Source organism: Staphylococcus sp. HMSC068C09 (assembly GCF_001813735.1).
Classification (GTDB): domain Bacteria; phylum Bacillota; class Bacilli; order Staphylococcales; family Staphylococcaceae; genus Staphylococcus; species Staphylococcus hominis.
Genome location: NZ_KV813756.1, coordinates 104,196 through 152,740 on the forward strand (window position 1 = coordinate 104,196; position 48,545 = coordinate 152,740).

Here is a 48,545-nt window from a genome sequence, read left to right on the forward strand (position 1 = left end):
AAAAAAAAATAGAAATCTTAAAGACTATGAAGCACATGAAAAGAAAAAGATGAGTGGTATTTCTAAAATAATTAGTACACTTATTGTGCTTCTATTACTTGGTGGATTGGTGTTTGCAGTTTTTGCTTTTGTAGATAATTCAAACAGAGTCAATGAACGTTTAAATAATCAGTCAACGGAAGAACATAAAGATAAGAAAGATAAAAATACTAAAAGTGATAAAAAGAATGAAGAAGGTACGCAAGAAAATACAACAAGTGAAAACAATACAAATAATAGTAAAGAAAATAAATTAGATAACGTAAAAAATCCAAATGTCACTGATAACTATTCTAATGAGCAAAATAATTCAATAAAAGTACAACCTACTAATCAAGGTAAAACAGCACAAACGCAGCAATCTTCTAAAGAAACATCTACAAAACAACCTAATACAAATCAAATTCAAAGTACTCAACAAAAAGAAAACGCACCAACTCAAGAAAAAGAAAACGCACCGACTCAAGAAAAAGCAACGCAAGAAGAAACAGATAAATCAACTAAAAATACTCAGTCAAGTCAATCTTCTCGTTCTAATGCTTCAACTGAAACATCACAACATAAGTCAAGTAACAATGACACAACTACTACACAAGAACGAGCTAATACAAATCAATCATCCCAAACACAAAAATCAACGATGCAACCATCTACTGCCGAACCTAAAACACAATCATCTAGTTCAACTACTTCAGAATCAAAAAATAATACCCAACAATCTCAAAGATTTTCAAACGAAGAATAAAAAAAGACCTAGGTATATACACATTTTACCATGTGTGTATCTCTAGGTTTTTTTAAAATATCCAGTTAAGCAAGAATGTTAAGATAATTGAAAGAACAATCGATATAAAAATAGAAGAGAAACAACCAAAAGGACAACCACAACCATAGTGATATCGTATTGTATTGTGATGTTCAGAAATATCTCGATATTCTTGTTCTCTTTTAAAATAGTTATCATCTTTATATCTATTATCAGAAGGATCTAAAACTTCTACATCCTTATTGTCTTTATATTTCAAAGTGCTTCCTCCTATCTAGTTAATGTTTAAATTATAATTCATCATTTTTGAAAAACCTATAAGGTTAACTCTATTGCATTTACTATACCCTATTTTAAATATTTAACAGATTATTTAAAATAATAAAGGTTTTCACTTGCTTTTTTATAACGACAATAGTAGTATTGCAATTGTAAAGAGGTTGAATTTTGTCCCACCTGGGACAAAAAAAGTCAAACCCCCTCTAACTCTCGATTACCTTTTGAGAAAAATAGGAGGAAGGTAGTAGTGAAAGACCTGATTAAACTACAACAAAAGTTGGTTCCTGACTTAGTTGATAAAATGTATCGACGTTTCTCTATCTTAACGACAATTTCAAATAATGAACCTGTTGGGCGTAGAAGTTTAAGCGAACATATGGATATTACAGAAAGAGTCTTAAGAACAGAAACAGATATATTAAAAAAGCAAAATCTTATACAAGTAAAATCAACTGGTATGGAAATCACTGAAGAAGGTACAAAAGTACTTAATCAATTAAGCGATTACTTTAAAGTGTATAAAGATGATAATCATTACGCTAAACATATTAAGTCCAACTTTGGAATTAAAGAAGTATATGTCATACCTGGAAATGCTGACATGCATGAAGAAGTTAAGTCTGAGATGGGTAGACAAGCAGGTCATTTACTAGAAGATATATTGTATGAAGATGCAATTGTGTCAGTGACAGGCGGATCAACAATGGCTAATGTTAGCCGAGCAATGCATTTATTACCATTTAATGTGTTTTTTGTTCCGGCACGTGGTGGTCTTGGTGAAAATATGGTTTATCAAGCAAATACAATTGCAGCAAGTATGGCACAACAAAGTGGTGGGTATTATACTACCCTATATGTACCAGATAATGTAAGCGAATCAACATATAATACATTACTGATGGAACCATCAGTTGTGCACACATTAGAAAAGATTAAACAAGCAAATATAACAATACACGGTATTGGTGATGCGCTGAAGATGGCGCATCGTAGACAATCATCTGATGAGGTGATTGAAAGACTTCAACATCATCAAGCCGTCGGAGAAGCTTTCGGATATTATTTTGACGCTCAAGGTCATGTAGTTCAAAAAGTAAAAACTATTGGATTACAACTTGAAGATTTAGAAAGCAAAGAATTTATATATGCTGTTGCTGGCGGCATGTCTAAGGGAGAAGCTATCAAAGCATATCTCAGTATTGCTCCCAAAAATACAATATTAATTACTGATGAAGCAGCAGCTAAAGTAATACTAAATAAGGAATAAAAAGTTATTTAACTTTTTAAATATCATTTTAAAGGAGGCCATTATAATGGCAGTAAAAGTAGCAATTAATGGTTTTGGTAGAATTGGTCGTTTAGCATTCAGAAGAATTCAAGACGTAGAAGGTATTGAAGTAGTTGCAGTAAACGACTTAACAGACGACGAAATGTTAGCTCATTTATTAAAATATGACACTATGCAAGGTCGCTTTAACGGAGACGTAGAAGTTGTTGAAGGTGGTTTCCGTGTAAATGGTAAAGAAGTTAAATCTTTTGAAGAACCAGATGCAAGTAAATTACCATGGGGCGATTTAGATATCGACGTAGTATTAGAATGTACTGGTTTCTATACAGAAAAAGAAAAAGCTGAAGCACACATTAATGCAGGAGCTAAAAAAGTATTAATTTCTGCTCCAGCTAAAGGTGATGTTAAAACTATCGTATTTAACACAAACCACAAAGATTTAGACGGATCTGAAACAGTAGTATCAGGTGCTTCATGTACTACAAACTCATTAGCACCAGTTGCTAAAGTTTTAAATGACGAATTTGGTATTGTTGAAGGTTTAATGACAACTATTCACGCTTACACTGGCGACCAAATGACTCAAGATGGTCCACACAAAAAAGGTGACAAACGTCGTGCACGTGCAGCAGCACAAAACATCGTACCTAACTCAACAGGTGCAGCTAAAGCTATCGGTAAAGTAATTCCTGAAATCGATGGTAAATTAGATGGTGGAGCACAACGTGTACCAGTAGCTACTGGTTCATTAACTGAAGTAACAGTTGTATTAGAAAAAGAAGTAACAGTTGAAGATGTTAACAAAGCAATGAAAAATGCTGCTGACGAATCATTCGGTTACACTGAAGATGAAATCGTATCATCAGATATTGTTGGTATGAACTTTGGTTCATTATTCGATGCAACTCAAACTCGTGTCATCTCAGTTGGCGACAAACAATTAGTTAAAGTAGCTGCTTGGTATGACAACGAAATGTCTTATACTTCTCAATTAGTACGTACTTTAGAATATTTAGCTGAATTAACTAAATAATTTCGTAGCCTAGTTTAATAAAAACTTGTGCTCAGTACACTTATATAAAATGTTGAATTAAGTTAGCTTATGAGTAAGCGGGGAGCACTAACGCTTCTCCGCTTATTTTTATATTAATAATTCCTATTTAAAGGAGGAAATTATAATGGCAAAAAAAATTGTTTCTGATTTAGACTTAAAAGGGAAAGTTGTACTTGAACGTGCTGATTTTAATGTACCTTTAAAAAACGGTGAAATTACAAATGATAACCGTATTGTTCAAGCTTTACCAACAATTAAATATATTTTAGAACAAGGCGGTAAATTAGTATTGTTCTCTCATTTAGGTAAAGTTAAAGAAGAAAGTGATAAAAAAGAGTTAACTTTAAAACCAGTAGCGGATTCATTAACTGAAAAATTAGGCAAAGAAGTTGTGTTTATTCCAGAAACACGCGGTGAAAAATTAGAATCTGCAATTAAAAATTTAAATGAAGGCGATGTATTATTAGTTGAAAATACTCGTTTTGAAGATTTAGATGGTAAAAAAGAATCTAAAAATGATCCTGAATTAGGTAAGTATTGGGCATCATTAGGTGATGTGTTTGTAAATGATGCATTTGGTACTGCACACCGTGAACATGCTTCAAATGTTGGTATTTCTACTCATCTAGAAACAGCTGCAGGCTACCTAATGGAAAAAGAAATTAAATTTATCGGTGGTGTGGTAAATGATCCACATAAACCAGTTGTGGCTATTTTAGGTGGTGCTAAAGTATCTGACAAAATTGGTGTTATTAAAAATTTAGTGAATATCGCTGATAAAATCATTATTGGTGGCGGTATGGCATATACATTTTTAAAAGCACAAGGTAAAGAAATTGGTCTATCTTTATTAGAAGAAGATAAAATTGACTTTGCTAAAGAACTTTTAGAAAAAAATGGCGATCAAATTGTATTACCTGTTGATTGTAAAGTAGCTAAAGAATTTTCAAATGATGCTAAAATCACTGAAGTGTCTATTGATGAAATTCCAAGTGATCAAGAAGCAATGGATATTGGACCAAAAACAATCGAGTTATTTACTAAAGAATTACAAGGTGCTCACACAGTAGTATGGAACGGACCTATGGGTGTATTTGAATTTAGTAATTTTGCTAAAGGTACAATCGGTGTATGTAAAGCAATTGCTAACTTAGAAGATGCAATCACAATTATCGGCGGCGGTGATTCAGCAGCGGCTGCAATTTCACTAGGATTTGAAGATGATTTCACTCATATTTCAACTGGTGGCGGTGCTTCATTAGAATACCTTGAAGGTAAAGAATTACCTGGTATCAAAGCAATTAACGATAAATAATATTTATTTGAATAATAAAAATGTTTCTTTTATGATTTTCATGGGAAAACAATAAAAGAACGTAAATATTTATAATTAAGTTTAAATTTATTAATAATAGGAGTGTCAATAATGAGAAAACCAATCATAGCTGGTAACTGGAAAATGAATAAAACAGTTCAAGAAGCTAAAGACTTTGTAAACAATTTACCTACATTACCTGATGAAAAGGAAGTTGAATCAGTAATTTGTGCGCCAACAATTCAATTAGATGCATTAATCTCTCTAGTGAATGATGGCAAAGCAAAAGGATTAAAAATTGGTGCTCAAAACACTTATTTTGAAGATAATGGTGCATATACAGGAGAAACTTCTCCAGTAGCATTAGCTGATTTAGGTGTTAAATATGTCGTTATTGGACATTCAGAACGTCGTGAATTATTCCATGAAACAGATGAAGATGTAAATAAAAAAGCACATGCAGTATTTAATCATGGAATGACACCAATTATTTGTGTTGGTGAAACAGATGAAGAAAGAGAAAATGGCAAAGCTAACGAAGTAGTAAGCAACCAAGTAAAAGAAGCAGTAAAAGGCTTGTCAGAAGATCAACTTAAAGAAGTTGTTATTGCTTATGAACCAATTTGGGCAATCGGTACTGGTAAATCAGCTACTTCAGAAGATGCAAATGAAATGTGTGCACAAGTACGTAAAACAGTAGCAGACGTGTCTAGTCAAGATGTAGCTGATGCGACTCGTATTCAATATGGTGGTAGTGTGAAACCAAATAATGTTAAAGAATATATGGCTCAATCAGATATCGATGGTGCATTAGTTGGTGGCGCATCACTTAAAGTAGATGATTTTGTACAATTGTTAGAAGGTGCTAAATAATTATGGCTAAACAACCAACAGCATTAATTATTTTAGACGGTTTTGCTAACCGTGAAAGTGAACATGGTAATGCAGTAAAACAAGCGCATAAACCCAATTTCGATCGTTATTACAACAAATATCCTACGACTCAAATTGAAGCAAGTGGTTTAGATGTTGGCCTTCCCGAAGGTCAAATGGGTAACTCTGAAGTAGGTCATATGAATATAGGTGCAGGTCGTATTGTCTATCAAAGTTTAACTCGTATTAATAAATCCATTGAAGATGGTGATTTCTACGAAAATGAAGTGTTAGGTAAAGCAGCTCAACACGTTAAAGATCACGATTCAGCATTACATGTATTTGGTTTACTTTCAGATGGCGGTGTTCACAGTCATTACAAACATTTATTTGCATTATTAGAACTTGCTAAACAAAAAGGTTTAGATAAAGTGTATGTACATGCATTTTTAGATGGTCGTGATGTAGATCAAAAATCAGCAATTAAATATATTGAAGAAACAGAAGCTAAATTCAAAGAACTTGGTGTAGGTCAATTTGCATCGATTTCAGGTCGTTATTACGCTATGGACCGTGATAAACGTTGGGATCGTGAAGAAAAAGCTTATAATGCTATTCGCAATTTCGAAGGACCTTCTTATGCGAGCGCTAAAGAAGGTGTAGAAGCGAATTATGAAAATGACGTTACAGATGAATTTGTTGAACCTTTCATAGTTGAAGGACAAAATGAAGGTGTTCAAGATGGTGATGCTGTTATCTTCTTCAATTTCCGTCCTGATAGAGCAGCACAATTATCTGAAATATTTACAAATAAAGCATTTGACGGCTTTAAAGTTGAGCGTGTAAATGATTTATTCTATGCAACATTTACTAAATATAATGATAATGTTGATGCAGAAGTCGTATTTGAAAAAGTTGATTTAACGAATACAATTGGTGAAGTTGCTCAAAATAATAATTTAAAACAATTACGTATTGCAGAAACTGAAAAATACCCACATGTTACTTATTTCATGAGTGGTGGACGTAATGAAGAATTTGAAGGTGAACGTCGTTGCTTAATCGATTCACCTAAAGTTGCTACGTATGATTTAAAACCTGAAATGAGTGCATACGAAGTTAAAGATACATTGTTAGAAGAGTTAGACAAAGGTGATTTAGATTTAATTATTTTAAACTTTGCTAACCCTGACATGGTAGGTCATAGTGGTATGCTTGAACCAACAATCAAAGCAATTGAAGCAGTAGATGAATGTTTAGGTGAAGTGGTTGATAAAATTTTAGATATGAATGGCTATGCAATAATTACAGCTGACCATGGTAACTCAGATCAAGTTTTAACTGATGATGATCAACCTATGACTACTCATACTACAAACCCAGTTCCAGTAATTGTTACTAAAGAAGATGTAACATTACGTGAAACTGGTCGTTTAGGTGACTTAGCACCTACATTACTAGACTTATTAAATGTTGAACAACCGTCAGACATGACAGGTGAATCTTTAATTAAGCATTAGTAAAGTTGTAAATACTAAGATGATTTAATATTATTCTTTAATATTAAGTCATCTTAGTATAAATATTTTATTAAATAACAAAAAATAGTTATAATAATTAAGGAATCTAAATTTAAAGGAGATTATTTATTATGCCAATTATTACAGATGTTTATGCTCGCGAAGTATTAGACTCACGTGGTAACCCAACAGTTGAAGTTGAAGTATTAACTGAAAGTGGTGCTTTTGGTCGTGCTTTAGTACCTTCAGGTGCTTCTACTGGTGAACACGAAGCAGTTGAATTACGTGATGGAGATAAATCACGTTATAGCGGTAAAGGCGTTACAAAAGCTGTTGAAAATGTAAACGAAATTATCGCTCCAGAAATCGTTGAAGGTGAATTTTCAGTTTTAGATCAAGTATCAATTGATAAAATGATGATTCAATTAGACGGAACACCTAACAAAGGTAAATTAGGTGCAAACGCTATTTTAGGTGTATCTATTGCCGTTGCACGCGCAGCAGCTGACTTATTAGGTCAACCATTATACAAATATTTCGGTGGATTTAACGGTAAACAATTACCAGTCCCAATGATGAATATTGTTAACGGTGGTTCTCACTCAGATGCACCAATTGCATTCCAAGAATTCATGATTTTACCAACTGGTGCTGAATCATTTAAAGAAGCATTACGTTGGGGTGCTGAAATTTTCCATAACTTAAAATCAATTTTAAGTGAACGTGGATTAGAAACTGCTGTAGGTGACGAAGGTGGTTTCGCTCCAAGATTTGACGGTACTGAAGATGCAGTTGAAACAATCATTAAAGCGATTGAAAAAGCTGGTTACAAACCAGGTGAAGATGTATTCTTAGGATTTGACTGTGCTTCATCTGAATTCTATGAAAATGATGTATATGACTACACTAAATTCGAAGGTGAACATGGTGCGAAACGTAGCGCAGCTGAACAAGTTGACTACTTAGAAGAATTAATTAGTAAATATCCAATCATTACAATTGAAGATGGTATGGATGAAAATGACTGGGACGGTTGGAAACAATTAACTGATCGTATCGGGGATAAAGTTCAATTAGTAGGTGACGATTTATTCGTAACTAATACTGAAATTCTTTCTAGAGGTATTGAACAAGGTATTGGTAACTCAATCTTAATCAAAGTAAACCAAATTGGTACATTAACTGAAACATTTGATGCTATTGAAATGGCTCAAAAAGCTGGTTACACTGCAGTAGTATCTCACCGTTCTGGTGAAACTGAAGATACAACAATTGCTGATATCGCAGTAGCAACAAATGCTGGTCAAATTAAAACTGGTTCATTATCAAGAACAGATCGTATTGCGAAATATAATCAATTACTACGTATTGAAGATGAATTATTTGAAACAGCAAAATTTGACGGAATTAAATCTTTCTACAATTTAGATAAATAATTTTAGCACTATACTAAAATCAATAGAGTTCACGCGTTTGCCTGTCATAGAGTTGAGACTATGACAGGCTTTTTTTAATATAAAACTTTAAATAATAGTATAGAAGTGTAAGATTTAACTTCATTGATGAAACTGATATAATAATCTTGTAATTGAAAGAAGGAGAATTGAAGATGGATCAACAACTTAATCAGTCAAATAAAAGAGAACGTATTACTGGTCAATTGATTGGATATAGTTCGCTTGTATTTTGTATATTATTAATTATCCATAATTTTATTGCTTTAGATGCTCGCACTGCTAAAACACTGTTAACACTAGCACATCAAAAAGCGTCAAGCAGTGCAGTAGATAATATTTTAAATAGTTTTAGATATACAGGTATTATGTATATTCTTGCATATTTAGCTGGAGTGATTGCTTTATGGAATCGACATAAATATCTTTGGTGGTTTATGTTTGCCGTATATGTATCAAATGTATTATTTACACTTGTCAACTTAACAATGGTGTTAAATGCTATTATTGAAACAAAATCGGTTTTATTTATTTTACCTATTTTAATCGTCGTGATTGGTTCAGCAATATTAGCCATATATATGTTAATTATTTCAATTGTACGTAAAAGTACATTTAATCGATAGTATTTGATAACTATATTAAGAATATGTTATAATTCGGAACGTATATAATGAACGGAGGACAATTTTCATGCATACATTATTTATGGTCTTATTAATTATTGATTGTATTGCATTAATTACTGTTGTATTACTCCAAGAAAGTAAAAGTAATGGACTTTCGGGTGCGATTAGCGGGGGCGCTGAACAGTTATTTGGTAAGCAAAAACAACGTGGCGTCGATTTATTCTTGCATAGATTAACAATTGTGTTAGCCATCATTTTCTTTTTAATAATGATTGGAATAAGTTATTTTGGTTTATAAGGTCCGACGATATCAATGTCGGGCTTTTTTATTTATAATAGAGTTAACACATTTTATAAAGAAATCATTATTTTAATATAATCATCAATGCATATTTTTAAGCTATTCAGGGAATAAAATAGATTGATTATATAATGAATGCAGTCTATTAGTACAAAATAAAAAAAGTAATCATATTATAATTTTTGTTAGAGAGGGATAAAAAATGCAAATTAAGTTACCTCAACCTTTCTTTTTCCAAGAAGGTAAAAGAGCAGTCTTACTCCTACATGGATTCACAGGTAATTCCTCAGATGTAAGACAACTTGGTAGATTTTTACAAAAAAAAGGTTATACTTCTTATGCGCCACAGTATGAAGGTCATGCTGCACCGCCAGAAGAAATATTAAAGTCTAGTCCATATGTATGGTTTAAAGATGTACTTGATGGCTATGATTATCTTGTAGAACAAGGTTATGAAGACATAGCGGTAGCTGGATTGTCATTAGGCGGCGTATTTGCATTGAAGTTAAGTTTAAACCGTCCTGTAAAAGGTATCATAACAATGTGTGCACCTGCCGAAGTAAAAACAGAAGGTACAATCTATGAAGGTTTTTTAGAATATGCACGTAATTTTAAAAAATACGAAGGTAAAGATCAAGCAACGATTGATAAAGAAATGGAAGATTTTCATCCTACTGAAACACTCAAAGAACTTAGTGATACGTTAAGTCGTGTGCGTAATGATGTAGATGAAGTCTTAGATCCCATTTTAGTAGTTCAAGCTGAAAAAGATGAAATGATTGATCCTCAGTCAGCAAATTATATATACGAAAATGTAGATTCAGATGAAAAACAAATTAAATGGTATGCAAATTCAGGACATGTCATTACAATTGATAAAGAAAAAGAGCAAGTGTTTGAAGATGTATATGCGTTTTTAGAAGGATTAGACTGGTCTGAATAAATCATAAAAATAATTGATTAAAGAAAGGAGGGGCATGATGAATTTAAAGCAATCCATTGAAGATATTGTAAAACAACCTGATTATGAACCGATGTCTGTATCAGACTTTCAAGATGCTTTAGGTCTTAGTAGTGCCGACTCATTTAGAGAATTAATAAAGGTGCTCGTTGAACTTGAACAAGCAGGATTGGTAGAGCGAACAAAGACAGATCGCTATCAACGTAAAGTATCAAATAAGAATTTAAGTTCAAAATTAATAAGAGGTACTTTAAGTCAAAATAAAAAAGGCTTTGCTTTTTTACGCCCAGAAAACGAAGAACTTGAAGATATTTTTATTCCACCAACAAAGATTAATCGTGCTTTAGATGGAGATACAGTAATAGTTGAATTACAAAAATCCAGAGGAGAGCATCGTGGAAAAGTTGAAGGTGAAGTAAAATCTATAGAAAAACACTCTGTCACACAAGTGGTAGGTACGTATAGTGAAGCAAAACATTTTGGTTTTGTCATTCCTGACGATAAACGTATTATGCAAGATATATTTATACCTAAAGGACAGAGTCTTGGAGCCGTAGATGGTCATAAAGTACTTGTCCAAATCACAAAATATGCTGATGGCACAGATAATCCAGAAGGACATGTGTCTGCTATTCTAGGTCATAAAAATGACCCAGGAGTAGATATTCTTTCAATTATTTATCAGCATGGAATTGAGATTGAATTTCCTGATGAGGTATTAAAAGAAGCGGAATCAGTCCCTGAAGAAATAAAACCTGAAGAAATTAAGGGACGAAGAGATTTAAGAAACGATCTTACAATTACAATAGATGGTGCAGATGCTAAAGATTTAGACGATGCAATTAGCGTTAAACGTCTAGATAATGGCCATACGGAATTGACAGTAAGTATTGCAGACGTAAGTTATTACGTAAAAGAAGGCTCTGCGCTAGATAAAGAAGCTTATGATAGAGCAACGAGTGTATATTTAGTAGACCGTGTTATTCCAATGATTCCACACCGTTTAAGTAATGGTATCTGTTCATTAAATCCTGAAGTAGATCGTTTAACGTTAAGTTGTCGTATGGAAATAAATGAGCGTGGCGAAGTGGTGAATCATGACATATTTGATAGTGTTATTCATTCAAACTATCGTATGACATATGATGCAGTGAATCAAATTATTACCGAAAAAAATACAGAAGTGCGTCAACAATACAGTGAAATTGTCCCAATGTTAGATTTAGCACAAGATTTATCTAATCGACTTATCCGTATGCGTAAACGTCGTGGTGAAATTGATTTTGATATTAATGAAGCAAAAGTGTTGGTCAATCAAGAAGGACTACCTACAGATGTAATAATGCGAGAACGTGGTGAAGGAGAGCGTTTAATTGAATCATTTATGTTAGCAGCCAATGAAACAGTTGCTGAACATTTTAACAAATTAGAAGTGCCATTTATTTATCGTGTTCATGAACAACCAAAATCAGATCGATTACGCCAGTTCTTCGACTTTATTACTAATTTTGGTATTATGGTTAAAGGCACAGGTGAAGATATTCATCCTTCAACATTACAATCTATCCAAGAAGAAGTTGAAGGTCGTTCTGAGCAAATGGTTATTTCAACAATGATGTTACGTTCGATGCAACAAGCACATTATGATGATACAAATTTAGGTCATTTCGGCTTGTCAGCAGAATATTATACACATTTTACTTCCCCGATTCGTCGTTATCCAGATTTAACTGTTCATCGCTTAATTCGTAAGTATCTTGTCGATCACTCTATGAATCATAAAGAGATGCATAAATGGGAAGAAACATTACCAGAATTAGCAGAACATACATCCCAACGTGAACGTCGCGCAATTGAAGCAGAGAGAGATACAGATGAGTTGAAGAAAGCAGAGTATATGATTCAACATATTGGTGATGAATTTGAAGGTATTGTAAGCTCTGTTGCCAATTTTGGTATGTTCGTTGAATTACCAAATACAATAGAAGGTATGGTTCATATTTCTAATATGACAGATGATTATTATCAATTTGATGAACGACAAATGGCGTTGATAGGTGAACGACATGCTAAAGTGTTTAGAATTGGTGATGAGGTAAAAGTTAAAGTTACTCATGTAGACGTAGATGAACGCATGATAGATTTCCAAATTGTTGGCATGCCATTACCTAAAAATGATAAATCACAGCGTCCTGCTCGTGGAAAAACGATTCAAGCTAAAACGCGTGGTAAATCTTTAGATAAATCCAAAGATAATCATCATAAAAACAAAAAGAAAAAACGTAAACAACGTAAGGGTAAAAATCAACGTCAACGTGATAAACAAAGCGCAACTAAGCATAAACCTTTTTATAAAGATAAAAATATTAAGAAAAAAGCGTGTCGTAAGAAAAAATAATCAGCAAAGAGGTGACATACATTAATGGCCAAGAAAAAAACAAAATCACCAGGTACGTTGGCTGAAAACCGTAAAGCAAGACATGATTATAATATTGAAGATACCATTGAAGCAGGTATTGCGCTTCAAGGTACAGAAATTAAATCGATTCGACGAGGTAGTGCGAACTTAAAAGATAGTTATGCACAAGTGAAGCGTGGAGAAATGTATATTAATAATATGCATATTGCTCCATACGAAGAAGGAAATCGTTTTAATCATGATCCATTACGATCAAGAAAGCTGTTATTGCATAAAAAAGAGATTATCAAACTCGGCGAACGTACAAGAGAAATTGGATATTCGATTATTCCTTTAAAATTGTATTTAAAACATGGACAATGTAAAGTTTTATTAGGCATAGCTCGTGGTAAAAAACTGCATGATAAACGTCAAGCATTGAAAGATAAAGCAATGAAACGAGATGTTGATCGTGCAATGAAAGCCCGTTATTAAGCATAATTGTTGCTTAATCGGGCTCTATTTGTTATGATAAGTAAAGTTGTTTAAATTAAACTGTATCTTATATTTTATTATATTGCGGGGGCGTTTTTGGATTCGACAGGGGTCCCCCGAGCTTATTAAGCGTGTCGGAGGGTTGTCTCCGTCATCAACACATTCGGTTAAATATAACTGACAAATCAAACAATAATTTAGCAGTAGCTGCGTAATAGCGCTCTGCATCGCCTAACAGCATTTCCTATGTGCTGTTAACGCGATTCAACCCTAATAGGATATGCTAAACACTGCCGTTTGAAGTCTGTTTAGATGAAATTTAATCAAACTAGCATATTGTTGGTTGTCTATTGCTTACCAATATGCGAAATGAATCAATAGACTACACACGTAGAAAGATTTGTATCAGGACCTCTGGACGCGGGTTCGAATCCCGCCGCCTCCATCTCATAGCTTGTAACCCTATTGGTTGCAAGCTTTTTATTTTTATTGCCCCAGTATAGCCCCAAATATGCCCAATAAAAATGCACCCTATAATTAAGATGCAATATTTTTGTATAAAACTATTTCATTTTTATCATTGTGAATTTCAAGGATAATATCATGAATTTTATCATCTTCACTATAAGTATCTTTCATTTCATTATATTTAAAATATTCTAACTGTCTATTTGTTGAGTGATCAATAATTATTATATCTTTTCTTAAATAGTCACATTTTATTTCATAATCTGTTTCATTTATAATATTCCAGTTAAAAATTTTCATTTCATCACCTCATAAATATTTTACAATTTCTTTTTGTGTACTAGGATATAAATGTCCGTAACGTGTACTTATTTCTTCAATAGATAATGTCCTAATCTTTGTGCAATAACCATTAAACTAGTACCGTGATTAATCAAAAGTGACCCATGACTATGACGGATTTCATGAATTACAATTCTAGGAAAATAATTAGTTTAGACGATGTGTTTATGTCGAAAAAGATTATTGTGCGTTGAGAAGAATTTTTAAAAAGGGGCTTTAAATATTTTGGAGTTTTTGTACGTTTGTAAAAAAATCATAGATATTCTAGTTGCTTTAGCAACAGTTTTTGAAGAAAAAACAGCTAAATTATTAGTTAAAATCACAAAGAAAGAGAAAAAATAGAATACGGCATTTATATCTAGAAATTTATTGTACATTGAGAAATATACTTAACTAAATTTGTAAATTAATGTCTACATAGCGTGAGCTATTAAGTAGACCATTTGATAATAATTGGGTTTGTTAAGAATTCTGAGATTCAATGTCAGTAAAGTAATTAGGAGGTTTGATTTATAAATGTATCGCTATGATATTACACATATTATTGCTCTGATTTTGAATATATTTTTTATAATATTTATGCCATTAACTTTTAAATATGGGAATGTATATATAACGATTATCTGGATAATACTTGGAGCGATAAATGCAATTTATATTTATCGTAAGAATACAAAAATGAAAAAAGATCAAAGCAACAAAAAATAGTTGAGATAAAGCAAATAATAGGTTTTGGTTAATCTAATTTTTTATTAGTTTTGGGAATTACATATAAAAGTAAGATACAAAGAATTATGCTTTGTATTATGATAGACCATAGTAATATATTTTCTCTCTTGATTATCAGAAAAAATATATCTAAAGCTATAGGGATTATAGAGAAGTAAAGACTATAACTGAAAAAATGTTTTATATACTTTCCACAAATGATTTGTCCTTTGTCCCAGTTATGTTGAGTTTTTATTGATTTTTTTGTTCTAAATCCGTAGAAGCGGTTTATCTTTTTAGGTGGGTTTTTAATAATTAAATTTCCTAGTAAAATCATAAAAATACTTGAAGGAAATAAAAGCATTTGATAACTTCCTTTTTCATGTTTTTGAAGAGCTTCTTTCTTAATATTATATAGAAATAATGCAAAGAAAAAAATAATGTAAGTATGATGTTAATAAATTAAAGAATGATGAATACTTTTGACTAACACCAGATATAAGTCAGTTAGTCTAGGACAAAATAGAAATAACGAACTTTTATGGTTGGTAAATCAACTGTGGTGATTAAATGTAATGAAATTTTATATTTACATTTATGTGATAAATCATTTCATCTCAAATATACAATGTTTTTAAATTTCTAAATTTCAATTGTTTATTGTAATAACATTAAAACGTTGATATATTAATGTTTGTAACGTTTTTTTTAATATATATTAGGGTAGTTTTAAAGAAAATAATTTATAATTTAATTGTTTGGAGAGAAGTAATGAACAATCAATCAAAATATTTTCATCATGTAGAACATAGGAAATTTCAAAGTAGTTCAAAAGCAACGCTTTGGTCTTCTTTGATTATTACGCTGATTTTTACAATTGTAGAGTTTGTAGGTGGATTATATGCTAATTCACTTGCTTTATTATCAGATTCATTTCATATGTTAAGTGATGTTTTGGCACTAGGGTTGTCTATGCTTGCTATTTATTTTGCAAGTAAGCCTCCAACGAAACATTATACGTATGGATTTTTAAGATTAGAAATTATTGTAGCTTTCTTAAATGGTTTAGCATTAATTGTTATTTCGTTAGGTATTATGTACGAAGGCATTTTGAGAATCATACATCCTGAACCGGTAGCAAGTGGTATCATGATATTTGTAGCTGTATTAGGTCTTATTATAAATATCATTTTAACACTTATTTTATTTAGATCTTTAAGAAAAGAAGATAATGTCAATATTCAAAGTGCATTATGGCATTTTTTCGGAGATTTATTAAATTCAATTGGCGTTATCGTAGCAGTAGTACTTATTCATTTTACTGGATGGGCAATTATTGACCCAATCATTAGTATCATCATTTCTCTTATCATTTTAAATGGTGGTTATAAAATAATTAAAAATGCTTGGAAAGTATTAATGGAGCGTATTCCAGGTGGATATGATTCAGATGAAATTATTAATGCAATGAAAAGCGTTGAAGGCGTTATAGATGTGCATGAGTTTCATTTATGGAGCATCACTACAAACCATAGTTCATTGAGTGCTCATGTTGTTTTAAGTGATGAATATACTAAATGGCCGTATTCAACGGTTAATAAAGTTTCTGAATTGTTGAAAAAAAAATATAATTTAGAACATGTTACACTACAAATTGAAAATATTCATCTTAACCATTTAGACGAAGATTACTTTAAACAATACGAAGAATGATAATTAAATAGGAGTAGAAGCGACGGATAGTAAGAGCGCTTCTACTCCTTATTTTTAGTTTTTATTTATTTTTTTACTATCTACGCGTTCAGAATTGCCTTTAGATTTGTGTGCTTTTGGATTATTCTTTTTATGTGCACTTTCATTTACATCTTTGACTGTATCATTACTATGACTACATGCACCTAATATTAGAAAGCTTGAAAGCGTTAGTAAGGCTAATTTTTTCATTGTCTCATCCCTTTGTTTTAAGTCGTATCATATTTTAGTATGGCATATTAAATGTAATATTCAATAAATATTTATAAGTTTTAAAAAGAAGTCGAAAATAAAAGGTAGAGCCTCAAAACTCTACCTTTTTTATTATTAATTGTTTATTTGGTTTATATTATTATTCGTATTACCGCTTTGTGTATTTTGAGTTGTATTTGATGTGCTATTTTGATTTACATTATTAGTGTTGTTTTTTGTTGTATTAGATTCATTTGTATGATTATATTGAGTACTATTTTGACTATTCTGGGTTTGAGTAGAATTTGTTTGTTTTAAATCATTATTTGCTGAATTCGTCTGATATTGAGATGTGTCTTGTTGGTGTGTTGAAGGTTCTTGGTGTCGTTGTGTAGAATTTTGGTTATTTGTAGTCGCATTATTTTGTTCAGTAGTTGGGTTTTCTTGTTGTGTAGTTGGTGATTCTGATGACTGAATTGAATGTTCTTCTGTGGCGGGTGTGTTTTCTTGAGTGGCAGGAGTGTCCTGAATAGACTCATTTGATGTATCCTTATGATCTTTCTTAGAATTATTATCTTTTTTATTATTATTTTCTTTATTTGTTTTATTATCTTTAGGCTTTTCTTTTTTTACAGGAGTGATGTCACTTTTAGAGGGATTATTACTCTCAATGACTTTATGAATACCCAGTGCAAGCATACTTAATAAGATAATAATAATAGCCATAGCAAGCATTTTTAAGTAATTTTTATTCTTAAAAATAGCAATAATACCAAAAATAATGACTATACATGCGATTAAAAATAAAGTAATGCCTAGATAGAATATAATGTTATCCATAACTGACCTCCATAATTACAACATATCAATCAAATATTACTATAATTATTACATAATAAATATTAATATTTATTTAACATTTTATTATTTTTTTAAAACAATTTAGTTAATAAAATTATTAATATAATAGTGTTATTCATTCGATTTATTGTAAATGTTAATTTCTTCATTTTTAAAATTGATTGAAACATATAACTGGTCATCATATGTATTAATAGGAAGACAGGGTGTATTCAGTTTAAACTCTGATAGAATTTTAAATGAACCATTATTTAAAGGTTCAACTATAGATACATCATTTTCGTTTTGTTGTATAAGTAGATTTCTATTCGTCATATTATTAATTTTCCAATGATTCATGTAAACTCACCTCTATTAAAAATAAAAAGCCTGAAACATACTCAATACATATGTGCAGGCTTTAAAAGTTATATTCATAGTTAAATAAATATATTTATTTAAGACTTTTAAGCAAAGATCCTTGAATAGGAATAACTTGAAAAAATTGGATATTTTTAATTAAAGCTTTGTTCAATTTCAGTAAAAGCTTTATTTGTAACTTTAATATTATCAATTCTATCAGACATAATATTACCATCTAGATAGCCATGATCAATAAGAACTTTACAATTTTCTAAGAAATCGCTATATTTTCTATCGCAAAAATAATCATCTTGAGCTGTAATACTATCTTTAAAATTATTTGCTTCTTCCTCTGTTTGACCACTATTTGAACGTTCCATATATAGCTTATAAAATTTTGCTACTGTATATTTTTGTTCGTTAGTTAATTCGTCCATAGAAACGCCTCCTAAACTCATTACTTATATATACCCAATTTAATTTAATTAAAAAACTAAAAAAACGATATTACATTTATTGAGCTTTTTTAATACCTTGATCTACTGCTTCGGCAAATCTATAAAATGTTCTCGTATAATTTTTGGGGGATCGTCTATTATTTTTATCCAAGTTGTTATGTTTAAAAAACAAAGCTCGTTGGCGAGTCGTCAATTCTAGTTGCACTCCTGTATCTTTTTTATCTCTATTAATAATATTATTATTGGAAAGGGCCTCAATTCCTTTAGGCGTTTTTTGTACTGTAAATCCATGATCAGTTAATGAATGACGTAATGTTTGAACCAATTTTTTATCTTGACCACCTACGTAAACAATGGGTTCATCGCCTGCATATCCGTGAATAGATACTGTTTTTGACGAATGGTTGAGCATATCTAATAATTGAGGTTCATCAAAAACAGTAGAAGTAATATGTAGTTGAGCATTATTATCTGAACGTAGACCTTCAAATGAATAAAAATTATATTGACCAATATTTGAAATACGACGAGCGAGTTCAGTGGTTCCAGGTTCAATACTTCCACCATGAATCGCTGTAATTAAGGTATCGCTGTGCTTACGGTGTTTTGTGATTATTTTCCAATCTTTATTTTTTGTTGTATGTTGTTTTAAATCATTAAAGTTAGCATAGTAATCTAAAGATTGATTTTGTTTTAAATCAAAATGTTTATAAAAGTAAAGAAAGAAAAGAATAAATAATATAATAATAAGAGTTAAAAACATATAATAAAAAAATCGATAATGTAATTTTTTGTTTTTCATAAAAATAAGTTGTTCCTTTAAATATCATTTCTTAGTATAGAAAAGTATAGCGTAACGCCATAGTCTTTAACTATTAGTATTTTTTTACGAGCTTAAGGCGATAGTCATTATTAAAATTATCAACTAAAGCATATGGAGAGATAATCAGTAAACCATGATCATTTATCGTATCTTTACTTACACCGTATTTATATGCTTGATAAATAATTTTAGTACAATATGTAAAACGTTCACTTTTTAAATTAAGTGTAACTAAATAAGTTTTATCACTATTTTTATAATGAGCTTTTGCCCAATCAGCTGCTTTTTGACCTGCATTAGGATATTCACAACGATATACTTTAATCCAATCATTTTTTTTAACGCCAAATCGCTGTTTAAATGATTCGAAAGATTCAGTAATAGGCTTATCGCCGGGTCCTTCAATTTGTAAAACAGTATCATGATCTAAAGCAATACTTGAATGTCCAAAGAAACCAAATAATACCGGACCTTTTGTAAGAATAATGTCACCAGGTTGTAATTTGAAATCATTTCCTTTTCCTGAAGATGAAGAAGTGGAACTTATAGATGCATAAGTATGAGAAGGGAACGCGAAAAATAGTAATGAAATGAAAATAACAAATATAATACGCTTCAATTGAATAGTCTTCAATTTATATCTCCTTAATTGTTTTATAGAGAAATATATAAAAAAGAACAAAATAAGATTGTATTTTGTTCTTTTAAACTCTATTTATAAAATACCAAATATTAGTACATATATCAGTAAAGCAAAACCAAAAATATAAAAGATGACTGTAAAGCCTAAATATGATTCTTTACGTTCTTCTTTTTTAGATTTTAGCAATAACCCTAATATAATTGAAGCAGCAACAACAAATATAATACCCAGCCAAAGTAAAATTGTTAAATGTGTACTCATTTGTAAACCTCCCACATTTTAATTAAAAAAAGTTATATATCAGTGGATATATATAATATAAAAAAATGATTAGATTAGTTAAAAAAATTATTTCGCTTATAAGGTTTTTATCCAAAATAGCGGCAATTAAACTGAATGAAATAGTAAGGCCACATATGATTAAACCAGGTATGAGCCAAAAATAATCATCTAACTTAGGAAAATAGGTGACAGTAATATTAAAACCTAGAAATAAAAGGGTAATCATAATATTAATCCAAAATAATTTATTAATATTCATAGGTAGTGTCACCTCTATAACAATGATGTCTTTTTTATCATCATATCACTTCTTTAAAAGAAAGGTAAAACTTTAATTCTTATTAAAAGAATTACTTCGTAAATTCACAGAAAAAAGCTGGCGATTAAACTAAAATATACTCATCGGCAGTCATAAATATGTATGATTACACTAATAAACATATCAATTAAAAGGGGAAATCAGAAAAGTAAATAGAAGAGTATAAAAGTTCAAAAAATCGTCACATTTACAGAAAGTTAATATCCGCATAGAATGTTTTTAGTGAATAATTAAAAATAAAGTGTTTTAATTATTTTAATAAAATCAATTAAAACATTACAACTTTTATAAAAATCTAACTTACTGATTTGCTTATATAAATAAACATCACTCATTTAGAAATAATAAGATGATAGGAGATACTGAAATGTTGTAATGTGAGGAGGAAAAAATGACATTTTATGATTTTGTTATTGGATTTATTAATGATGATACACCACTAGGAAGTTTAGCAAACTACATTGTAAATGATCATAAATTTCCCAAAAACGAACGCAATAATAAAGAAATTAGAGCATATGTTATGTCAAATTACGTTGATCACCAACTTATCGAAAGCGCTAATCGAGCAATTAGCCTCTATAAATTAATTTGAATTAGGATAGTACCAATTTTGTTGCTTTAGCGCATTCCATATATCTTTAGTTTTAAAGTTTAATTCATTATCTCTAATTGAAAAAGGTTCTATAATTTCTCTATCTAACCACGAATGAATAAGTTCACTAGGAACTCCATCAAGTAACATTTCTGATTTACTTATTACAAAACATTCCCAATCTAATGAGAGGTTATTAGGATTGACATAATTGTATTGATTATGATCATTCATAATGAACGCTCCTTTATTTATAAAACTTATAATTCATTATACCCCTTATAATGAGAATCAAACGAGTAGTAATTAATTTTTTACCTTTAGTTATTTTTAAGTATAAAAAAATTAAGGTATACTATGTATGGATTATAAAGTGGTGTAAAAGAAAGTTGCCTATATTATTTAAAAAATATATTGAGGTGAATGTAATGAGTAAAATACTCTATTTAATGAGACATGGACAAACTATGTTTAATTTAAGAGGGAAAGTACAAGGTGCAAGTGATTCTCCACTTACTAAATTAGGAATATCTCAAGCGAAGCAAGCAGGTCATTACTTTAAACATAATCATATTACTTTTGACGAAGCATATTCATCTAGTTCGGAACGAGCATGTGATACGTTAGAAAATGTTTTACCTGATCAAGCATATCAACGTAATAAAGGATTAAAAGAATGGAGTTTTGGGCTATTTGAAGGAGATAGTGTTCAATTATTGGATGCAGTTTGGGATAAACACGATATTTTTGGAACTAGACTACGCCCTTTCGGAGGAGAAACGAAAAATGAAGTTGAACATCGTATCGTTACGACATTAAGTAATTTATTAGAGTCCTCTAATGGAAAAACATTCTTAGCGGTAAGCCATGGTACAGCCATTCAGGTTTTTTTAAGAAAATGGATAGGTGATGATATGGCAAATCAATATGTCATTGGAAATTGTTGTATTTTAAAATTTATTTATACACATGGAAAGTTTGAATTTCTCGATATGGTTGATCCTACAATCGATGATGCCAATAAATAAATCATTATCCTGGCTATTTAATATCATAGAGTAGCCAATGAACATCAAAATAAGTATCATCTACTTTAAATGAGTTTTTTTCAATCCCTAAAGTTTCAAAACCAAGTGCAGTGAAAAAAATCTTTGCACCAATATGATTTGATGTAATACAAGTCATTAGTTTTTCAATATGACGAGACTTTGCATAATTAATCACTTCACAGATTAAATTTTGCAAAGTAATCTCGTCTTTTTTGTCTTTTAAAAAGAGATTTTCTAACATTGCTTTATGTTGTGTGCCCACTTGTTTGAGTTGTCGCAATGTAACACCAGCCACAAGTTTTTCATTTTTAAAATTGCCAAAAATATTACAATACTCTTCTTCTTTAGATAGAATGTGTTTTAAGTAATTTGGAGACACATGTTGAAAATAAAGTTTATCCCATGAATAAGTATGTGAATCATTTGATATTAAAGTAATATATTGATTTAAATCGTTGTTAGTAAGAATTCTAACTTCTGACATTATACTCACCTCAAATTATTATTAGCATTTAAAAATCTATTTATACAAATTAATTGAATTATAAAAATTTTATAAAGTTTAATTAATAACTATATCCATAGAATAGCCTATTTTTAAAAATTATACAAAAAGTGTGAGAATACATAGTCGTTAGAATATTATCTATCATACATCGATATCTTTAAACTTAATTGTTAGATAGGAAATGAAATGGAGTAGGACAGAATTCAATTTGAATTTGTCGTTCAATTCTAGCAATACATCCCCAAGGACGTAAATGTTCTTATTGAAAGTCATTATGTTAACTTTCATACTACTATTGAAATAACTTGATATCAGCTCTTTTTAATTCAGTCTTTATCTATCAACACATAAAAAAATCCTGAGACATAATGAGGTGTCTCAGGGTTTTTTAAAATTATAAAATTTTGATTTTAAAGAGTAATGCTAATTAGTCAACAACTTGAACATTTAAATCTACATCGATGTTGCCACGAGTTGCTTTTGAATATGGACAGAATTCGTGAGCATCTTGTAGATATTTTTCAGCGTCTTCTTGAGATAATACATTTTTAACTTTTGCATCAATAGATACGCTTAATTTTGGACTTTCAGCATTTGGATCATCTTCTAAGCGTACAGTTAAAGTTACCTCAGGTTCTGCTCCGCGAACTTTGTTTTGTTTTAAAATAAGGTCATATGCACCATTGAAGCATGAAGCATAGCCAGCTGCGAATAATTGTTCAGGGTTAGTTGCGTTTCCATCTGCTTGTTGTGGTGGTAATACATCTACATTTATTGCATTATCGTCTGTGTGTACGTGTCCTTTACGTCCACCAACGTTTGTTGCTTTAGTTTCATATTGAACTGCCATTATTATTACCTCCTAAATTCGAATACAATTATTATATACCCAACTAAAAAGTTTTAAATCATGATTTGTAAAAATTAAAAAGAATTTTAAACATTGGCGAGTGTGACATAAATAGTTTAAAATAATATAAAATTGTAAATGGCAAGAAAAGAAGGGATTATATGGCAGAAGTAAAGGTAGCTGCAACCATAGCACCTCAAGATATAATAGATAATGAAACGTTAAATAGTATCAATGATAATCATGCATATATAGATATCATTGAGTTGCGTATAGATCAGTGGGAGAGTCATCATCACGAACTTTTAATGAAAAACCTTTCACTTCTAAATGAAATAAAGGATCATTTTAAAATATTGGTGACGTATCGCACAATTTCTCAAGGTGGAAAAGGTCAGTTAACTAATAAAGAATATTTACAGTTAATTGAAACAATTTCCTCAATAGATGAATGTCAAATGATAGATATAGAATGGGAGTCAAATATTGAGGTTGAGACGCATAAGCGTATTATAGAAAATGCACATCGTCATCAGAAACAAATAATTGTGTCCTATCATAATTTTTTAGAAACGCCACCGTTAGAAGAATTAAAATTCACATATTATAAAATGCAAAAATTAAATCCTGAGTATGTAAAAATTGCAGTAATGCCTAAGGAAAAACAGGACGTAGCAATGCTATTAGAAGCAGTAGCTTATACATCTGAAGCGATTTCTCAACAAGTTATTGGAATATCTATGTCTCATTTAGGATTAGTGAGCCGAACTGCTCAAGGTGTTTTTGGGGGTACAGTGTCATATGGTTGCTTAGGTGAACCTCAAGCGCCAGGGCAGATTCATGTTAAAGAACTAAAAAAACAATTATTATTTTACGAAAGCATGTAGTATACATTGAAATGTCATCGATATCCGCGTATAATTGATAATAGTTATCAATATAGAGGAGCGATAATTGTGGAATTACAAGAAGTAATTTCTTTAAGAAGAAGTATAAAGAAATTTAAACATGATATGGTGATTAATGATGAAGATGTATTTAAAGCCATAGAACAAGCTACTGACGCTCCTAATCATGGTATGAGAGAACCGTGGAGAGTTATTCATGTTTCTAAAGATAGATTAGGAGATATGAGTAGAGATATTACACGTTTTGCCTTTCCAAATAGTCCAGAAAAACAAGAAGATCATTATAACGCGGTGACAAATTTAGGAGGTATGTTAGTTTTAGTACTTAAAACTGACCCACGACAACGACAAAATCGCGAAAACTTTTTTGCGATGGGTGCATACACTCAGAATCTAATGTTATTACTTTATGAAAAAGGTATTGGTACATGTTGGAAAACGCCATTGTACATCTTTGAACCAAAAGTAAGAAAAGCGTTTGGTATTGCTAAAGATGAAGCTATTGCAGGTTTATTGTATCTTACTGATTTAGAAGAGGTACCACCTAAAGCAAAACGTAAAAATAAACATTTAATCTCAGAATACTAAAGAAACCACACTCAAAATAACGAGTGTGGTTCTTTAATTATTTATTAAATGTTTCTTTTAAGAATGATTCAACTTGTTCAGGTGATTTTGCATTAGCAGAATGCAAATGAGCTTGTTTTTGACCATTTTCAAATATAAGTAAACTTGGGATACCCATGACTTCATTGTCTGATGCTACATCTTCTAATTCATCACGATTTACAGAATACCATTTATAGTCGTTATACTTGTCAACGATTGGATCAATCCACATATCCATTGCTTTACAATCAGGACACCAACCAGCTTCAAATTTTACAATTACAGGTTGTTCACTTTGAATAACTGAATTAAATTCTTCAGTAGTAGTAATATTTTTCATACTTTACACTCCTTTTAGCTTGTTTTATATATTATAACTAATTACTAATATTTAGAAAAAAATAAAGCTTAAAAAGTAGAGCGTTTATTTAAATAATTTGATATATTTATAATAAGTTTAAATAGGAGGATAATACTGAATGATTAAATTTTATCAATATCCAAAATGCACAACTTGTAAAAAAGCTGCTCGATTTTTAGATGAGCATGGAGTGAGTTATGAGTCTATAGATATTGTGCAACACACACCTACAAAACAAGAATTCAAAGAGTTAGTAGTTAAATCAGAAGTGGAAATAAATAAATTCTTTAATACACATGGTGTGAAATATAGAGAACTTGGTTTGAAAGATAAATTAAAAAAATTATCTAATGATGAAAAATTAGAACTCTTATCCTCAGATGGAATGTTGGTAAAACGTCCGCTAGCGGTTTCAGGTGAAAAAGTTACATTAGGTTTTAATGAGGAACAATATAAAGATGTATGGTTATAGAAAGTATAATCACAACTTTTAATATTAATAGTTGAATGAAAACTTACGGTATGGCATCATTAAATTGTAATTATTTTTAGGAGGGGATTTTCGTGGCAGTACCGAGCGAATTCAAATATTCTAAGGAACATGAATGGGTTAAAGTTGAAGGAAATACGGCAACAATTGGTATTACTGAATACGCGCAAGGTGAATTAGGAGACATCGTATTTGTCGAATTACCAGATGTCGATGATGAAATTAATGAAGGGGATACATTTGGTAGTGTTGAATCAGTAAAGACAGTATCTGAATTGTATGCACCTGTCTCTGGTAAAATTGTTGAAACAAATGACGAATTAGAAGATAGTCCAGAATTTGTTAATGAATCACCTTATGAAAAAGCATGGATGGTAAAAGTTGAATTAAGTGACGAAAGTCAATTAGATGAATTACTATCAGCTGAACAATACTCTGAAATGATTGGCGAATAATTTTTTAAAACTCCTTGATATTAAATCTAGGAGTTTTTTATATAATTATATTAATTATCTGTAAATTGTGTTTATATTCATCAATAACGTGAAAAAGTAAATGATTGTTTAATATCGACTTAGAAGGTGGATGAACATGGCAATTTTAAATAAAGTTATCATTGTTGAAGGTAAATCTGATAAGAAGAAAGTGCAACAAGTCATTGCTGAACCTGTAAATATTATTTGTACACATGGTACAATGAGTATCGACAAACTAGACGATATGATAGAAACGTTATATGGAAAACAGGTCTATATTCTTGCCGATTCAGATGATGAGGGCGAAAAAATTAGAAAGTGGTTTAAACGTTATTTAAGTGAAAGTGAACATATCTATGTAGATAAAACATATTGTGAAGTCGCACGTTGTCCCAAAAATTATCTTGCTCATGTATTGAGTAAATACGGATTTAACGTAAAAAAAGAGAAAAAACTTATACCTAATTTAAGTTCTGAAAGGTTAGTACTTGTGAATGAATAATTCTATTAAAATCGAAGACATCAAAGAACACTTTGATAAAGATAAACATTTAATATTTGGATATACTCCTATGTGTGGAACATGTAAGATTTCAGAGCGCATGCTAGATATTGCAAATGATATCGAACAATTACCACTTAAAAAAATTGATTTAAATTTCCATAAGTATTTTAGTGAAGAATATAAAATTATGTCTGTACCTGTACTGTTAATTATGGATAAGGATAAAGAGGTAGATAGAATCTATGCATTTCAATCCGTGCCATATTTGTTAGAAAAGTTAAAAAAATGATTGACGAATTATTAGTACAGTGATAGGATATAAATTAATTAAATAGTGCGAAAACTCTTATCGAGAGAGGTGGAGGGATGTGCCCTACGAAGCCCGGCAACCGTCTATAATGGAAATGGTGCCAATTCACATAAAGTTTAAGACTTTAGAAGATGAGAGAAAGATAATTTTAAATGCTTTCTCATCTCTCTAGATGGGAAAGCATTTTTTAATTACATAAGGAATTTAAGGGAGGCATTTAACGTGATTGAGTTAAATCAAGTTGTTAAACGCTATCACACAAAGAACAAAGATGTACTAGCAGTAGATCACGTTGACTTGAATATAGAATCAGGCTCAATTTTTGGAGTGATTGGGTTTTCTGGTGCTGGTAAAAGTACGTTAATTCGAATGTTTAATAATCTAGAAGAACCGACTTCAGGGGATATCATTATAGATGGAGACAATATTAACAAACTTTCTAAGTCAGATTTGAGAAAAAAACGACAAAAAGTAAGTATGATTTTCCAACATTTTAATTTGTTATGGTCACGTACTGTCATTAGTAATATTATGTTCCCACTAGAAATAGCTGGAGTATCTCGTGCAGAAGCAAAACAAAGAGCTTTAGAACTTGTAGAGTTGGTCGGTTTAAAAGGTCGTGAAAAAGCTTATCCTTCAGAATTATCAGGTGGTCAAAAACAAAGAGTTGGGATTGCTCGTGCATTAGCGAATGATCCGAATGTCTTATTATGTGACGAGGCTACAAGTGCGCTAGATCCACAAACAACGGATGAAATTTTAGATTTACTATTAAAAATAAAAGAAGAAAGAAATCTAACGATTGTGATTATTACACATGAAATGCAAGTGATTAGACGCATATGTGATGAAGTTGCAGTGATGGAAAATGGGCGTGTTATTGAGCAAGGTAATGTTGATGAAGTATTTGAAAATCCTCAACATGAGGTGACAAAACGATTCGTGAAAGACGATTTAGACGACGATTTTGAAGATTCAATTAAACATCTAGAACCATTGAACAAAGACGCTTATATTGTAAGATTGAATTTCAACGGTAATAATACCACACAACCTGTTGTATCTGATATTACGCGAATGCAGAATATTGAATTAAATATTTTGGAAGCAAATATTAAAAATACACGTACAGGTTCAATTGGATTTTTAATTGTACATATTCCACATATTAGTGAAGATGGATTTAATACATTTGTAACTGAGTTACATAAACAACACGTAAATGTGGAGGTGATTAAACATGGATAAATCATATGGTGATATCTTCCATGAAATGATTACTATGCCTAACGTGCAATGGCCTGAAGTTTGGCAAGCAATATATGAAACACTTTATATGACTGTAGTGTCAACCATTTTTGCTTTTATCTTTGGCTTAATCTTAGGTGTGCTGCTTTTCTTATCAGCTAAAAGTGATGCACCTGGAGCTAAAATTTTCTATACGGTAGTTTCATTTATAGTTAACTTGTTCCGTGCGATTCCATTTATTATTTTAATTTTGTTATTAATTCCGTTCACAAGTGTATTATTAGGTACAATTAGTGGACCGACGGGAGCACTTCCAGCATTAATCATTGGCGCTGCACCGTTCTACGCAAGATTAGTTGAAATCGCATTTAAAGAAATCGATAAAGGCGTTATTGAAGCAGCATGGTCTATGGGTGCGAATACTTGGACAGTCGTTCGAAAAGTATTGCTTCCAGAAGCAATGCCAGCACTTGTTTCAGGTATTACAGTAACTGCTATCGCTTTAGTTGGTTCAACTGCTATTGCAGGCGTTATTGGTGCAGGTGGTTTAGGTAACTTAGCTTACTTAACTGGTTTTACACGTAACCAAAACGACGTCATTCTAGTGTCAACCGTATTTATTTTAATTATTGTATTTATAATCCAATTCATCGGGGATTGGCTTACAAATAAAATTGATAAACGATAATAGAAAAGAGGACAGATTAAATGAAAAAACTTTTAAGTTTAGTATTAGTACTTACACTGACAGTTGTATTAGCTGCTTGTGGTAAAGGCGGAGACGAAAAAGATAAAAAAATCGTTGTAGGTGCCTCACCAGCACCACATGCTGAAATCTTAGAAAAAGCAAAACCACTTCTTGAGAAAAAAGGTTATAATTTAGAAATTAAAACAATCAATGATTACACTACACCTAATAAGTTGTTAGATAAAGGTGAGCTTGATGCTAACTACTTCCAACACGTTCCTTATTTAAAAACTGAAAGTAAAGAAAAAGGATACAAAATTGAAGATGCAGGTAAAGTTCATTTAGAACCAATGGCTGTTTATTCTAAAAAATACAAAAGTTTAAAAGACCTTCCTAAAGGTGCGACAGTTTATGTTTCAAATAACCCAGCTGAACAAGGTCGTTTCTTAAAATTCTTCGTTGATGAAGGCTTAATTAAAATTAAAAAAGGCGTAAAAATTGAAGACGCTAAATTTGAAGATATTACTGAAAACAAAAAGATATTAAATTCAATAACAAACAATCAGCTGAATATCTTCCAAAAATCTATCAAAATCAAGATGTAGATGCAGCTATTATTAATTCAAACTATGCTATTGATCAAGGCTTAAGTCCACAAAAAGATTCAATTGTAGTTGAAAAACCTAATAATAACCCTTATGCAAACCTAATTGCAGTTCGTAAAGATCATAAAGATGATGAAAAAATTAAAGCTTTAGTTGAAGTATTACAATCTAAAGACATTCGTGATTTCATCAATGAAAAATACAAAGGTGCAGTTGTACCTGCAAAATAATGAATAATAATGCAGTAAAAAACGGTTCACAAACAAATATGTGAACCGTTTTTTTATTTTATATCAATACATTTATTGCAGTCATTTATATTATAAACTTGAATCGTCTTGATATAGTATTCCAACGCCGATACCACCTTGACCCATCGCATATTCAAATTTAACAATTTCTATATATGGATGTTCTTCTAAGAATGCATTGACTTTTTTATTTAAACCTTTTTCTGTCATAGCAGTAAAATTAACAAATGTCATAGTTATCATCTCCAATTGGATAAGTAAATTGAACAATGTTATTATAACAATTATTTTAATTAGACAGAAAATATAAAAAAATAACAGAATTTATGTTTATACATGATATGTATTGGGTATGTTAATATTACAAAAATCATTTAAGAATGAAATGTTTAACAAGGAGGAATTTAAAATGGCAGAAGATAAATTTGAACAAGCTAAAGGTAATATTAAGGAAACAGTTGGTAATGCAACTGATAATAAAGATTTAGAAAAAGAAGGTCAAGGCGACAAAGCTTCAGGTAAAGCTAAAGAAGTGGTTGATAACGTTAAAGATAAAGCAAATGATGTTATTGATAAATTAAAAGGCGATAAATAAGTCGTTTTAACTAGAAGAGAACGCATGTGTTAAACACATGCGTTTTTTGTTTATTTTAGAATATTATGTCTGAGTATCATTGTTAGACGTAATCAGTCCTAATGAATAACTTACTATATATCCTATTACTAAAGAAATAATCGAAACAATCCATTCTACTGGTGATTTAGGAATTCCTGGGAATACAGCATAAATTGAACCAATAACAAAACCAGTAATTAAGGCAAATGTTCCAATAAAGTGGTGGGTTAAAAAGTATTTTATAATACGGCTTGAAAATAGAAATCCACATAAAATACCTAAACCAACTACTATTAATATAGGCAGACCGGTAAAGTTAAATTTAGCTAAATTAGCAATAGCTAACATTATTGTTCCATATGCACCGAATACAAGTAGCATAAATGAGCCAGAGATACCTGGAAGTAGCATTGCACTAGAAGCACAAACACCTGCTATAAAATATTTAATAATAAGACTAAAAGATAATTGAAGTGTTAAACTTGATTGCTGTGTGCTAGGATTTAATAACGTTAATGCCACTATAACTATGATTCCTAAAATTAATAATCCATAGTGTTTAGTTGTAAATGTTTTTTTAAAATCTGAAGTTTTTAATAAGTAAGGGACAATGCCTATAATTAAACCAGTAAAAAAGAACATCGTTATTACATGATGATGATCGAGTAGGTAATGAATTAAATTACTAAGTACACCAATCGCTAAAATCATTCCTATTAATATAGGAAGTAAAAATTTTAGACTTGGCCAAAATCGTTTAGAAAACAATCCACTAATGGATGAAATAAAACCATCATATATTCCTAAAAGTAAAGCAATGGTACCTCCACTAATTCCTGGAACTAAATCTGAAGTTCCCATCGCAAATCCTTTTAAAATATTTTTCCATTTGAATGTCATAAAGGTCTCCTTTCTTTATTGAGTTAATACGAATACTACCAAATTTTTAACTTACATTGAAATATTAAGTAGTCAATCATCGTTAATATATAGATGCCTATTGAGAACAGATGCCTTTTGATTATCAGTCGCACTTGAAAATTGAAGTCATTTCGAAACAATTTTGACGAAAATATAATCTTTTTTGTCATTTTAATAAGTTTATATTGGGGACTATTTACGTTATAATTAAGTGTATTAAAGTGTTAGAAGTCTTTTTGACTATAAATTAAAATTACTATAAACTAGTTAAGAAAACTTTATATTTTATGGAGGGAATATAAATGTCATCAACATTGGAAATTAAAGACTTACATGTGTCTATTGAAGATAAAGAAATTTTAAAAGGTGTTAATTTAACAATTAATACTGGTGAAGTTCACGCAATCATGGGACCTAATGGTACAGGTAAATCAACATTATCTTCTGCAATTATGGGTCACCCAAGTTATGAAGTTACTCAAGGTGAAGTATTACTTGATGGCGTAAATATTTTAGAATTAGAGGTTGACGAAAGAGCAAAAGCAGGTCTTTTCTTAGCAATGCAATATCCATCAGAAATTACTGGTGTAACAAATGCAGACTTTATGCGTTCAGCGATTAATGCAAAACGTGAAGAAGGTCAAGAAATTAACTTAATGCAATTTATTAAAAAATTAGATAAACAAATGGATTTCTTAGATATTGATAAAGATATGGCGCAACGTTATTTAAATGAAGGTTTCTCAGGTGGGGAGAAAAAACGTAATGAAATCTTACAATTAATGATGTTAGAACCCAAATTTGCGATTTTAGATGAAATTGACTCAGGTTTAGATATTGATGCATTAAAAGTCGTTTCTAAAGGAATCAATGAAATGCGTGGTGAAGATTTCGGTGCATTAATGATTACACACTATCAACGTTTATTAAACTATATTACTCCTGATAAAGTACATGTTATGTATGGCGGTAAAGTTGTAAAATCAGGCGGTCCAGAATTAGCTAAACGTCTTGAAGAAGAAGGTTATGAATGGGTTAAAGAAGAATTTGGTGCAACTGAATAGGTCATTAAATAATATAAAAACTATTCATAAAAAGAACTGATTGATTTTAAAATGTGGAAATAAACAGTTTATATATCAATTCAGTTACTAAAATTTTTCATCAAGTAGGAGGAAAAAGCATTATGACAACAGAAACTTTAAATATTTCTGAAGCACAACTTGTTGATTATTCTAAAGCACAAAATGAACCTTCTTGGATGACTGAACTACGTCAAAAAGCTTTGAAATTAACAGAAACTTTAGAAATGCCTAAACCAGATAAAACAAAACTAAAAAAATGGGATTTCGATGCATTTAAACAACATCATGTAGAAAGTAAATCATATAATGATGTATCAGAACTTCCTGAATCAGTTAAAAATATTATTGATATAGAAAATTCTAAAAATTTAATTATTCAACATAATAATGATTTAGCTTTCACACAAGTATCAGAACAAGCAAATCATAATAATGTTATTATTGAAGGTTTATCAAAAGCGCTACAAGATCATAGTGAATTAGTAGAAAAATATTTAATGAAAGATGCAGTTACAGTAGATGAACATCGATTAACTGCTTTGCATACAGCATTATTGAATGGTGGCGTATTTGTATATGTCCCTAAAAATGTAGTAGTTGAAGACCCTATTCAATATGTAGTATTACATGACAATGAGAATGCAAGTTTATTTAATCATGCCATTATTGTAACGGAAGAAAGTGCTGAAGTAACATATGTTGAGAATTACCTTTCAACTGCAAGTGGTGAAGGTAATCAAGTCAATATTATTTCTGAAGTGATTGCAGGAGCAAATTCAAACATTACTTATGGTTCAGTTGACTATCTAGATAAAGGATTTACAGGTCACATTATCCGTCGTGGTGTGACGGCAGCAGATGCATCAATTAATTGGGCTTTAGGTTTAATGAATGAGGGAAGCCAAATTATTGATAATACTACTAACTTAATTGGTGATCGTTCAACAAGTGAACTAAAATCAGTCATTGTTGGTACTGGTGATCAAAAAATTAACTTAACATCTAAAATCGTTCAATATGGTAAGGAAACAAATGGTTATATCTTAAAACATGGTGTAATGCGTGAAAATGCTTCATCTGTATTTAATGGTATTGGATATATTAAGCATGGCGGTACAAAATCTATCGCAAATCAAGAATCTCGTGTGTTAATGCTTTCAGAGCATGCTCGCGGAGATGCGAACCCTATTCTACTTATCGATGAAGATGATGTTGAAGCAGGTCATGCAGCTTCGGTTGGTCGTGTTGACCCAGAACAACTTTACTACTTAATGAGCCGTGGTATTTCTCAAAAAGAAGCAGAACGTCTTGTTATTCATGGTTTCTTAGATCCAGTTGTCCGTGAATTACCAATTGAAGATGTGAAACGTCAATTACGAGAAGTCATCGAACTTAAAGTAAATAAATAGATCATTGAGATTTTCAATAAAAGAAAGGTCGTGAAGGTAGTGGCCGAAACTTCATTAAACATACAAGAAATTATTGAAGACTTTCCTATACTAAATCAAAAAATTAATGGAAAACGATTAGCTTATCTTGATTCAACAGCAACAAGTCAAACACCAGTGCAAGTATTAAATGTATTAGATGATTATTATAAACGTTACAATTCTAATGTGCATCGTGGTGTGCATACTCTAGGTTCTTTAGCAACAGATGGATATGAAAGTGCTCGTGAGACAGTACGACGTTTCATTAATGCTAAATATTTTGAAGAAATTATTTTTACTAGAGGTACGACTGCTTCAATTAATATTGTTGCACATAGTTATGGAGACGCTAATATTAACGAAGGCGACGAAATCGTTGTGACAGAGATGGAACATCATGCTAATATTGTGCCTTGGCAACAGCTAGCTAAACGAAAAAAAGCTACTTTAAAATTTATTCCTATGACTGATGATGGTGAACTAAGAATTGAAGATGTCAAATCGACAATTAATGACAATACTAAGATTGTAGCTATTACTCATGTGTCTAATGTCTTAGGTACCATTAATGATATAAAAGCAATTGCTAAGATTGCGCATGAACACGGTGCTATTATTAGTGTTGATGGAGCACAATCTGCACCTCATATGGATATCGATGTTCAAGATTTAGATGTTGATTTCTTTAGCTTTAGCGGCCACAAAATGTTAGGACCGACTGGTATTGGTGTATTATATGGAAAACGTGAACTACTTCAAAACATGGAACCTGTTGAGTATGGTGGGGACATGATTGATTTTGTAAGTAAGTACGATGCAACATGGGCTGACTTACCTACTAAATTTGAAGCTGGTACACCGATTATTGCTCAAGCTATTGGATTGGCTGAAGCTATTCGTTATATCGAAAATATAGGCTTTGATGCCATTCATCAGCATGAAAAAGAATTAACAGAATATGCATATGAGCAATTATCTTCAATTGAAGGATTAGAAATATATGGTCCCCCTAAAGAAAGACGTGCAGGTGTGATCACTTTTAATTTAGCTGATATTCATCCACATGATGTTGCTACAGCAGTAGATACTGAAGGTGTCGCTGTTAGAGCTGGACATCACTGTGCGCAACCATTAATGAAATGGTTAAATGTATCATCTACTGCAAGAGCAAGTTTTTATATTTATAATACTAAAGAAGATGTTGACCAATTAGTAGAAGCATTGAAACAAACGAAGGAGTTTTTCTCATATGAGTTTTAATAATTTAGATCAACTTTATAGATCTGTAATTATGGATCATTATAAGAATCCTCGTAATAAAGGCGTTTTAGATAATGGATCAATGACAGTAGATATGAATAATCCTACTTGTGGTGATCGCATTAGACTAACATTTGATATCGAAGATGGTATCATTCAAGAGGCGAAATTCGAAGGTGAAGGTTGCTCAATTTCAATGTCAAGTGCATCGATGATGACTGAAGCAGTTAAAGGTCATTCATTAGGTGAAGCAATGCAAATGAGTCAAGAATTTACTAAAATGATGTTAGGTGAAGATTATAACATCACTGAAGATATGGGAGATGTAGAAGCATTACAAGGGGTTTCTCAATTCCCAGCGCGTATTAAATGTGCAACGTTAGCGTGGAAAGCTTTAGAAAAAGGTACAGTGCAAAAAGAAGGTAAAGCAGAAGGTACAACTGAAGAATAAAATACGAATAGGTAATAAATGTTATTCTAAGCACTATGGTGCTGTGACATTTTACACATATTTCTTTTTATATAGTTTTCATGTTGTTACAATGACTATAGATAGTAGTGAAAGATAAATGATGCGTATATCGTTTTAAATATATTTAAGGAGTGATTGAAATGGCTAAAAAAGCACCTGATGTTGGAGATTATAAATATGGTTTCCATGATGAGGATGTTTCCATTTTCAGATCAGAACGTGGTCTAACAGAAAATATTGTTAGAGAAATTTCTAAGATGAAAGAAGAACCAGAATGGATGCTTAATTTCCGATTAAAAGCTTTAAAACTATTCTATAAAATCCCAATGCCTCAATGGGGTGGCGATTTATCAGAATTGAATTTTGATGACATTACTTATTATGTTAAGCCTTCAGAGCATACTGAACGTTCTTGGGATGAAGTACCTGAAGAAATTAAACGTACATTTGATAAATTAGGTATACCAGAAGCAGAACAAAAATATTTAGCTGGTGTTTCTGCACAATATGAATCAGAAGTTGTATATCATAATATGGAAAAAGAATTAGAAGAAAAAGGGATAATCTTTAAAGATACAGACAGTGCTTTACGTGAAAATGAAGACTTATTTAAAGAATACTTTGCTTCTGTTGTTCCAGCAGCTGATAATAAATTCGCAGCATTAAATTCAGCAGTATGGTCAGGTGGTTCATTCATCTATGTACCTAAAAACGTTAAATTAGATACACCATTACAAGCGTACTTCCGAATTAACTCAGAAAATATGGGTCAATTCGAACGTACATTAATTATTGCTGATGAAGGGGCTTCAGTAAACTATGTTGAGGGTTGTACTGCACCAGTATATACTACAAGTTCATTACACTCAGCAGTAGTTGAAATTATTGTTCATAAAGATGCACATGTTCGTTATACTACTATCCAAAACTGGGCTAACAATGTGTATAACTTAGTTACTAAACGTACGTTTGTTCATGAAAATGGTAATATGGAATGGGTTGACGGTAACTTAGGTTCTAAGTTAACAATGAAATACCCTAACTGTGTATTATTAGGTGAAGGTGCGAAAGGTAGTACATTATCCATCGCATTTGCGGGTAAAGGTCAAGTTCAAGATGCAGGTGCTAAAATGATTCATAAAGCCCCAAATACATCTTCAACTATCGTATCTAAATCAATTTCTAAAAACGGTGGTAAAGTAATCTATCGCGGTATCGTTCACTTTGGACGCAAAGCTAAAGGTGCGCGTTCAAATATCGAATGCGATACATTAATTCTAGATAACGAATCAACTTCAGACACAATTCCATATAATGAAGTATTTAATGATAATATTTCATTAGAACATGAAGCGAAAGTTTCTAAAGTATCTGAAGAACAATTATTCTATCTAATGAGTAGAGGGATTTCTGAAGAAGAAGCAACAGAGATGATTGTTATGGGATTCATCGAACCATTTACTAAAGAATTACCAATGGAGTATGCTGTAGAAATGAACCGTCTTATTAAATTTGAAATGGAAGGTTCAATCGGATAATTTAAGATATAGCTTAAGCTAATAGTTAAAAGAACTAGAATGTTTAACATTCTAGTTCTTTTGTTTTTAAAGCTATGATTAATTATGATGGCGATATTCTACCTTATCTAGTTTAAAACCAGTTAACACAATATATTAGAAGACAAGTAGTTACAAATTAGCTACTAATCAAAAGTGAACGATTTAATAGATTAATTATTTTTACAAATGAATCAGTTATTAACGCAAACTTAGGGTGTTATAGTAGCGATTTTAAAATAATAAGAAAATGTAAAGTTAGTATACAACAAGTGATATATTAATTTTGAATGTGGTATCATATATCTGGTGATAAAAATGATTAATATCGGTTTAACTGGATGGGGAGATCATTATTCTTTATATGAAGATCTTGAAAGACAAACAGATAAATTACGTACGTATGCGAGTCATTTTCCTGTTGTTGAACTTGATGCCTCATATTATGCTATCCAACCTGAACGTAATATATTGAAATGGATCAATGAAACACCAGATAAGTTTCAGTTTATCGTTAAGATTCATCAAGCATTGACGCTTCACTCAGATTATAAAACTTATGCTGATTCACGATCTGAACTATTTAAACAATTTAGACACATGCTTGAACCACTGATTGCACATCATAAATTAGCAATGGTACTTGTGCAATTTCCACCTTGGTTTGATTGTACAGCTCAAAATATAAATTATATTTTGTATGTTCGACAACAGCTAGAAGATATCCCCATGTGTGTAGAATTTAGACATCAATCTTGGTTTAATTCCCAATTTAAAGAACAAACTTTAATGTTTTTAACCGAACATCAAATTATTCATGCGGTCGTAGATGAACCACAAATTAAAGATGGGTCTATACCTTTAGTCAATCGTATAACTTCTAGTACCGCTTTTGTGCGTTATCATGGTAGAAATCAGTATGGTTGGACTAAAAAAGATATGACTGATCAAGAGTGGCGAGATGTTAGATATTTATATAATTATAATGAAAATGAATTAAAAGATTTAGCAAATAAAGTTCAAATATTAGAACAAAAAGCTGAAAAGGTCTATGTTGTTTTTAATAATAATTCTGGTGGTCATGCAGCTCAAAATGCTAAAACCTATCAAAATATTTTAGATATAGAGTATACAGGCTTAGCACCTCAGCAATTAAAATTTTTCTAAGAGGCGAATTATAATGTTTTTAACAATGATTTTATTAGTTTTAATTGGATTATTATCTGCAGTATTAGGTTCTTTAGTAGGTATTGGTGGTGGTATAATTATCGTACCTACTTTAGTGTATTTAGGAGTGAACCATCATCTATTACACGGCATCACTACTCAGATTGCAATTGGTACGTCATCGGTTATTCTTATTGTAACTGGACTTTCTTCATCTATTGGTTATTTGAAAACAAAGCAAGTAGATATTAAAAATGGATCCATATTTTTATTTGGATTATTACCTGGTTCACTTATTGGTTCATTTTTAAGTAGATATTTAACATTAAATTCGTTTAATTTATACTTTGGTATTTTTATGATCTGTGTATCTATTTTATTGATGATTAGATATAAAATTAAACCATTTAAAATATTCGATAAGGAAAAGTATCGTAAAACATACATCGATGCTAAAGGGATGACTTATCATTATAGCGTTCCACCTATGTTTGCCTTCTTTGCTACATTATTTATAGGTGTACTTACAGGTTTATTTGGAATTGGTGGTGGAGCGTTGATGACTCCTTTAATGCTTATAGTATTTAGATTTCCACCTCATGTAGCAGTAGGGACAAGTATGATGATGATTTTCTTTTCAAGTGTTATGAGTTCAATTGGTCATATTATTCAAGGTCATGTTGCTTGGTCATATTCAATTATTCTAATCATTTCTAGTTATATTGGCGCTCAAATTGGAGTAAAAATAAATCACTCGATTAAATCAGAAACAGTAGTATTATTATTACGCACAGTAATGTTAATTATGGGTGTATATCTAATTATTAAATCGTTTCTATAATAAAACAGGAGGAATTTAAGTGAAGCTTACAATTTTTCATACAAATGACATTCATAGTCACCTTAATGAATATGCACGTATTATGACGTACATGGCTGAACACCGACCTGAACTTCAACACCCTTCACTTTATTTAGATATTGGTGATCATGTTGATTTATCTACACCAGTAACAGAAGCAACTATGGGCAAAAAAAATGTTGAACTTTTAAATGAGGCTCATTGTGATATTGCTACAATTGGGAATAATGAAGGAATGACTATTTCTCATGAAGCATTAAATAATCTTTACAATGATGCACAATTTAAAGTCATATGTGCTAATGTTTTAGACGAAGATGGCCACTTACCTCGTCATATTGCCACATCTTATATAAAAGAAATAGAAGATGTACGCTTTTTATTTGTAGCAGCGACGGCACCTTTCACGCCATTCTATCGAGCACTTGATTGGATTGTGACAGACCCATTAGAAGCCATCAAAGACGAAATTGAACAACGCAAAGGACAATACGATGTATTAATAGTTATGAGTCATGTAGGTGTCTTTTTTGATGAAAAATTATGTCAAGAAATCCCAGAGATAGATGTGATACTAGGAAGCCACACACATCATCATTTTAATCATGGTGAAGTCAATAATGGTGTACTTATGGCAGCAGCAGGGAAATATGGACATTATCTTGGAGAAGTGAATTTAACGATTGAAAATAAAAAAGTAGTTACTAAAGAGGCTACATTACATCCAGTAGACACATTACCAGTGGTTAAAACACATTTTGATGAAGAAGGAAAAGATTTGATGAATAAGGCGATTATTAATAAGCCAGTTTCTTTATCTAGTAAAACAAATGTGATTACAAAAACGACTTATTTACTTGCAGAAAGTGTGTATGAATTTACAAATGCAGATTGTACAATTATTAATGCTGGATTAATTGTTAATAATGTTGAGAGCGATCAACTTACTGAATACGATATCCATACTATGTTACCTCATCCAATCAACTTAGTTCGTGTACGTTTGAAAGGTTCTGAATTGAAAAAGATAATCTTAAAAAGTCAAAAGCAAGAATATATGTATGAACATGTCCAAGGATTAGGATTTAGAGGTGATATTTTTGGTGGTTATATATTATATAAATGTGGATTTATTCAATCAGAACATCGCTTCTTTGTAGATGGACAAGAAATAGAAGATAACCGTACCTATATATTAGGAACTGTAGATATGTATACATTTGGAAGATATTTCCCATTATTAAAAGGAACATCGATTGATTATTTAATGCCTGAATTTTTAAGAGATATCTTTAAAGAAAAATTAATTCATATGCATCATTCTTCTTAGTACACAAATGTTCATAGTTATGTCTTAATTTTATAAGTTATTACATTTTAATTTAATGTAAATTTCGTTATAATAGTTGAAGATAGATTAAACAGGAGGGTATGTGTTGTTATGGCTACTAAAAATGAAGAGATTTTACGTAAACCAGATTGGTTGAAAATAAAGCTAAACACTAATGAAAACTACATCGGCCTCAAGAAAATGATGCGTGAGAAAAATTTACATACAGTTTGTGAAGAAGCAAAATGTCCAAATATACATGAATGTTGGGGAGCTAGACGTACGGCTACATTTATGATTTTAGGTGCGGTATGTACAAGAGCTTGTCGTTTCTGTGCAGTAAAAACTGGCTTACCTAATGAACTAGATTTAAATGAACCAGAACGTGTTGCAGAGTCTGTAGAACTAATGAATCTTAAACATGTTGTTATCACAGCTGTTGCACGTGATGATTTAAGAGATGCAGGATCTAATGTATATGCAGAAACGGTTCGTAAAGTACGTGAACGTAATCCATATACGACAATTGAAATTTTACCGTCAGATATGGGTGGGGATTATGAAGCACTTGAAACACTAATGGCTTCAAGACCTGATATTTTAAACCATAACATTGAAACAGTACGTCGTTTAACTCCAAGAGTTCGTGCGCGTGCGACTTACGACAGAACATTAGAATTCTTACGTCGTTCTAAAGAGTTACAACCTGATATTCCAACTAAATCAAGTTTAATGGTAGGTTTAGGTGAAACATTGGAAGAAATTTATGAAACAATGGATGACTTACGTGCAAATGATGTTGATATTTTAACAATTGGTCAATATTTACAACCATCACGTAAACACTTAAAAGTTGAAAAGTATTATACTCCATTAGAATTTGGTAAATTAAGAAAAATTGCAATGGAAAAAGGATTTAAACATTGTGAAGCTGGTCCAATGGTACGAAGTTCTTATCATGCTGATGAACAAGTAAATGAAGCGGCAAAAGAAAAACACCGTCTTGGAGAAGAACAGTTACAACAAAAATAATATTAACCCAAAAATTTATAATAAACTTTCTGTTAAGTGATATTGCATAATGAAGTCATATTATCTTGTGAAACAATAATATGAGTACATAAAGTCAATTAACAATGTTTATTAATAGATGGATGCTAAAACTTAGATTGCTCTTTTTCTTTAAAATAGGCAATCTAAGTTTTTATTATAATTACAATTAAAGGTGACTTATTATGATTAAAGTTAATCAACAGTATTTTGAATTAATTGAAGATTATAGAGAATGCTTTGACGAAGAATTATTTGCTTCAAGATATTCAGATATACTTGATAAATATGATTTTGTAGTTGGGGATTTTGGTTATGATCAATTACGTTTAAAAGGATTTTATAAAGATTCAAATAAAAAAGCTGAAATTTCAAAACGTTTTTCAACCATTCAAGATTATATTTTGGAATATTGTAATTTTGGTTGTCCATATTTCATAGTGAGACATATTAATGATAATGAACGATTAGAACTAGATAGTGTAGATGAAGTAGAGGATAAATTACATGATGTTAAAATAAAACCAACAATACAAGCTACGCAATCTACTGAAAAAAAGAATAATAAATAATGAAAGGTCAAAACAATGTATATTTTGTAAATATCATTGTTTTGACCTTTCATTTATTGAATAACTTGATTTAGATATTCAATGATTTCTTCGCTTTCTTCTTGAGACACACCTAATATATGAGCAATATATCCTTCTTCTTCAATATCATCTGTGCCTATGATGCCAAATTTATTAGTTTGAAGATTTAATACCAGTGTTTTACCGTAATGACGATCGGTCTGAATAAGCATTAAATCATAGCGACTATGTTCACCTACAAATCCTACAAATTGTGCTTGCGATTGTTCCTCATCATCGTACAGAAACATATCTATCATATCAGTCATGCTCCTTTATTTTTAATATGTGAAATTAGTATAACGACAAATGATGCATGATGCAAAACTATGATATGATAATAATAATAAGAGGTGACCGATATGTATTTTGTAGATAAAGATAAATTAGCACTTAAAATAAAATATTTAAATCAGCTTATTAAGGATTATGAAACAAATAAATCAAATCATTATGCATTTGAACGTATTGCGCAAATGTTAATTGAATCATCAGTAGATATTGGAAATATGATTATTGACGCTTTTATTTTGAGAGATCCTGGTAACTATAAAGATGTTATTGATATTTTAGAACTTGAAGGGGTGATTTCCAAAGATACACAAAACCATATTAATGATACAGTTAAAATCAGAAAACAGTTTGCACATCATTATACAGAATTAGAAGTTGAAACACTTGTACCATTATTTGACACCTCAATACCGTATTATCGACAATTTGTGAAAGAAGTTACTCAATTTCTAAAAAAAGAAAATGTGCCAATTACCGCTTTTGGAAAAGGAGATTATTCATAATGAAAAATTATAAAGGTTATTTAATCGATTTAGATGGAACAATGTATATGGGTACAGCAGAAATTGATGGTGCTGCTCAATTTATCGATTATTTGAACAAAAACGATATTCCTCATTTATATGTTACTAATAACTCTACTAAGACGCCTGAAGAAGTAACAGAAAAGTTAAAAGAAATGAAGATTGACGCTAAACCAGACGAAGTAGTTACTTCTGCTCTAGCTACGGCAAATTACATTGCAGAAGAAAATAGTCAAGCTAGTGTGTATATGCTAGGAGGTAATGGTTTAAGAACAGCATTAACCGATGCAGGTTTAACCGTAAAAGAAGATGAGAATGTAGATTACGTAGTTATCGGTTTAGATGAAGCAGTCACATATGAAAAACTTGCAATAGCTACTTTAGCAGTACGTAAAGGCGCAAAATTTATCTCTACGAATCCAGATGTCTCAATTCCTAAAGAAAGAGGCTTCTTACCTGGAAATGGAGCTATTACAAGTGTGGTTAGTGTATCTACTGGACAACAGCCACAATTTATTGGTAAACCAGAAACCATCATCATGCAAATTGCTTTAGATATTTTGAAACTCGATAAGTCTGAAGTGGCTATGGTGGGAGATTTGTATGATACAGATATAATGTCTGGTATTAATGTGGGGATGGATACGGTACATGTACAAACAGGTGTAACATCTTATGAAGAAATTCAAACTAAACAACCAAAGCCAACCTATTCATTTAAAGATTTGAATGTGGCTATAGCTGAATTAGAAAGTAATACTAATTAATAAAAATAATTTCTATGATAACTTCTTATTACTTAAATTGATGATATGAGTAATAAGAAGTTTTTATATCTAACAGTTTTGTTATGCTCTGTGTAATTGTGATATGTAATCATTAGTACTAATATATAGAATATCAAAGATAAGAATAAGGACATATCGGATAAGATAGATACATATTTAACACTCACTAATTATTATATAAAATAAATTTGATATATAATTAATATTTTTATATAATAAAGTGTAAAAATAAAAGTGCGATATAATATTTCTTGATAGTAAGATAACTTTACTAAATATAAAATAAGTAGAATTGTTCTTCAAAATAAATAGCAATGTTTGTGAGGTGTAATATTCAATTGAGAGAAACTAAAAAAATAAGTGTTTTTTATGAAAAAGCAAAACCATATCTACTGACTATTCTATACTTAGCAATTTTTATAGCTTTGTATCTTATATATGGTTCAGGCGATACACATAATAACTTTATATATAACGAATTCTAGTAAGGAGTCAAAGGATGACAGATATTATAAATTTAATTAATGATATTGGACAAAAAAATCCAGATCGAGTAGCTATTAGACATAAATCAGATGAGTTAACGTATCGTCAACTTATAGAAGAATCTAGTAAGCTAGCACATTATTTGCAAGATACAAATAAGCCATTAATCATCTATGGTCATATGTCACCATATATGGTAGTTGGAATGATAGGAGCAATCAAAGCAGGATGTGGCTATGTCCCAATTGATACGTCAGTTCCAATAGAACGTGTAGAAATGATTATGAATAAAGTAGATCCAACATTTATTTTAAATACAACTGATTCAAGTGTGAATCAACCAAGGAAAGAACTTACAATCGAAGATATTAAACATTCTGATTATCCTATTGTTTTTGATAGTCAAATGGATAAAACAGATGTTGTTTATACTATATTCACTTCTGGTTCTACAGGTGAGCCTAAAGGTGTGCAAATTGAGTATGCGAGTTTAATAGAATTTGCAGAATGGATGGTCTCATTAAATGAAACAGATAATCATCAGGAGTGGCTGAACCAAGCACCATTTTCATTTGATTTATCTGTAATGGCAATTTATCCATGTTTAACATCTGGTGGCACACTTAACTTAGTAGATAAAGATATGATAAAAAAACCGAAGTTATTAAATGAAATGCTTGTTCAAACGCCAATTAATGCTTGGGTATCAACACCATCATTTATAGAAATGTGTTTATTACTTCCTAACCTTAATGAAAAAGATTATCCAAGTTTAAATCATTTCTTCTTTTGTGGAGAAATTTTACCGCATAGAACAGCTAAAGCACTTGTTGATAGATATCCAAATGCAATTGTTTATAACACATATGGACCAACGGAAGCGACAGTTGCAGTTACTGGTGTAAAAATCACACCCGAGATTTTAGAACGTTATAACCCACTTCCAGTAGGTGTAGCAAGACCGAATACTACACTATCAACAACTGATGAAGGTGAACTTGTTATTAAAGGAACAAGTGTGAGTTTAGGATATCTAAAAAACAAAGAAAAAACTGAAGCAGTATTTAAGTTTGATAATGGCGTTCGCATTTATCACACGGGTGATAAAGCTATTGAAAAAGATGGTTATTGGTTTATCCAAGGACGTATCGATTTTCAAATAAAGTTAAACGGTTATCGCATGGAACTAGAAGAAATTGAAACACAACTAAGACACTCAAAATACGTTAGAGAAACTGTTGTTGTGCCAATTTATAAAAATGGAAAAGTTGTTTATCTTGTAGGTGCTATTGTACCTACTAAAAAAGTTGATAATGACTTAGAGATGACCAGAAACATTAAAAATGAATTGAAATCTCGCTTACCTGAATATATGATTCCGAGAAAATTCGTTTGGATGGAACAACTTCCATTAACATCAAATGGAAAACTTGATCGTAAACAAGTTGCAGAGGATATCGACGCATGATTCCTTATGGTACGTTTACCTTCTTCTTAGTCGCATTTATCGTTCTTTTACCAGTCATCATACTCGGATTTTTAGGTAAGCGAAGCTATGTATACAATGGGATAAGTACAGTGATTATGATTGTGATTATTTTCTCTTCAGATACATACAATTTATTTGGACAGAAATATTTAAGTGTTCAATTAATCAGTTTTGTAATTTATTTAATATGGCAAGTGCTATTAATCATGTGGTATTACAAATCACGACAAAAAAATAATACTTTTATTAAATTTTTAATTATTATGATTTTATCTATTTTACCTTTAGCACTTGTTAAAATATTACAAAGTTCATGGTTAGGTGGACATCAAATACATTTCCATGAACATAAGTTAATTGAATTTGTCGGATTCTTAGGAATCTCATATGTTACTTTTAAAAGTGTACAACTTATAATGGAAATTAGAGATGGTTCTATTAAAGAAATTAAAGTGGGGAAATTGATTCAATTTATTTCATTCTTTCCAACAGTATCTTCAGGACCCATCGACCGTTATAAACGTTTTGTCAAAGACGATAAAAAAATACCAACTGGTGAGCAATACAGAGGTATGGTAGTTAAAGCGATTCATATGATTATGATGGGCTTCTTATATAAATATATTATTGCTCATTTAATTAATGTATATGCAATTATGCCATTATTAATGCATTTACATGGTTTTACTCATAAATGGTTATATATGTATGCCTATAGCTTTTACTTATTTTTTGACTTTGCAGGTTATAGTTTATTTGCAATAGCAGTGAGTTATCTATATGGCATTAATACACCACCAAACTTTAAACAGCCGTTTAAAGCACGTAACATTAAAGATTTCTGGAATAGATGGCATATGTCATTATCATTCTGGTTTAGAGACTGTGTTTATATGAGAACATTGTTCTATATGTCTCGTAAAAAAATAATGAAGAATCAATTTGCAATGTCAAATTTTGCCTTCTTCTTAAATTTCTTTATTATGGGTGTATGGCACGGATTAGAAGTATTTTATATTGTATATGGTATTTATCACGGTTTAATGTTTATCGGATATGGATATTATGAACGCTGGAGAAAGAAACATCCACCTCGCTTTCAAAATGGTTTTGCTACAGCATTAAGTGTTATTATCACATTCCATTTTGTAGCATTTGGCTTCTTAATATTCTCAGGAAAATTAATTTAAAGGGAGAAATAAATGATGGAATTTAGAGAACAAGTTTTAGAAGTATTAGCTGATGTAGCAGAAAATGACGTAGTTAAAGAAAACCCAGATGTTGAGATTTTTGAAGAAGGAATTATTGATTCATTTCAAACAGTTGGATTATTATTAGAAATTCAAAATAGATTAGGAATTGAAGTATCAATTATGGATTTTGATCGCGATGAATGGGCAACTCCTAATAAAATTGTTGAAGCTTTAGAAGAATTACGATGAAATTCAAACCATTTTTACCAATTCTTATTAGTGGAATCATATTTTTAGCTTTTGTATTAATGCCTGCGAGTTGGTTTACTGGTCTCGTTAACAATAAGACACTTGCTGATAATAGAACGTCACTAACTGATCAAGTACTTAAAGGTACGCTCATTCAAAATCAATTATTTAGTAATGATAAATATTATCCACTTTATGGTTCAAGTGAGTTAAATAAACGTGATCCGTTTAATCCTGCGATAGCAATGCATCATCGAAAAAATACAAAGCCTGTATTCTTAGTTGGTACGGGCGGTAATACAGATTTAATTAATGCTATTGAATTAGCGGGTCAATATGATCAACTTAAAGGTAAAAAGATGACATTTATCATTTCACCACAATGGTTTAGTACACATGGCGTTAATGATATGGATATGGCTGCGCGTACGACACCAAATCAAATCAATCAGATATTTCAACAAAAGGATATGCCTTCAGAGTTAAAACAACGCTATGCTAAACGATTATTAAAATTTAGAAGTGTTCCTAATAAGGAATATTTAAAAGAATTAGTAAAAGATCCAAGCAACCCAAAAGGTCGTTATATTTCTAAGTTTAAAGAAAGTCAACTTCTTAAAATTGAGGCAATAAAAACATACTTTTCATTAGATAAATCACCATTAACTCATGTACACTCACTTACATCACCCAATGATTCTTGGAAAAACATGAGTAATAAAGCAGTGCAACTTGGTGAAAAACGTTCTACTTCTAATAGTTATGGTATCCGTAACGAATATTGGAAACAACTAATGCATAAAAAGCCAATGAATCGTCGCCAATATGAATTTAAAATGAATTCACCAGAGTTTAAGGATTTATCTTTACTAGTAGATACAATGCATCAAGCAGGTGCTGATGTACAATATGTTATTCTTCCAGTAAATGGTAAATGGTACGATCATTTAGGTATTCACCGTTCAACACGTGAACCTGTCTATAAAAAAATACATAAAACTGTTGTCGCACATGGGGGGAAAGTGTATGATATGTCAAATAAAGACTATGAAAAATATGTATTAAGTGATGTGGTACATGTAGGTTGGAAAGGTTGGGTATACATGGATCGTCAAATTGAAAAACA

Annotated in this window: 59 protein-coding genes, 1 other RNA gene, 2 pseudogenes and 1 riboswitch; of the genes and pseudogenes, 43 read left to right on the forward strand and 19 right to left on the reverse strand. The window is 30.9% G+C overall.

Annotated elements, in window-relative coordinates; genetic code table 11:
- A partial coding sequence (locus tag HMPREF2930_RS05235; RefSeq protein WP_083313650.1) for a hypothetical protein occupies window positions 1-784 on the forward strand: 784 nt, incomplete at its 5' end.
- A 52-nt stretch (window positions 785-836) separates the two neighbouring features.
- On the opposite strand, the gene HMPREF2930_RS05240 is transcribed toward HMPREF2930_RS05235, so the two are convergent.
- Window positions 837-1,064, reverse strand: coding sequence for a hypothetical protein (locus HMPREF2930_RS05240; protein WP_017175908.1), 228 nt, complete (start codon window positions 1,062-1,064; stop codon window positions 837-839).
- Between the two features lie 267 nt (window positions 1,065-1,331).
- Here HMPREF2930_RS05240 and HMPREF2930_RS05245 point away from each other — a divergent pair, with 267 nt between their 5' ends.
- The 12 genes from HMPREF2930_RS05245 to ssrA all read left to right on the forward strand — a co-directional run bounded on the left by HMPREF2930_RS05245 (window position 1,332) and on the right by ssrA (window position 13,820).
- Window positions 1,332-2,351, forward strand: a complete 1,020-nt coding sequence (locus tag HMPREF2930_RS05245) for a sugar-binding transcriptional regulator (RefSeq protein ID WP_017175907.1) — start codon at window positions 1,332-1,334, stop codon at window positions 2,349-2,351.
- 46 nt (window positions 2,352-2,397) lie between these two features.
- Window positions 2,398-3,405, forward strand: a complete 1,008-nt coding sequence (gap, locus tag HMPREF2930_RS05250; RefSeq protein ID WP_017175906.1) for a type I glyceraldehyde-3-phosphate dehydrogenase — start codon at window positions 2,398-2,400, stop codon at window positions 3,403-3,405.
- 145 nt (window positions 3,406-3,550) lie between these two features.
- Window positions 3,551-4,741, forward strand: coding sequence for a phosphoglycerate kinase (gene pgk, locus HMPREF2930_RS05255; protein ID WP_017175905.1), 1,191 nt, complete (start codon window positions 3,551-3,553; stop codon window positions 4,739-4,741).
- 111 nt (window positions 4,742-4,852) lie between these two features.
- On the forward strand, window positions 4,853-5,614 hold the full coding sequence (tpiA, locus tag HMPREF2930_RS05260) for a triose-phosphate isomerase (protein WP_017175904.1): 762 nt from the start codon (window positions 4,853-4,855) through the stop codon (window positions 5,612-5,614).
- Between the two features lie 2 nt (window positions 5,615-5,616).
- Complete coding sequence (gene gpmI, locus HMPREF2930_RS05265) at window positions 5,617-7,134, forward strand: 2,3-bisphosphoglycerate-independent phosphoglycerate mutase (protein ID WP_017175903.1); 1,518 nt, start codon at window positions 5,617-5,619, stop codon at window positions 7,132-7,134.
- Between the two features lie 131 nt (window positions 7,135-7,265).
- Window positions 7,266-8,570, forward strand: coding sequence for a surface-displayed alpha-enolase (eno, locus tag HMPREF2930_RS05270; protein WP_017175902.1), 1,305 nt, complete (start codon window positions 7,266-7,268; stop codon window positions 8,568-8,570).
- Between the two features lie 173 nt (window positions 8,571-8,743).
- Complete coding sequence (locus tag HMPREF2930_RS05275) at window positions 8,744-9,214, forward strand: hypothetical protein (protein ID WP_017175901.1); 471 nt, start codon at window positions 8,744-8,746, stop codon at window positions 9,212-9,214.
- A 67-nt stretch (window positions 9,215-9,281) separates the two neighbouring features.
- Window positions 9,282-9,515: a preprotein translocase subunit SecG gene (secG, locus tag HMPREF2930_RS05280; RefSeq protein WP_002448159.1), complete on the forward strand. Its 234-nt coding sequence runs from the start codon at window positions 9,282-9,284 to the stop codon at window positions 9,513-9,515.
- 205 nt (window positions 9,516-9,720) lie between these two features.
- Window positions 9,721-10,461 carry an alpha/beta hydrolase gene (locus HMPREF2930_RS05285; protein ID WP_017175900.1) on the forward strand — a complete coding sequence of 247 codons (741 nt, stop codon included), beginning with the start codon at window positions 9,721-9,723 and terminating at the stop codon, window positions 10,459-10,461.
- 37 nt (window positions 10,462-10,498) lie between these two features.
- Window positions 10,499-12,877: a ribonuclease R gene (gene rnr, locus HMPREF2930_RS05290; RefSeq protein WP_017175899.1), complete on the forward strand. Its 2,379-nt coding sequence runs from the start codon at window positions 10,499-10,501 to the stop codon at window positions 12,875-12,877.
- Window positions 12,878-12,901: 24 nt separating this feature from the next.
- Window positions 12,902-13,372 carry an SsrA-binding protein SmpB gene (gene smpB / locus HMPREF2930_RS05295; protein ID WP_017175898.1) on the forward strand — a complete coding sequence of 157 codons (471 nt, stop codon included), beginning with the start codon at window positions 12,902-12,904 and terminating at the stop codon, window positions 13,370-13,372.
- A gap of 86 nt (window positions 13,373-13,458) precedes the next feature.
- Window positions 13,459-13,820, forward strand: a transfer-messenger RNA (tmRNA) gene (gene ssrA / locus HMPREF2930_RS05300).
- An 89-nt stretch (window positions 13,821-13,909) separates the two neighbouring features.
- Here ssrA and HMPREF2930_RS05305 read toward each other — a convergent pair.
- The 3 genes and pseudogenes from HMPREF2930_RS05305 to HMPREF2930_RS05315 all read right to left on the reverse strand — a co-directional run bounded on the left by HMPREF2930_RS05305 (window position 13,910) and on the right by HMPREF2930_RS05315 (window position 15,254).
- A complete protein-coding gene (locus HMPREF2930_RS05305) occupies window positions 13,910-14,140 on the reverse strand; it encodes a hypothetical protein (RefSeq protein WP_017175897.1) in 231 nt (76 codons plus the stop codon).
- 9 nt (window positions 14,141-14,149) lie between these two features.
- Window positions 14,150-14,325 (reverse strand): annotated as a pseudogene (locus HMPREF2930_RS11410) (tyrosine-type recombinase/integrase); the annotation flags it as partial.
- Window positions 14,326-14,918: 593 nt separating this feature from the next.
- Window positions 14,919-15,254: an SdpI family protein gene (locus HMPREF2930_RS05315; protein WP_017175894.1), complete on the reverse strand. Its 336-nt coding sequence runs from the start codon at window positions 15,252-15,254 to the stop codon at window positions 14,919-14,921.
- A gap of 407 nt (window positions 15,255-15,661) precedes the next feature.
- Between HMPREF2930_RS05315 and HMPREF2930_RS05320 the strand changes: the two genes are divergently transcribed.
- Window positions 15,662-16,603, forward strand: a complete 942-nt coding sequence (locus HMPREF2930_RS05320; protein WP_037541571.1) for a cation diffusion facilitator family transporter — start codon at window positions 15,662-15,664, stop codon at window positions 16,601-16,603.
- A gap of 54 nt (window positions 16,604-16,657) precedes the next feature.
- Here the strand turns inward: HMPREF2930_RS05320 and HMPREF2930_RS11540 are convergent, their stop codons facing one another.
- From HMPREF2930_RS11540 to tsaA, 8 genes are all read right to left on the reverse strand, one after another.
- Window positions 16,658-16,834 (reverse strand): hypothetical protein, encoded by a 177-nt coding sequence (locus tag HMPREF2930_RS11540; protein WP_002448052.1) that lies wholly within the window; start codon window positions 16,832-16,834, stop codon window positions 16,658-16,660.
- 135 nt (window positions 16,835-16,969) lie between these two features.
- Window positions 16,970-17,674 carry a hypothetical protein gene (locus HMPREF2930_RS05325; RefSeq protein ID WP_017175892.1) on the reverse strand — a complete coding sequence of 235 codons (705 nt, stop codon included), beginning with the start codon at window positions 17,672-17,674 and terminating at the stop codon, window positions 16,970-16,972.
- Between the two features lie 132 nt (window positions 17,675-17,806).
- Window positions 17,807-18,034 (reverse strand): hypothetical protein, encoded by a 228-nt coding sequence (locus HMPREF2930_RS05330; RefSeq protein WP_017175891.1) that lies wholly within the window; start codon window positions 18,032-18,034, stop codon window positions 17,807-17,809.
- A 155-nt stretch (window positions 18,035-18,189) separates the two neighbouring features.
- Window positions 18,190-18,474: a hypothetical protein gene (locus HMPREF2930_RS05335; RefSeq protein ID WP_017175890.1), complete on the reverse strand. Its 285-nt coding sequence runs from the start codon at window positions 18,472-18,474 to the stop codon at window positions 18,190-18,192.
- Between the two features lie 76 nt (window positions 18,475-18,550).
- Window positions 18,551-19,297: a poly-gamma-glutamate hydrolase family protein gene (locus HMPREF2930_RS05340; RefSeq protein WP_017175889.1), complete on the reverse strand. Its 747-nt coding sequence runs from the start codon at window positions 19,295-19,297 to the stop codon at window positions 18,551-18,553.
- A 73-nt stretch (window positions 19,298-19,370) separates the two neighbouring features.
- Window positions 19,371-19,937, reverse strand: a complete 567-nt coding sequence (lnsA, locus tag HMPREF2930_RS05345) for a lipoprotein N-acylation protein LnsA (RefSeq protein ID WP_029376807.1) — start codon at window positions 19,935-19,937, stop codon at window positions 19,371-19,373.
- A 96-nt stretch (window positions 19,938-20,033) separates the two neighbouring features.
- Window positions 20,034-20,222 (reverse strand): type II toxin-antitoxin system toxin TsaT, encoded by a 189-nt coding sequence (gene tsaT / locus HMPREF2930_RS05350; RefSeq protein ID WP_017175887.1) that lies wholly within the window; start codon window positions 20,220-20,222, stop codon window positions 20,034-20,036.
- A gap of 22 nt (window positions 20,223-20,244) precedes the next feature.
- A complete protein-coding gene (tsaA, locus tag HMPREF2930_RS11755; protein WP_017175886.1) occupies window positions 20,245-20,502 on the reverse strand; it encodes a type II toxin-antitoxin system antitoxin TsaA in 258 nt (85 codons plus the stop codon).
- Window positions 20,503-20,953: 451 nt separating this feature from the next.
- On the opposite strand from tsaA, the gene HMPREF2930_RS05360 reads away from it, so the two are divergent.
- The gene (locus HMPREF2930_RS05360; RefSeq protein ID WP_017175885.1) at window positions 20,954-21,157 is read left to right on the forward strand and encodes a sterile alpha motif-like domain-containing protein; all 204 of its coding nucleotides are present in this window, start codon (window positions 20,954-20,956) and stop codon (window positions 21,155-21,157) included.
- On the opposite strand, the gene HMPREF2930_RS05365 is transcribed toward HMPREF2930_RS05360, so the two are convergent.
- Window positions 21,149-21,391, reverse strand: a complete 243-nt coding sequence (locus HMPREF2930_RS05365) for a hypothetical protein (RefSeq protein ID WP_017175884.1) — start codon at window positions 21,389-21,391, stop codon at window positions 21,149-21,151. The genes HMPREF2930_RS05360 and HMPREF2930_RS05365 overlap by 9 nt on opposite strands.
- 194 nt (window positions 21,392-21,585) lie before the next feature.
- Here HMPREF2930_RS05365 and HMPREF2930_RS05370 point away from each other — a divergent pair, with 194 nt between their 5' ends.
- Window positions 21,586-22,185: a histidine phosphatase family protein gene (locus HMPREF2930_RS05370; RefSeq protein WP_070597255.1), complete on the forward strand. Its 600-nt coding sequence runs from the start codon at window positions 21,586-21,588 to the stop codon at window positions 22,183-22,185.
- A 13-nt stretch (window positions 22,186-22,198) separates the two neighbouring features.
- Here HMPREF2930_RS05370 and HMPREF2930_RS05375 read toward each other — a convergent pair whose 3' ends face one another.
- Window positions 22,199-22,690 (reverse strand): GNAT family N-acetyltransferase, encoded by a 492-nt coding sequence (locus tag HMPREF2930_RS05375; RefSeq protein ID WP_002448223.1) that lies wholly within the window; start codon window positions 22,688-22,690, stop codon window positions 22,199-22,201.
- Between the two features lie 451 nt (window positions 22,691-23,141).
- Window positions 23,142-23,564 carry an organic hydroperoxide resistance protein gene (locus HMPREF2930_RS05380; protein WP_002448074.1) on the reverse strand — a complete coding sequence of 141 codons (423 nt, stop codon included), beginning with the start codon at window positions 23,562-23,564 and terminating at the stop codon, window positions 23,142-23,144.
- 161 nt (window positions 23,565-23,725) lie between these two features.
- On the opposite strand from HMPREF2930_RS05380, the gene aroD reads away from it, so the two are divergent.
- Both aroD and HMPREF2930_RS05390 read left to right on the forward strand, forming a co-directional pair.
- Entirely contained in the window at window positions 23,726-24,451 is a 726-nt protein-coding gene (gene aroD, locus HMPREF2930_RS05385; RefSeq protein ID WP_002455566.1) for a type I 3-dehydroquinate dehydratase, read from the forward strand.
- Between the two features lie 69 nt (window positions 24,452-24,520).
- Window positions 24,521-25,060, forward strand: coding sequence for a nitroreductase family protein (locus HMPREF2930_RS05390; RefSeq protein WP_002448165.1), 540 nt, complete (start codon window positions 24,521-24,523; stop codon window positions 25,058-25,060).
- Between the two features lie 37 nt (window positions 25,061-25,097).
- On the opposite strand, the gene HMPREF2930_RS05395 is transcribed toward HMPREF2930_RS05390, so the two are convergent.
- Window positions 25,098-25,421 (reverse strand): thioredoxin family protein, encoded by a 324-nt coding sequence (locus HMPREF2930_RS05395; protein ID WP_002448188.1) that lies wholly within the window; start codon window positions 25,419-25,421, stop codon window positions 25,098-25,100.
- Between the two features lie 139 nt (window positions 25,422-25,560).
- Here HMPREF2930_RS05395 and HMPREF2930_RS05400 point away from each other — a divergent pair, with 139 nt between their 5' ends.
- From HMPREF2930_RS05400 to HMPREF2930_RS05430, 7 genes and pseudogenes are all read left to right on the forward strand, one after another.
- Window positions 25,561-25,914, forward strand: coding sequence for an arsenate reductase family protein (locus tag HMPREF2930_RS05400; RefSeq protein WP_017175880.1), 354 nt, complete (start codon window positions 25,561-25,563; stop codon window positions 25,912-25,914).
- A 92-nt stretch (window positions 25,915-26,006) separates the two neighbouring features.
- Window positions 26,007-26,387 carry a glycine cleavage system protein GcvH gene (gene gcvH, locus HMPREF2930_RS05405; protein ID WP_017175879.1) on the forward strand — a complete coding sequence of 127 codons (381 nt, stop codon included), beginning with the start codon at window positions 26,007-26,009 and terminating at the stop codon, window positions 26,385-26,387.
- 136 nt (window positions 26,388-26,523) lie between these two features.
- A complete protein-coding gene (locus HMPREF2930_RS05410; protein ID WP_002448075.1) occupies window positions 26,524-26,910 on the forward strand; it encodes a toprim domain-containing protein in 387 nt (128 codons plus the stop codon).
- Window positions 26,903-27,202 (forward strand): thioredoxin family protein, encoded by a 300-nt coding sequence (locus tag HMPREF2930_RS05415; protein WP_002448091.1) that lies wholly within the window; start codon window positions 26,903-26,905, stop codon window positions 27,200-27,202. Before HMPREF2930_RS05410 ends, HMPREF2930_RS05415 begins: the two co-directional genes overlap by 8 nt.
- Before the next feature lie 54 nt (window positions 27,203-27,256).
- Window positions 27,257-27,361: riboswitch (SAM riboswitch) on the forward strand.
- An 84-nt stretch (window positions 27,362-27,445) separates the two neighbouring features.
- Window positions 27,446-28,471, forward strand: coding sequence for a methionine ABC transporter ATP-binding protein (locus tag HMPREF2930_RS05420; protein WP_017175878.1), 1,026 nt, complete (start codon window positions 27,446-27,448; stop codon window positions 28,469-28,471).
- The gene (locus HMPREF2930_RS05425; RefSeq protein ID WP_017175877.1) at window positions 28,464-29,159 is read left to right on the forward strand and encodes a methionine ABC transporter permease; all 696 of its coding nucleotides are present in this window, start codon (window positions 28,464-28,466) and stop codon (window positions 29,157-29,159) included. The genes HMPREF2930_RS05420 and HMPREF2930_RS05425 overlap by 8 nt, the downstream gene beginning before the upstream one ends.
- Before the next feature lie 20 nt (window positions 29,160-29,179).
- A pseudogene (locus HMPREF2930_RS05430) lies at window positions 29,180-29,994 on the forward strand (MetQ/NlpA family ABC transporter substrate-binding protein).
- 90 nt (window positions 29,995-30,084) lie between these two features.
- Here HMPREF2930_RS05430 and HMPREF2930_RS11545 read toward each other — a convergent pair.
- Window positions 30,085-30,249 (reverse strand): hypothetical protein, encoded by a 165-nt coding sequence (locus HMPREF2930_RS11545; RefSeq protein WP_002448129.1) that lies wholly within the window; start codon window positions 30,247-30,249, stop codon window positions 30,085-30,087.
- A gap of 175 nt (window positions 30,250-30,424) precedes the next feature.
- On the opposite strand from HMPREF2930_RS11545, the gene HMPREF2930_RS05435 reads away from it, so the two are divergent.
- Window positions 30,425-30,610, forward strand: a complete 186-nt coding sequence (locus HMPREF2930_RS05435; RefSeq protein ID WP_002448111.1) for a CsbD family protein — start codon at window positions 30,425-30,427, stop codon at window positions 30,608-30,610.
- Between the two features lie 63 nt (window positions 30,611-30,673).
- Here the strand turns inward: HMPREF2930_RS05435 and HMPREF2930_RS05440 are convergent, their stop codons facing one another.
- A complete protein-coding gene (locus tag HMPREF2930_RS05440) occupies window positions 30,674-31,531 on the reverse strand; it encodes a polyprenyl-phosphate transporter PopT (protein ID WP_017175875.1) in 858 nt (285 codons plus the stop codon).
- 323 nt (window positions 31,532-31,854) lie between these two features.
- On the opposite strand from HMPREF2930_RS05440, the gene sufC reads away from it, so the two are divergent.
- The 10 genes from sufC (at window position 31,855) to HMPREF2930_RS05490 (ending at window position 42,336) form a co-directional block, all read left to right on the forward strand.
- Complete coding sequence (gene sufC / locus HMPREF2930_RS05445) at window positions 31,855-32,616, forward strand: Fe-S cluster assembly ATPase SufC (protein WP_002448050.1); 762 nt, start codon at window positions 31,855-31,857, stop codon at window positions 32,614-32,616.
- A gap of 122 nt (window positions 32,617-32,738) precedes the next feature.
- Window positions 32,739-34,046 carry a Fe-S cluster assembly protein SufD gene (gene sufD / locus HMPREF2930_RS05450; RefSeq protein ID WP_017175874.1) on the forward strand — a complete coding sequence of 436 codons (1,308 nt, stop codon included), beginning with the start codon at window positions 32,739-32,741 and terminating at the stop codon, window positions 34,044-34,046.
- Window positions 34,047-34,076: 30 nt separating this feature from the next.
- Window positions 34,077-35,327: a cysteine desulfurase gene (locus HMPREF2930_RS05455; RefSeq protein WP_170999981.1), complete on the forward strand. Its 1,251-nt coding sequence runs from the start codon at window positions 34,077-34,079 to the stop codon at window positions 35,325-35,327.
- Window positions 35,317-35,778: a Fe-S cluster assembly sulfur transfer protein SufU gene (gene sufU / locus HMPREF2930_RS05460; RefSeq protein WP_002448166.1), complete on the forward strand. Its 462-nt coding sequence runs from the start codon at window positions 35,317-35,319 to the stop codon at window positions 35,776-35,778. The genes HMPREF2930_RS05455 and sufU overlap by 11 nt, the downstream gene beginning before the upstream one ends.
- A gap of 161 nt (window positions 35,779-35,939) precedes the next feature.
- Window positions 35,940-37,337 carry a Fe-S cluster assembly protein SufB gene (gene sufB / locus HMPREF2930_RS05465; RefSeq protein WP_002448087.1) on the forward strand — a complete coding sequence of 466 codons (1,398 nt, stop codon included), beginning with the start codon at window positions 35,940-35,942 and terminating at the stop codon, window positions 37,335-37,337.
- A 336-nt stretch (window positions 37,338-37,673) separates the two neighbouring features.
- Window positions 37,674-38,522 carry a DUF72 domain-containing protein gene (locus HMPREF2930_RS05470; RefSeq protein WP_017175872.1) on the forward strand — a complete coding sequence of 283 codons (849 nt, stop codon included), beginning with the start codon at window positions 37,674-37,676 and terminating at the stop codon, window positions 38,520-38,522.
- A 13-nt stretch (window positions 38,523-38,535) separates the two neighbouring features.
- A complete protein-coding gene (locus tag HMPREF2930_RS05475; protein WP_017175871.1) occupies window positions 38,536-39,363 on the forward strand; it encodes a sulfite exporter TauE/SafE family protein in 828 nt (275 codons plus the stop codon).
- Between the two features lie 19 nt (window positions 39,364-39,382).
- On the forward strand, window positions 39,383-40,714 hold the full coding sequence (locus tag HMPREF2930_RS05480) for a bifunctional metallophosphatase/5'-nucleotidase (RefSeq protein WP_017175870.1): 1,332 nt from the start codon (window positions 39,383-39,385) through the stop codon (window positions 40,712-40,714).
- A gap of 111 nt (window positions 40,715-40,825) precedes the next feature.
- Entirely contained in the window at window positions 40,826-41,746 is a 921-nt protein-coding gene (gene lipA / locus HMPREF2930_RS05485; RefSeq protein WP_002448197.1) for a lipoyl synthase, read from the forward strand.
- 203 nt (window positions 41,747-41,949) lie between these two features.
- A complete protein-coding gene (locus tag HMPREF2930_RS05490) occupies window positions 41,950-42,336 on the forward strand; it encodes a YutD family protein (protein WP_017175869.1) in 387 nt (128 codons plus the stop codon).
- A 53-nt stretch (window positions 42,337-42,389) separates the two neighbouring features.
- Here HMPREF2930_RS05490 and HMPREF2930_RS05495 read toward each other — a convergent pair whose 3' ends face one another.
- Entirely contained in the window at window positions 42,390-42,656 is a 267-nt protein-coding gene (locus HMPREF2930_RS05495; protein ID WP_002448201.1) for a DUF3055 domain-containing protein, read from the reverse strand.
- Window positions 42,657-42,758: 102 nt separating this feature from the next.
- Between HMPREF2930_RS05495 and HMPREF2930_RS05500 the strand changes: the two genes are divergently transcribed.
- The 7 genes from HMPREF2930_RS05500 to dltD form a co-directional block, all read left to right on the forward strand.
- Window positions 42,759-43,193, forward strand: a complete 435-nt coding sequence (locus tag HMPREF2930_RS05500) for a DUF86 domain-containing protein (protein WP_017175868.1) — start codon at window positions 42,759-42,761, stop codon at window positions 43,191-43,193.
- Window positions 43,193-43,981: a TIGR01457 family HAD-type hydrolase gene (locus HMPREF2930_RS05505; RefSeq protein WP_002448132.1), complete on the forward strand. Its 789-nt coding sequence runs from the start codon at window positions 43,193-43,195 to the stop codon at window positions 43,979-43,981. Before HMPREF2930_RS05500 ends, HMPREF2930_RS05505 begins: the two co-directional genes overlap by 1 nt.
- Before the next feature lie 335 nt (window positions 43,982-44,316).
- The gene (locus tag HMPREF2930_RS11230) at window positions 44,317-44,487 is read left to right on the forward strand and encodes a teichoic acid D-Ala incorporation-associated protein DltX (RefSeq protein WP_002455559.1); all 171 of its coding nucleotides are present in this window, start codon (window positions 44,317-44,319) and stop codon (window positions 44,485-44,487) included.
- Window positions 44,488-44,501: 14 nt separating this feature from the next.
- Complete coding sequence (dltA, locus tag HMPREF2930_RS05510; RefSeq protein WP_017175866.1) at window positions 44,502-45,956, forward strand: D-alanine--poly(phosphoribitol) ligase subunit DltA; 1,455 nt, start codon at window positions 44,502-44,504, stop codon at window positions 45,954-45,956.
- On the forward strand, window positions 45,953-47,167 hold the full coding sequence (gene dltB, locus HMPREF2930_RS05515) for a D-alanyl-lipoteichoic acid biosynthesis protein DltB (RefSeq protein ID WP_002455557.1): 1,215 nt from the start codon (window positions 45,953-45,955) through the stop codon (window positions 47,165-47,167). The genes dltA and dltB overlap by 4 nt, the downstream gene beginning before the upstream one ends.
- A gap of 15 nt (window positions 47,168-47,182) precedes the next feature.
- Window positions 47,183-47,419, forward strand: a complete 237-nt coding sequence (gene dltC, locus HMPREF2930_RS05520; RefSeq protein WP_017175865.1) for a D-alanine--poly(phosphoribitol) ligase subunit 2 — start codon at window positions 47,183-47,185, stop codon at window positions 47,417-47,419.
- A partial coding sequence (dltD, locus tag HMPREF2930_RS05525) for a D-alanyl-lipoteichoic acid biosynthesis protein DltD (RefSeq protein ID WP_070597258.1) occupies window positions 47,416-48,545 on the forward strand: 1,130 nt, incomplete at its 3' end. The genes dltC and dltD, both read left to right, overlap by 4 nt.

Coding starts and splice junctions, on each gene's coding strand:
- gap (WP_017175906.1), top strand. CDS start 2,398: ATGGCAGTAAAAGTAGCAATTAATGGTTTTGGTAGAATTGGTCGTTTA.
- pgk (WP_017175905.1), top strand. CDS start 3,551: ATGGCAAAAAAAATTGTTTCTGATTTAGACTTAAAAGGGAAAGTTGTA.
- tpiA (WP_017175904.1), top strand. CDS start 4,853: ATGAGAAAACCAATCATAGCTGGTAACTGGAAAATGAATAAAACAGTT.
- gpmI (WP_017175903.1), top strand. CDS start 5,617: ATGGCTAAACAACCAACAGCATTAATTATTTTAGACGGTTTTGCTAAC.
- eno (WP_017175902.1), top strand. CDS start 7,266: ATGCCAATTATTACAGATGTTTATGCTCGCGAAGTATTAGACTCACGT.
- HMPREF2930_RS05275 (WP_017175901.1), top strand. CDS start 8,744: ATGGATCAACAACTTAATCAGTCAAATAAAAGAGAACGTATTACTGGT.
- secG (WP_002448159.1), top strand. CDS start 9,282: ATGCATACATTATTTATGGTCTTATTAATTATTGATTGTATTGCATTA.
- HMPREF2930_RS05285 (WP_017175900.1), top strand. CDS start 9,721: ATGCAAATTAAGTTACCTCAACCTTTCTTTTTCCAAGAAGGTAAAAGA.
- rnr (WP_017175899.1), top strand. CDS start 10,499: ATGAATTTAAAGCAATCCATTGAAGATATTGTAAAACAACCTGATTAT.
- smpB (WP_017175898.1), top strand. CDS start 12,902: ATGGCCAAGAAAAAAACAAAATCACCAGGTACGTTGGCTGAAAACCGT.
- HMPREF2930_RS05305 (WP_017175897.1), bottom strand. CDS start 14,140: ATGAAAATTTTTAACTGGAATATTATAAATGAAACAGATTATGAAATA.
- HMPREF2930_RS05315 (WP_017175894.1), bottom strand. CDS start 15,254: ATGCTTTTATTTCCTTCAAGTATTTTTATGATTTTACTAGGAAATTTA.
- HMPREF2930_RS05320 (WP_037541571.1), top strand. CDS start 15,662: ATGAACAATCAATCAAAATATTTTCATCATGTAGAACATAGGAAATTT.
- HMPREF2930_RS11540 (WP_002448052.1), bottom strand. CDS start 16,834: ATGAAAAAATTAGCCTTACTAACGCTTTCAAGCTTTCTAATATTAGGT.
- HMPREF2930_RS05325 (WP_017175892.1), bottom strand. CDS start 17,674: ATGGATAACATTATATTCTATCTAGGCATTACTTTATTTTTAATCGCA.
- HMPREF2930_RS05330 (WP_017175891.1), bottom strand. CDS start 18,034: ATGAATCATTGGAAAATTAATAATATGACGAATAGAAATCTACTTATA.
- HMPREF2930_RS05335 (WP_017175890.1), bottom strand. CDS start 18,474: ATGGACGAATTAACTAACGAACAAAAATATACAGTAGCAAAATTTTAT.
- HMPREF2930_RS05340 (WP_017175889.1), bottom strand. CDS start 19,297: ATGAAAAACAAAAAATTACATTATCGATTTTTTTATTATATGTTTTTA.
- tsaT (WP_017175887.1), bottom strand. CDS start 20,222: ATGAGTACACATTTAACAATTTTACTTTGGCTGGGTATTATATTTGTT.
- tsaA (WP_017175886.1), bottom strand. CDS start 20,502: ATGAATATTAATAAATTATTTTGGATTAATATTATGATTACCCTTTTA.
- HMPREF2930_RS05360 (WP_017175885.1), top strand. CDS start 20,954: ATGACATTTTATGATTTTGTTATTGGATTTATTAATGATGATACACCA.
- HMPREF2930_RS05365 (WP_017175884.1), bottom strand. CDS start 21,391: ATGAATGATCATAATCAATACAATTATGTCAATCCTAATAACCTCTCA.
- HMPREF2930_RS05370 (WP_070597255.1), top strand. CDS start 21,586: ATGAGTAAAATACTCTATTTAATGAGACATGGACAAACTATGTTTAAT.
- HMPREF2930_RS05375 (WP_002448223.1), bottom strand. CDS start 22,690: ATGTCAGAAGTTAGAATTCTTACTAACAACGATTTAAATCAATATATT.
- HMPREF2930_RS05380 (WP_002448074.1), bottom strand. CDS start 23,564: ATGGCAGTTCAATATGAAACTAAAGCAACAAACGTTGGTGGACGTAAA.
- aroD (WP_002455566.1), top strand. CDS start 23,726: ATGGCAGAAGTAAAGGTAGCTGCAACCATAGCACCTCAAGATATAATA.
- HMPREF2930_RS05395 (WP_002448188.1), bottom strand. CDS start 25,421: ATGAAAAATATTACTACTACTGAAGAATTTAATTCAGTTATTCAAAGT.
- HMPREF2930_RS05400 (WP_017175880.1), top strand. CDS start 25,561: ATGATTAAATTTTATCAATATCCAAAATGCACAACTTGTAAAAAAGCT.
- HMPREF2930_RS05410 (WP_002448075.1), top strand. CDS start 26,524: ATGGCAATTTTAAATAAAGTTATCATTGTTGAAGGTAAATCTGATAAG.
- HMPREF2930_RS05415 (WP_002448091.1), top strand. CDS start 26,903: ATGAATAATTCTATTAAAATCGAAGACATCAAAGAACACTTTGATAAA.
- HMPREF2930_RS05425 (WP_017175877.1), top strand. CDS start 28,464: ATGGATAAATCATATGGTGATATCTTCCATGAAATGATTACTATGCCT.
- HMPREF2930_RS11545 (WP_002448129.1), bottom strand. CDS start 30,249: ATGACATTTGTTAATTTTACTGCTATGACAGAAAAAGGTTTAAATAAA.
- HMPREF2930_RS05435 (WP_002448111.1), top strand. CDS start 30,425: ATGGCAGAAGATAAATTTGAACAAGCTAAAGGTAATATTAAGGAAACA.
- HMPREF2930_RS05440 (WP_017175875.1), bottom strand. CDS start 31,531: ATGACATTCAAATGGAAAAATATTTTAAAAGGATTTGCGATGGGAACT.
- sufC (WP_002448050.1), top strand. CDS start 31,855: ATGTCATCAACATTGGAAATTAAAGACTTACATGTGTCTATTGAAGAT.
- sufD (WP_017175874.1), top strand. CDS start 32,739: ATGACAACAGAAACTTTAAATATTTCTGAAGCACAACTTGTTGATTAT.
- sufU (WP_002448166.1), top strand. CDS start 35,317: ATGAGTTTTAATAATTTAGATCAACTTTATAGATCTGTAATTATGGAT.
- sufB (WP_002448087.1), top strand. CDS start 35,940: ATGGCTAAAAAAGCACCTGATGTTGGAGATTATAAATATGGTTTCCAT.
- HMPREF2930_RS05470 (WP_017175872.1), top strand. CDS start 37,674: ATGATTAATATCGGTTTAACTGGATGGGGAGATCATTATTCTTTATAT.
- HMPREF2930_RS05475 (WP_017175871.1), top strand. CDS start 38,536: ATGTTTTTAACAATGATTTTATTAGTTTTAATTGGATTATTATCTGCA.
- lipA (WP_002448197.1), top strand. CDS start 40,826: ATGGCTACTAAAAATGAAGAGATTTTACGTAAACCAGATTGGTTGAAA.
- HMPREF2930_RS05490 (WP_017175869.1), top strand. CDS start 41,950: ATGATTAAAGTTAATCAACAGTATTTTGAATTAATTGAAGATTATAGA.
- HMPREF2930_RS05495 (WP_002448201.1), bottom strand. CDS start 42,656: ATGATAGATATGTTTCTGTACGATGATGAGGAACAATCGCAAGCACAA.
- HMPREF2930_RS05500 (WP_017175868.1), top strand. CDS start 42,759: ATGTATTTTGTAGATAAAGATAAATTAGCACTTAAAATAAAATATTTA.
- HMPREF2930_RS05505 (WP_002448132.1), top strand. CDS start 43,193: ATGAAAAATTATAAAGGTTATTTAATCGATTTAGATGGAACAATGTAT.
- HMPREF2930_RS11230 (WP_002455559.1), top strand. CDS start 44,317: ATGTTTGTGAGGTGTAATATTCAATTGAGAGAAACTAAAAAAATAAGT.
- dltA (WP_017175866.1), top strand. CDS start 44,502: ATGACAGATATTATAAATTTAATTAATGATATTGGACAAAAAAATCCA.
- dltB (WP_002455557.1), top strand. CDS start 45,953: ATGATTCCTTATGGTACGTTTACCTTCTTCTTAGTCGCATTTATCGTT.
- dltC (WP_017175865.1), top strand. CDS start 47,183: ATGGAATTTAGAGAACAAGTTTTAGAAGTATTAGCTGATGTAGCAGAA.